This is a genomic window from Thalassoroseus sp., from assembly GCF_984380535.1.
In genome coordinates this window covers 1-54,567 of sequence record NZ_CFHRBF010000029.1, presented here as the reverse complement: position 1 = coordinate 54,567, position 54,567 = coordinate 1, and the positions used below count along the sequence as shown (strand labels likewise).

Annotated in this window: 48 protein-coding genes and 1 tRNA gene; 30 read left to right on the top strand and 19 right to left on the bottom strand. The window is 55.1% G+C overall.

Features of this window, described 5'->3' with window-relative positions:
- From AC5DDB_RS28560 to AC5DDB_RS28545, 4 genes are all read left to right on the top strand, one after another.
- Positions 1 to 501: hypothetical protein (locus AC5DDB_RS28560; protein ID WP_491743179.1), on the top strand; the 501-nt coding region annotated here is incomplete at its 5' end.
- 25 nt (positions 502 to 526) lie between these two features.
- Positions 527 to 1,729: a hypothetical protein gene (locus AC5DDB_RS28555; protein ID WP_491743178.1), complete on the top strand. Its 1,203-nt coding sequence runs from the start codon at positions 527 to 529 to the stop codon at positions 1,727 to 1,729.
- Between the two features lie 75 nt (positions 1,730 to 1,804).
- The gene (locus AC5DDB_RS28550) at positions 1,805 to 3,124 is read left to right on the top strand and encodes a nucleotide sugar dehydrogenase (RefSeq protein WP_491743177.1); all 1,320 of its coding nucleotides are present in this window, start codon (positions 1,805 to 1,807) and stop codon (positions 3,122 to 3,124) included.
- A gap of 223 nt (positions 3,125 to 3,347) precedes the next feature.
- Positions 3,348 to 4,340 carry an ABC transporter substrate-binding protein gene (locus AC5DDB_RS28545; protein WP_491743176.1) on the top strand — a complete coding sequence of 331 codons (993 nt, stop codon included), beginning with the start codon at positions 3,348 to 3,350 and terminating at the stop codon, positions 4,338 to 4,340.
- A 5-nt stretch (positions 4,341 to 4,345) separates the two neighbouring features.
- On the opposite strand, the gene AC5DDB_RS28540 is transcribed toward AC5DDB_RS28545, so the two are convergent.
- Together AC5DDB_RS28540 and AC5DDB_RS28535 are read right to left on the bottom strand one after the other, a co-directional pair.
- Positions 4,346 to 5,407, bottom strand: coding sequence for a sensor histidine kinase (locus tag AC5DDB_RS28540; RefSeq protein WP_491743175.1), 1,062 nt, complete (start codon positions 5,405 to 5,407; stop codon positions 4,346 to 4,348).
- A gap of 87 nt (positions 5,408 to 5,494) precedes the next feature.
- Positions 5,495 to 7,243 carry an MFS transporter gene (locus tag AC5DDB_RS28535; protein WP_491743174.1) on the bottom strand — a complete coding sequence of 583 codons (1,749 nt, stop codon included), beginning with the start codon at positions 7,241 to 7,243 and terminating at the stop codon, positions 5,495 to 5,497.
- A 390-nt stretch (positions 7,244 to 7,633) separates the two neighbouring features.
- Here AC5DDB_RS28535 and AC5DDB_RS28530 point away from each other — a divergent pair, with 390 nt between their 5' ends.
- Positions 7,634 to 8,812, top strand: coding sequence for an SGNH/GDSL hydrolase family protein (locus tag AC5DDB_RS28530; RefSeq protein WP_491743173.1), 1,179 nt, complete (start codon positions 7,634 to 7,636; stop codon positions 8,810 to 8,812).
- A gap of 53 nt (positions 8,813 to 8,865) precedes the next feature.
- Here the strand turns inward: AC5DDB_RS28530 and AC5DDB_RS28525 are convergent, their stop codons facing one another.
- Positions 8,866 to 9,546 carry a zinc metallopeptidase gene (locus AC5DDB_RS28525; RefSeq protein WP_491743172.1) on the bottom strand — a complete coding sequence of 227 codons (681 nt, stop codon included), beginning with the start codon at positions 9,544 to 9,546 and terminating at the stop codon, positions 8,866 to 8,868.
- Positions 9,547 to 9,806: 260 nt separating this feature from the next.
- Between AC5DDB_RS28525 and AC5DDB_RS28520 the strand changes: the two genes are divergently transcribed.
- The 16 genes from AC5DDB_RS28520 to AC5DDB_RS28445 all read left to right on the top strand — a co-directional run bounded on the left by AC5DDB_RS28520 (position 9,807) and on the right by AC5DDB_RS28445 (position 26,885).
- On the top strand, positions 9,807 to 10,292 hold the full coding sequence (locus AC5DDB_RS28520) for a hypothetical protein (RefSeq protein WP_491743171.1): 486 nt from the start codon (positions 9,807 to 9,809) through the stop codon (positions 10,290 to 10,292).
- Entirely contained in the window at positions 10,289 to 10,651 is a 363-nt protein-coding gene (locus AC5DDB_RS28515; RefSeq protein ID WP_491743170.1) for a hypothetical protein, read from the top strand. Before AC5DDB_RS28520 ends, AC5DDB_RS28515 begins: the two co-directional genes overlap by 4 nt.
- Before the next feature lie 8 nt (positions 10,652 to 10,659).
- A complete protein-coding gene (locus tag AC5DDB_RS28510; protein WP_491743169.1) occupies positions 10,660 to 12,465 on the top strand; it encodes a glutamate mutase L in 1,806 nt (601 codons plus the stop codon).
- Between the two features lie 64 nt (positions 12,466 to 12,529).
- A complete protein-coding gene (locus AC5DDB_RS28505; RefSeq protein WP_491743168.1) occupies positions 12,530 to 13,657 on the top strand; it encodes a hypothetical protein in 1,128 nt (375 codons plus the stop codon).
- Complete coding sequence (locus AC5DDB_RS28500) at positions 13,654 to 14,880, top strand: DUF6754 domain-containing protein (protein WP_491743167.1); 1,227 nt, start codon at positions 13,654 to 13,656, stop codon at positions 14,878 to 14,880. Before AC5DDB_RS28505 ends, AC5DDB_RS28500 begins: the two co-directional genes overlap by 4 nt.
- Positions 14,881 to 14,936: 56 nt before the next feature.
- The gene (locus AC5DDB_RS28495) at positions 14,937 to 16,775 is read left to right on the top strand and encodes a hypothetical protein (protein ID WP_491743166.1); all 1,839 of its coding nucleotides are present in this window, start codon (positions 14,937 to 14,939) and stop codon (positions 16,773 to 16,775) included.
- 53 nt (positions 16,776 to 16,828) lie between these two features.
- A complete protein-coding gene (locus tag AC5DDB_RS28490) occupies positions 16,829 to 17,692 on the top strand; it encodes a hypothetical protein (protein WP_491743165.1) in 864 nt (287 codons plus the stop codon).
- Positions 17,692 to 18,564, top strand: coding sequence for a hypothetical protein (locus AC5DDB_RS28485; protein ID WP_491743164.1), 873 nt, complete (start codon positions 17,692 to 17,694; stop codon positions 18,562 to 18,564). The genes AC5DDB_RS28490 and AC5DDB_RS28485 overlap by 1 nt, the downstream gene beginning before the upstream one ends.
- 370 nt (positions 18,565 to 18,934) lie before the next feature.
- Positions 18,935 to 19,669: an SDR family oxidoreductase gene (locus AC5DDB_RS28480; protein ID WP_491743163.1), complete on the top strand. Its 735-nt coding sequence runs from the start codon at positions 18,935 to 18,937 to the stop codon at positions 19,667 to 19,669.
- A gap of 3 nt (positions 19,670 to 19,672) precedes the next feature.
- A complete protein-coding gene (locus tag AC5DDB_RS28475) occupies positions 19,673 to 20,824 on the top strand; it encodes a Gfo/Idh/MocA family protein (protein ID WP_491743162.1) in 1,152 nt (383 codons plus the stop codon).
- 306 nt (positions 20,825 to 21,130) lie between these two features.
- Positions 21,131 to 21,946 (top strand): hypothetical protein, encoded by an 816-nt coding sequence (locus AC5DDB_RS28470; protein WP_491743161.1) that lies wholly within the window; start codon positions 21,131 to 21,133, stop codon positions 21,944 to 21,946.
- Positions 21,947 to 22,115: 169 nt separating this feature from the next.
- The gene (locus AC5DDB_RS28465; RefSeq protein WP_491743160.1) at positions 22,116 to 22,700 is read left to right on the top strand and encodes an FHA domain-containing protein; all 585 of its coding nucleotides are present in this window, start codon (positions 22,116 to 22,118) and stop codon (positions 22,698 to 22,700) included.
- Positions 22,701 to 22,818: 118 nt separating this feature from the next.
- A complete protein-coding gene (locus AC5DDB_RS28460; protein ID WP_491743159.1) occupies positions 22,819 to 24,789 on the top strand; it encodes a serine/threonine-protein kinase in 1,971 nt (656 codons plus the stop codon).
- Positions 24,779 to 25,681, top strand: coding sequence for a hypothetical protein (locus AC5DDB_RS28455; RefSeq protein ID WP_491743158.1), 903 nt, complete (start codon positions 24,779 to 24,781; stop codon positions 25,679 to 25,681). Before AC5DDB_RS28460 ends, AC5DDB_RS28455 begins: the two co-directional genes overlap by 11 nt.
- A 166-nt stretch (positions 25,682 to 25,847) precedes the next feature.
- Positions 25,848 to 26,249, top strand: a complete 402-nt coding sequence (locus tag AC5DDB_RS28450) for a hypothetical protein (protein ID WP_491743157.1) — start codon at positions 25,848 to 25,850, stop codon at positions 26,247 to 26,249.
- A gap of 15 nt (positions 26,250 to 26,264) precedes the next feature.
- Positions 26,265 to 26,885, top strand: a complete 621-nt coding sequence (locus AC5DDB_RS28445; protein WP_491743156.1) for an RNA polymerase sigma factor — start codon at positions 26,265 to 26,267, stop codon at positions 26,883 to 26,885.
- 21 nt (positions 26,886 to 26,906) lie between these two features.
- Here the strand turns inward: AC5DDB_RS28445 and AC5DDB_RS28440 are convergent, their stop codons facing one another.
- Complete coding sequence (locus tag AC5DDB_RS28440; RefSeq protein WP_491743155.1) at positions 26,907 to 27,683, bottom strand: class I SAM-dependent DNA methyltransferase; 777 nt, start codon at positions 27,681 to 27,683, stop codon at positions 26,907 to 26,909.
- Positions 27,684 to 27,836: 153 nt separating this feature from the next.
- Complete coding sequence (locus AC5DDB_RS28435) at positions 27,837 to 28,925, bottom strand: ParB/RepB/Spo0J family partition protein (protein WP_491743154.1); 1,089 nt, start codon at positions 28,923 to 28,925, stop codon at positions 27,837 to 27,839.
- Between the two features lie 371 nt (positions 28,926 to 29,296).
- On the opposite strand from AC5DDB_RS28435, the gene AC5DDB_RS28430 reads away from it, so the two are divergent.
- Positions 29,297 to 29,746, top strand: coding sequence for a tetratricopeptide repeat protein (locus AC5DDB_RS28430; RefSeq protein ID WP_491743153.1), 450 nt, complete (start codon positions 29,297 to 29,299; stop codon positions 29,744 to 29,746).
- Here AC5DDB_RS28430 and AC5DDB_RS28425 read toward each other — a convergent pair.
- From AC5DDB_RS28425 to AC5DDB_RS28405, 5 genes are all read right to left on the bottom strand, one after another.
- A complete protein-coding gene (locus AC5DDB_RS28425; RefSeq protein WP_491743152.1) occupies positions 29,740 to 30,894 on the bottom strand; it encodes a hypothetical protein in 1,155 nt (384 codons plus the stop codon). The genes AC5DDB_RS28430 and AC5DDB_RS28425 overlap by 7 nt on opposite strands.
- A 133-nt stretch (positions 30,895 to 31,027) precedes the next feature.
- Positions 31,028 to 31,636, bottom strand: a complete 609-nt coding sequence (clpP, locus tag AC5DDB_RS28420; RefSeq protein WP_491743151.1) for an ATP-dependent Clp endopeptidase proteolytic subunit ClpP — start codon at positions 31,634 to 31,636, stop codon at positions 31,028 to 31,030.
- 153 nt (positions 31,637 to 31,789) lie between these two features.
- On the bottom strand, positions 31,790 to 32,419 hold the full coding sequence (locus AC5DDB_RS28415; RefSeq protein ID WP_491743180.1) for a ClpP family protease: 630 nt from the start codon (positions 32,417 to 32,419) through the stop codon (positions 31,790 to 31,792).
- Between the two features lie 160 nt (positions 32,420 to 32,579).
- Complete coding sequence (tig, locus tag AC5DDB_RS28410) at positions 32,580 to 34,091, bottom strand: trigger factor (protein WP_491743150.1); 1,512 nt, start codon at positions 34,089 to 34,091, stop codon at positions 32,580 to 32,582.
- A 221-nt stretch (positions 34,092 to 34,312) separates the two neighbouring features.
- Positions 34,313 to 34,385, bottom strand: a tRNA-Gly gene (locus AC5DDB_RS28405).
- Between the two features lie 471 nt (positions 34,386 to 34,856).
- On the opposite strand from AC5DDB_RS28405, the gene AC5DDB_RS28400 reads away from it, so the two are divergent.
- Positions 34,857 to 35,186, top strand: a complete 330-nt coding sequence (locus AC5DDB_RS28400) for a branched-chain amino acid aminotransferase (RefSeq protein ID WP_491743149.1) — start codon at positions 34,857 to 34,859, stop codon at positions 35,184 to 35,186.
- Between the two features lie 322 nt (positions 35,187 to 35,508).
- Here AC5DDB_RS28400 and AC5DDB_RS28395 read toward each other — a convergent pair whose 3' ends face one another.
- The 3 genes from AC5DDB_RS28395 to AC5DDB_RS28385 all read right to left on the bottom strand — a co-directional run bounded on the left by AC5DDB_RS28395 (position 35,509) and on the right by AC5DDB_RS28385 (position 38,148).
- The gene (locus tag AC5DDB_RS28395) at positions 35,509 to 36,315 is read right to left on the bottom strand and encodes a DUF3050 domain-containing protein (RefSeq protein ID WP_491743148.1); all 807 of its coding nucleotides are present in this window, start codon (positions 36,313 to 36,315) and stop codon (positions 35,509 to 35,511) included.
- Positions 36,316 to 36,400: 85 nt separating this feature from the next.
- Entirely contained in the window at positions 36,401 to 37,447 is a 1,047-nt protein-coding gene (locus AC5DDB_RS28390) for an endonuclease V (RefSeq protein WP_491743147.1), read from the bottom strand.
- 14 nt (positions 37,448 to 37,461) lie between these two features.
- Positions 37,462 to 38,148 (bottom strand): NAD(P)H-hydrate epimerase, encoded by a 687-nt coding sequence (locus tag AC5DDB_RS28385; RefSeq protein WP_491743146.1) that lies wholly within the window; start codon positions 38,146 to 38,148, stop codon positions 37,462 to 37,464.
- A 172-nt stretch (positions 38,149 to 38,320) separates the two neighbouring features.
- Here AC5DDB_RS28385 and AC5DDB_RS28380 point away from each other — a divergent pair, with 172 nt between their 5' ends.
- Both AC5DDB_RS28380 and AC5DDB_RS28375 read left to right on the top strand, forming a co-directional pair.
- A complete protein-coding gene (locus AC5DDB_RS28380; protein WP_491743145.1) occupies positions 38,321 to 39,184 on the top strand; it encodes an SDR family NAD(P)-dependent oxidoreductase in 864 nt (287 codons plus the stop codon).
- Positions 39,185 to 39,261: 77 nt separating this feature from the next.
- A complete protein-coding gene (locus tag AC5DDB_RS28375; protein ID WP_491743144.1) occupies positions 39,262 to 39,693 on the top strand; it encodes a hypothetical protein in 432 nt (143 codons plus the stop codon).
- Between the two features lie 155 nt (positions 39,694 to 39,848).
- Here the strand turns inward: AC5DDB_RS28375 and AC5DDB_RS28370 are convergent, their stop codons facing one another.
- The 3 genes from AC5DDB_RS28370 to AC5DDB_RS28360 form a co-directional block, all read right to left on the bottom strand.
- Positions 39,849 to 40,754 (bottom strand): DUF1559 domain-containing protein, encoded by a 906-nt coding sequence (locus tag AC5DDB_RS28370; protein WP_491743143.1) that lies wholly within the window; start codon positions 40,752 to 40,754, stop codon positions 39,849 to 39,851.
- A gap of 262 nt (positions 40,755 to 41,016) precedes the next feature.
- Positions 41,017 to 42,312, bottom strand: a complete 1,296-nt coding sequence (locus AC5DDB_RS28365) for a DUF1501 domain-containing protein (RefSeq protein WP_491743142.1) — start codon at positions 42,310 to 42,312, stop codon at positions 41,017 to 41,019.
- A gap of 106 nt (positions 42,313 to 42,418) precedes the next feature.
- Positions 42,419 to 44,260 carry a DUF1549 domain-containing protein gene (locus AC5DDB_RS28360; RefSeq protein WP_491743141.1) on the bottom strand — a complete coding sequence of 614 codons (1,842 nt, stop codon included), beginning with the start codon at positions 44,258 to 44,260 and terminating at the stop codon, positions 42,419 to 42,421.
- Between the two features lie 233 nt (positions 44,261 to 44,493).
- Between AC5DDB_RS28360 and AC5DDB_RS28355 the strand changes: the two genes are divergently transcribed.
- From AC5DDB_RS28355 to scpB, 3 genes are all read left to right on the top strand, one after another.
- A complete protein-coding gene (locus AC5DDB_RS28355; protein WP_491743140.1) occupies positions 44,494 to 45,252 on the top strand; it encodes a Crp/Fnr family transcriptional regulator in 759 nt (252 codons plus the stop codon).
- 228 nt (positions 45,253 to 45,480) lie between these two features.
- Complete coding sequence (locus AC5DDB_RS28350) at positions 45,481 to 45,879, top strand: zf-HC2 domain-containing protein (protein WP_491743139.1); 399 nt, start codon at positions 45,481 to 45,483, stop codon at positions 45,877 to 45,879.
- Between the two features lie 36 nt (positions 45,880 to 45,915).
- Positions 45,916 to 46,731 carry an SMC-Scp complex subunit ScpB gene (scpB, locus tag AC5DDB_RS28345; RefSeq protein ID WP_491743138.1) on the top strand — a complete coding sequence of 272 codons (816 nt, stop codon included), beginning with the start codon at positions 45,916 to 45,918 and terminating at the stop codon, positions 46,729 to 46,731.
- Positions 46,732 to 46,860: 129 nt separating this feature from the next.
- Here the strand turns inward: scpB and AC5DDB_RS28340 are convergent, their stop codons facing one another.
- Together AC5DDB_RS28340 and fliD are read right to left on the bottom strand one after the other, a co-directional pair.
- On the bottom strand, positions 46,861 to 47,283 hold the full coding sequence (locus AC5DDB_RS28340; RefSeq protein WP_491743137.1) for a flagellar export chaperone FliS: 423 nt from the start codon (positions 47,281 to 47,283) through the stop codon (positions 46,861 to 46,863).
- A gap of 33 nt (positions 47,284 to 47,316) precedes the next feature.
- Complete coding sequence (gene fliD, locus AC5DDB_RS28335) at positions 47,317 to 50,055, bottom strand: flagellar filament capping protein FliD (protein WP_491743136.1); 2,739 nt, start codon at positions 50,053 to 50,055, stop codon at positions 47,317 to 47,319.
- A gap of 372 nt (positions 50,056 to 50,427) precedes the next feature.
- On the opposite strand from fliD, the gene AC5DDB_RS28330 reads away from it, so the two are divergent.
- Positions 50,428 to 51,291, top strand: coding sequence for a hypothetical protein (locus AC5DDB_RS28330; protein WP_491743135.1), 864 nt, complete (start codon positions 50,428 to 50,430; stop codon positions 51,289 to 51,291).
- A gap of 84 nt (positions 51,292 to 51,375) precedes the next feature.
- On the opposite strand, the gene AC5DDB_RS28325 is transcribed toward AC5DDB_RS28330, so the two are convergent.
- Positions 51,376 to 52,935 carry a GNAT family N-acetyltransferase gene (locus tag AC5DDB_RS28325; RefSeq protein WP_491743134.1) on the bottom strand — a complete coding sequence of 520 codons (1,560 nt, stop codon included), beginning with the start codon at positions 52,933 to 52,935 and terminating at the stop codon, positions 51,376 to 51,378.
- Positions 52,936 to 53,006: 71 nt separating this feature from the next.
- Here AC5DDB_RS28325 and AC5DDB_RS28320 point away from each other — a divergent pair, with 71 nt between their 5' ends.
- Positions 53,007 to 54,290, top strand: coding sequence for an MFS transporter (locus AC5DDB_RS28320; protein WP_491743133.1), 1,284 nt, complete (start codon positions 53,007 to 53,009; stop codon positions 54,288 to 54,290).
- Positions 54,291 to 54,567: the final 277 nt, after the last annotated feature.

Below are 54,567 nucleotides of genomic sequence, written 5' to 3'. Positions count from 1 at the left end.
CTCATCGTTTGGCTGGCGTTCACGTTTTCGCCGCTCAGCATGTTTGTGTTGGGGGGGAATGCCCGAGCCGATTCAGCCTTGTATCACAGTGACACTCCGCTTGGTGTGACCGAATTCCTTCGCAACAACCCGCCAACCGGTTTAGTGGCCGGTCCCCAGTGGTGGGGGGACTGGTTAGCGTGGGACGGGCCGGAAGACATCCAATTGATGATGACGACCAACGCAGTTCACGTCGCTCCCCCGCAAGTTTGGCAAGATTACCTGCGTGTCGCCAACGGGGATGCCGGACTGACGCGTCGATTGGATAAGTATCGAATTAACACGCTCGTCGTGCACAAAGAGCTTCAACAGGGACTTGATCGCGCGGTTCGTCGTCTGCCTGGTTGGACGCTTGTGTATGAAGACGACTTGGCGTTCGTCGCCGTTCGTGGTGGAGAAAAAACGCCCGAACCCGACTTCATCCCCGCGATTCCCACGCCAGCCGTCGCCGAGAAACCTTAATTCTCAGTTCGAAAGTCTTGAGTTGATGTCTGAATCAGAGCAATCGAAGTCTGCAATCAGTCGCCGCACGATCGCGTTTGCTGTCGTGCAGACTGTGTTTTTAGTGGGTGTCGGTGCGTTGGCGGCTTGGCGATATCAAGAATTGACCAAGCCGAGTTTGCCCCCGGTTCCCCGAAATGAGCCGCTGCGATTTACCCCAAGGTACGATCGTCCCGAAGTTGTATCTAGCGAGCAACTCCAACGTGTGCTGCAATTGCTGGAACCTCGATTCCGCGGTCGGAATCCGCAAATTAATCACGTCGACCATGCATTGCGGTTTTGGGGAGTGGAGTCGGTGTTTAGCGACCCACGTAGCCTCTCTGGAATTGAGATGCGTGAGTTGTTGCTCGATCATCGTCGCTTTGCAGCCGCTTGGGGTGACGAACAGAAACCGTTTCTCGTTCCGGACACCACCGGGGATGGTCTGAAGTTCCGTACGATGGAAGGTAAAGCGTCGGCGAGTCACGTCGATCATACTCTCGCCGGTTTGGCGGAAGTCGGCACGCCATTGGATTTCCCCGTGATCACCCCGAAGGGCGAAACAACGCTACGGGCGGGATTGGCTCAATCGCTCGATCAGTTCAGCTTGAATCAGGTTGAATATGAATGGTCGACGCTTGCGTATTTGCACTATCTTCCGCATGCGAAGAGCTTTCGGACTCAGGAAGGGCAAGAAATCACGTGGGATCGGTTAGCCGATCGCCTGATGCGACAACGGCTCGCACAAGGTGTGTGTTTCGGGAACCATCGGCTGCACGCATTGGCGTTGATGTTGCAGGCGGATGAGGAGTTCGAGTTGTTGAGTGAAACCGGTCGTGCCAAGGTCATCGCTCATCTTCAAGACGTCACACGTCGGCTCGTCGAAACACAATCGCCGGAAGGTTATTGGGACGGCGGTTGGCCCGGCGAGGAAGTTGACGGTCCGCAACCCGAAGGTGTGAGTTCGCCGATGGGGGTGCAGGCAGATCGACTCTTGGCGACGGGTCATGCTCTCGAATGGTGGGCGTTTGCGCCACCGGAATGTTTGCCGCCTGCGGAGGTTATCGAGCGAGCAGGGCAATGGTTGGTGCAGGGCGTCGAGGAGTTAACTCCATCGCAGCTCAGTCGATCTTACCCGTTTCTGACACACGTCGGTCGTGCGTTGGCGTTGTGGCGTGGACAGTTTCCGGCGGATGTCTATCGGCCATAATCTTGACCGTCCCGTATAACCGGCGTTAGCATCGCCCGCTGTTGCCGTTTCAAAGACTCATCAGCAGGGACGAAGATGTCACACGATCTCGCCGCGAAAATTGCCGACCGATCCGCCCTCGTTGGTGTGATTGGTTTGGGCTATGTCGGGCTGCCGCTTATCCATGCCTTCACATCGGCGGGCTTTCGCTGCATTGGCTATGATGTCGATCAGCACAAGGTCGACCAACTGGTTGCCGGCAAGAGTTATATCAAGCATATTCCGTCGGAAACCGTGGCGACTTGGATCGAGAACAAGGAACTCGACCCAACCGCTGACATGTCTCGTCTGGGTGAAGCCGATGTGCTGTTGATTTGTGTGCCGACTCCGCTCAATGAGGCACGCGACCCGGATCTTCGCTACGTCGAGGGCACCACGCGAGCCATTGCCAAGACGTTGCGTCCCGGTCAACTGGTCGTGCTTGAGAGTACGACTTATCCGACGACAACTCGCGATGTCGTCCTGCCGATCCTAGAAGAAAGTGGTTTATCCATCGGTAGCGACTTCTTCCTGGCGTACAGTCCCGAACGCGAAGACCCTGGCAACCCGCAGTACAGCGCGAAGAACATTCCGAAAGTTGTCGGGGGAATCGACGAGCAAAGCGGCGAATTAGCTGCTGCGTTGTATCGACACGCGATCGTCGAGGTTGTGCCGGTCTCCAGCCCGGAGGCAGCGGAAGCGTGTAAGATTCTGGAAAACACGTATCGAGCGGTCAACATTGCGTTGGTCAACGAGTTGAAGGTGCTCTTCGACCGTATGGGGCTTGATGTCTGGGAAGTGATCGACGCGGCAAAAACGAAACCGTTTGGCTTTCAGGCGTTCTATCCGGGACCGGGATTGGGCGGGCACTGTATCCCAATCGATCCCTTCTATCTCACCTGGCTCGCCCGCAAGCAGGGATTGTCCACGCGTTTCATCGAACTCGCCGGCGAAGTGAATCGGACCATGCCGGAATACGTAATTCTCCGTCTAGCCGAGTTTCTAAACGATGTCGGCAAACCCATCCGTGACAGTAAAATTTGCCTGCTTGGAATGGCGTATAAGAAAGATGTGGACGACCCGCGGGAAAGTCCGTCGTTCGAACTCCTCGAATTGCTCATCGCACGCGGAGCGGATGTCAGTTACAACGATCCACATATTCCGAAGCTCCCCCGCATGCGACATTACAATGTTCCGGAAATGACCAGCCAAGAACTCACCCCGGAGTTTCTGGCGAAGCAAGACTGCGTGTTGATTGCGACCGACCATTCCGCTTACGATTACGCACACATCGTTCAGCATGCGTCGCTCGTCCTGGATACTCGCAATGCCACCAAGTCGGTGACTGAAGGACGAGACAAAATTCGCAAAGCCTAGTCACTTATCAAAAATTGACAGACGAAGTTTTCGAAAATCGTCGTCCGCCATATTTGCTCCGGGAGGAACGAAGATGGAGGATCGCGGATCGAATCGGAAAACGTGCGGATGCATCGCTATCCTCCATCTTTCATTCTCAATCCTCGAAAACGAAGTTCGAACATCTTCATTTTCTAGCACGTAGCTTCAACTCCTATTCCCCATACGATCGAAAGATGCCGCCATGCACTTGCGCTTACTCATGGTTCTGCTAATTCTTTGTGGTTTCGGTTGCTCATCGAAGTCCGACACGGACGAAGCGGCCGAGGGTGGTACGAAGAAGTACCGCATTGCCGTCATCCCGAAGGGAACCAGTCACGACTTTTGGAAGTCCGTGCACTTTGGGGCCGAGAAGGCTGCGAAAGAATTGGGGAATGTCAAAATTGTCTGGCAGGGCACGTCTGACGAGACGGACAAGGAAGGTCAGATCAAAATCGTCGATACGTTCGTCGGGCAAAAAGTCGACGGCATCGTCCTCGCACCGATTGATCGAGACGCCTTCGTCCCGGTCGTCAAACGGGCGAAACAACGGGACATTCCGGTAGTGGTCTTTGACAGCGGACTCCAAGATTTGAGCGATGTCGTGAGTTATGTCGCGACGGACAACCTGCGGGGCGGCCGTCTCGCCGGTCAGAAGATGGTCGAGCTGATGGGCGGGAAGGGCGGAGTGATTCTGCTGCGTTATCAAGCCGGTAGCGAAAGCACCGAACAACGTGAAGAAGGTTTTCTCGAAGAAATCGAAGCCGCCAGCAATGTGGCTGTACTTTCCGAGAGTCAGCGTGTGAACTCCGCCGCCGAGGAAGCACTCAAGATCGCCGAGCAATTGTTACGGAACCACAAGGGCAAAGTCACTGGCGTGTTTACGGTTTGCGAACCGAACAACAAAGGCATGCTGCAAGCACTAGAGAATCTACAAATGACCAACGATGTCAAGTTCATCGCGTTTGATTCCGATCCGCGAATCGTCGAGGGCCTGAAGAACGGTTCTGTCGACGGCGTGATTCTGCAAGACCCTGTCAACATGGGCTACCTTGCCGTCAAAACGATGGTCGCCAAATTGGAGGGTGAGGAAGTCGAAGATCGAATCGACACCGGCGTGTATCTCGTCACGCCGGAAAACATGAACGAGGAAAAGTTCCAGAAACTGCTTGAACCGGATCAGTTCGAGACGAAATAACGCGATCAAACAAGGACAGGGAGTGTAATCACGAAGTTCGCTCCCTCGTCTGACTTCTCCAGCGTCATGATGCCACCGTGTGCCTCAACGATTCGCTGACTAATCGACAGGCCAAGCCCAGTGCCCTTCGATTTGGTGGTAAAGAACGGTTCAAAAACCCGCGATTGAATTTCTGGTGGTAACCCGGGACCGTTATCCTGAACAGAGACAATCACAGCCCGCTGGCCTTCAAAGCGACTGAAACTGGTGGTCAGCGTCAACACAACGGGATCGCTACCGGCGGCAATTGCGTTTTCGAATAAGTTGCGAAAGACCTGCTCGATCCGGAAGGAATCGACGTTGCACTCAATGGGGTTCCCGGGACTCGTAACCAGCTCGATTGCCCGATTGGGATGGGCCCGTTGAATGGATTCCCATGCCCGTTGCCAAATCTCGTGGAGATTGACTTTCACGAGATTCAACGTGATAGGGGCGGCAAACGATCGCACATCTTCAAACAACACCTGCAGCCGATTCGCGCTCGTTTGGATGGAGTTGAGCGTACTTCGAACTTCGGGCTGATCGGACGTCTGTTTCTTGAGCAAGGCCATGCCGACTTGAATTGTGTTCAATTCGTTTCGGCTTTCGTGGGAGAGCACCGCAAGCGTTTCACCGATGGCCGCTAGACGTTCAATTCGGAAGGATCGCTGTCTGGCAGACTGAAGTTCTTCGGTTCGCTTGGCGAGTTGAAGACCGAGTACCGCGATCGTCCACTGAGCCAACAGTGCAATAAAACGGTTCTCCAGCCCTAGCCAGAACGTCGTCGTTCCGGTCGGCCAGGGGATTGTGAAGCCCACGATCGTGCATATCGTGGTGACGATGGCGGCAATGACGACGCTACGCCGCTCTGGCAACCATAACGCCAAGAACACGACGGTGATATAGGGCACCCCCGCTGCAACACCGAGCGGAAAGACCAAGTCCAGCAAAAAGACGATCACTGTCAGGATAACCATCGCCATCCAAGTGACGCGGCTACGAGTTTCTGTGACCTGTTCTTTTGGGGGACTTGGTTGCGTTGAACTCAAACTGGAGGCTCGCAAAAGACTCGAGGGCGGTATCAGACACACCCTCGAGATAAATTCAATTTCAAACAGTTCCAGCGTCTACTGGCCCTACATATCCGCCGGTCCTTCGACGCCGCCGGTGAATTCCGCATCATGGGCAGCGTGTCCGGTGAGGACTTCCGCCTGGTATCCACCACGACTCTTGAAGTAACCGATCAGAATAAGATACGCAACCAGCATGATGATCGGGAAGGTCGTCATGTCAGCCAAAGAGCGTTGATTCGCCTTTTCGCGAACGATGGCAATCTCTTCTTTCGTCTCCTCGTCGGCGTTTTCATCGAGAACTGCGTCGAGTTCCTTATCGGAGATCTGGGTGAACTTGATGATCTCGTAGACGCTGCCTTCCGATGTCGTCGTCAGCTTGCCGTCTTCGACCAGGCCAGGAACTTTCTGAGCGGCTTCGGAAGCACTTACCGCTTCGATTTGGTTCTCGGCTTGCAAAGCCCCAATGTACGGGAAGCCGAGCGTTCCCACTGCGAGCATGCCGATGCCGCTGATGGCGTTGAGAGTCAATGCACCACCTCGCGGCGTTTGCTCAGCGACGACCCCCAGCATCGTGGGCCAGAAGAATGTTTTTCCGAAGGCGTACAGCGTTGCAGCCGCAAAAATGATGGCGGCTTCGGCAATCGACAGCCAATACAAACCAGCAATCGCCAACACGCAGCTGCCGCAGAGAAGCCCCAGCGGCGAAAGCGTGTGCACAATCGGACCAGCGAAGAATCGCAAGACCATCATGATCGCGGAGGTGTAAATCAACACCCAACCAGGATGCATCGAGTACGGCTTGCCGTTGATCGTGAGGACGTTGTCCATTCCGCCAGCGGCTTCGACGTCCGCCGGGCTCATTTCGAAGGTGCCTTCCATAATCCCGGTGATCCAACCATCGGTTCCGATTTCCGTCGTCGCCAATGGCATCATGATCAGCACAAGGAAGAACAACAGCAGTCGGCCGACAGCTTGGGTGTAGAGTCCGAAGCCGACGACGATCGCCACGCCGATTCCCACAAATGTGTACTTCAGGCTATCAGAAATCGCGACGGTACCACCCACGGTGGCGAAGTCGATCAGTTGGAGGGTAACCAGAAGCCCGACAACCATCGCACCGAGAATTCCGAACTCGGCGAGCATGTCTTTGTAGGTCACGCCAGAAGCCACGCGTTCTTGCGCGGGGAAGGTTCGGGTGATGAGCATCAAGAAGTACACCAACGCCGGGGCGGCGATGATGCCCACTTTGTAACCCCACGCTAAGTCGCCCATGAAGATCACGATGATCCCGGCGATCACCAATCCGCCTGGCCAACCGGCATGAAGAATGTTCAACCATTTGGTTTTCTCGCGGTTGAACATCGTCGCCACCACGGGATTGATAAAGGCTTCCACAGTTCCGTTGGCCAAACCGAGAATCAGACTGCCCCAGTACAGCAACGCGAACGCCGTTTCTTTGTCAGGACTTTCGCCGGTGGACAGCGTGAATGCATACACGCCCATGCAGGCCCAGATAAGGTGCCCCAGGAACGCCATGATCATCGCGACTTTGTAGCCGATTTTGTCGATGAATAAGCTAAAACCAATGATACTGACCGCAAACGGCCAAATCCCGATCCCGGCCAAACGACCGACTTGGGCCTTGTCCAAACCAAATTCGGTTTCCCATTCACCTAGCAGAAACATCCGAGTGATGAACCCGAAAGCGGTGGTGATCAAGGCGATAAAACAGCCCCAGAACAGGGTGTAATCGGGTTCTTTGGTGGCCACCGATGGGGTGGGCGAAGCCGCGGCGCTTCCGGCATCGGACATGGCAAAATTCTCCTCAGGAGGTCAATCGGGATGAGTGAAAGCCGGATCACACGCATGACGAGCGTCCCGCGGACCCGGATGGTTGGCGAGCATCCTACACCGAATGCCGAGCGCTTTCCATCATTCGGCTGTACCGAAACCAACCGCTGACCAGGGAAAAACGATGGATTGACCAGATTTTTCCGTCGTGTGCGGAAAAACCACTACAAATTGTGAGGCTTAAAAGCCAATCTTTCGGATCCTGGGCTCGAATCAGGAATTGTTTCGCTTCTTGTACTTCTCTGAGCTAAACTTTAGGTAACCTCCCAAGGCGTTTCCCCCGCCTTGCCGTTTCGGCCTGTGTGTCGGAAAGCCGAAACTCGGCCTGCCAAAATCAAGAAGGAGTGGTTCATGCCGTGGCGTTCCTACTCGGCGTCCTCGTTTCCGTTGGCTCGCAGTTCACGCACTCGCCGACGCTTGCTACTGATTCCCGACTTCGGTGTCGTTCCTCATCCGGAATTGGAAGTCGAAGACGATGACGACTCCATCGCCGATGAGGAAACCCTCGATCGCTTCTGGGCCGGTCACGATTCCGAAGAATTCGACGATGACAATCTCGAAACGCTCGCGACCGATGAATTCATCGATATTCGTGCGTTCGCCGATGAGGTCTTCGAACCGTCCGAACATCGCAACGAACAGCTGCAAAGCGGGTTGGCGAGCGATAGCGTGCTCGATGATGCCGAGAGCATTCATCATTCTCCTAGAGACGACAACCCGCAAATTTTCGACCTCTTGGAAGAGCAAGCCAAACGGTCTGGCGGACAATCGCAAATCCTGCGATGGGACGACCTCGCCGAGGAACTCCAGTCAAACGCATTCCCTGTCGAAGACAGCGACAACGCTCAGCCCCGGTTCCCATCTTGGTATGTTCCGACTTTCCGGACCTTGAAACGTTTGGTCGACGATGCCAAACCAGTCACCTGGGTCTTCACGGGAGATCGGCTTTGTGAAGGCGAATTCTCCGCCGGTTGGCAAGACTACTCCGAACAATTCGGCGAGCGAGTTCGTCGAGAGATGGGACGTTCGCAAGACGTGGTGATCACGACGAGTACGGTCGGCGGAACCATCGACGAGTTACTTGCGAACCTGCAGTTTCGTGTGTTTCGCTTCCGCCCGGAAGTGGTCACGCTGATGGTCGGTTATGGGGATTGTCGACGGGGACGTAGCCAACTCGACGAATTTCGCGGGTCATTGACCGAGGTCATCGGCAAAATCCGTGAACGGGGTTCCGCGGTTGTGTTACAAACGCCCCCACGTTTCGACCACTCCGCATTTCCGGAGTTCGCATCAATTCGATCCTACGTGCGAGTCGTGCGGGAAGTGGCTCAGAAATTGAATATCCCCTGCGTCGACCACTGGCGACACTGGAAAGACATCGCGGCAGAAACACACGGCAGACCTGAATGGCGAAGTGAGGATGGTCGATCACCGAATCGTGCCGGTCATCGAGAAATGGCCCGATTGATCTTCAAACGCTTCGGCATTTACGATGAGTCCAGCCCGTTGTGCGCGAGTCATATGGAATAAAAACACCGCCCGCGATAGGAAATCGCGGGCGGTGTTTGGCTATCGACTGCTGTTTAGTCGTCCGACCCACCGGTGAACCGCACGATATAATAGAGCAGAATTAGCACACTCTGTAACGTCGCAGCCACATACGTCCAACCGGCTGCATTTAGCACTTTTCTCACCGCAACCGCTCCGGCGTCATCCACGATCTGGTAATCGGTCAAGATTTTCTTCGCTCGATTGCTGGCATCGAACTCCACCGGCAAATTGACGACTTGGAAGAACACAACGCCAGCGTAGGCAATGATTCCAAGCAGAATTAACCCGGCACTCTGCATCGCTGCACCGATCATGATCAAGATGATCGACGCTGTCGGACCAACCATGGCCGCAGGAACCGCCAAATTTCGGATCATGAGCGGCGCATAATTCTTCGCATCCTGCAATGCGTGCCCCGCTTCGTGAGCCGCAATTCCGACGGCCGCTGCAGATCGACTGTTGAACACGTCCGGACTCAGTCGCAAAACTTTTGCCCGCGGGTCGTAATGGTCAGAGAGTTGGCCCGGTGTCTGCTCGATACCGACGTTATGGAGACCAGCTTGGTCCAAAATGTACCGGGCTGCTGCCGCACCGGTCAGCCGGGCATCCACTTGCATCGCCGCGTGATAGGTCGACTTGATACGGAACTGCGCCCAGATCATCAGTAAGACGGCAGGGGCGATGAAGATGAAATAGAGGGGGTCGAAAAACATGATGAGGAACTCCTCAGCTCCTAATTTTCTCGGTGCTTGTCTGGATTGTTCTACGTATTTTTGGTCGTTTGTGTGGGCATAATATCCTTCACACGTCCTGGAATACGTAGCTTCGAGCCATTTGGATCTCAGCCGTCGATTTTTTTTGACTGGGTACGCTGACCAAATCAACTCGAATTCGCTGTCATTGTCGCAATTTCTGTACCGGGTTGTTATTGTCGTAGCACGCTCAATTTCGGTCGCCTGCAAGGATTGTTTCGTTGACGGCTGAGCCCGATTACACCTGGACAATTCACCCCGCCCGCGAACAACCGTGGACCACGGTTGCCGTGCTTGGTTCGCTCCTCGTCTGTTCCTATTCCATCGCCGTTTGGGGCGGTCACTGGGCATGGGGCATATTTGCCGCCACCGTGTTCGCGTGGACGTTGCAACAGTTCTGGTGGCCGACGAACTACGTCATCGACCGCGACGGTTTACACATCCGCATGGGTCTGGCCGATACCTCTGTCACTTGGTCGGAAGTCGTTCGATTGACTGTCGATGAACACGGCGGACTCGTTCGTTTGCAGCGTCAGCAACGTCGATTCTTGGAACCGCGAGAACTCACGCTTCGGTTTGCGGGAAATCGAACCGCTCTTGTGGAATCTGTTCGTCGGTTGGCTCCTGAAGTCGCTATCGAAGATCGCCAGCAAATTGCCAATGCCGGTCAGGTTTCTTCGCAGATCGAGGAAGGAACCATCGCATGAAACCCCGTATTCCCGAATGGCTGCGACACGCGTTTGCCGTGGAAAAGGCCGAGGATTTCGAACCGACTCCCGAACAACGGGAACTTGTCGAGAAGTTGATTCACGAAGTTCGACGACGACACCTGGTCGCACCGGCGCTCGTCACCTTGGAGATGTCTCGACCGCTCAATTTCCTGAGTTCGCAAGCACTGCATTTCTTCAACCCGATGATCAGTGCTATCACGAATTCCAAGTCGTCCGCACACCTCGCTGAAATGCTCGAACACCGCGGCTCCATCGAATACTTAATCCAAGAGCTTGAAAACGCGGAGCGAGAACCGGTAGCCGCTGACAACCCACAACGGACCACTGACAACTAACAATCCCCATGCCCAACCCCGACGATATCCAAGTCATTCTCGCCACCGACTGTGGCAGCACGACGACCAAGGCGATTCTGATCGAAAAGATCGACGGTCACTATCGGCAGACCTACCGTGGCGAAGCGCCGACGACGGTGGAAGAACCGGTCGCCGACGTGACAGCGGGGGTCATCAACGCGGTCACGGAAGTCGGGGAACTCGCTGGAAAAAAATTGGTCGATGAGAACGGCCAAATCATTCGCCCCGCGAACGGCGATGTTGGCTGTGATATCTACATCTCGACATCGAGTGCCGGCGGCGGGTTGCAGATGATGGTCGCCGGTTTAGTTCGGCAGATGACCGGTGCGAGCGCGAAGCGAGCGGCACTCGGAGCCGGTGCGATCGTGATGGACATGATCGCCGCCAACGACAAACGCCTGCCGCACGAACAGATTCAACGCATTCGCGAACTTCGCCCGGACATGATTCTGCTCTCCGGCGGAACCGACGGCGGGAACTCGCGGAAAGTCGTCGAGATCGCCGAACTCATCGCTCCTGCACGCCCACAACCACGGTTCGGCAGCCAATACCGCATGCCTCTAATTTACGCTGGTAATTCGGAAGCCGCTCCGCTGGTGGAAGATGTGTTCGATGACAATGTCGAACTAAAGATCGTGCCGAATCTCCGCCCGGTATTGGAACGCGAAAACCTCGCTCCGGCCCGTGATGCCATTCACGACCTGTTCCTCGAACACGTCATGGCTCACGCCCCCGGTTACAACAAACTCATTGAGTGGACTGACGCCCCGATCATGCCGACACCGGGGGCCGTCGGTGACATTCTCGGTACGATTGCAAAGCGTCAGGGAGTAAACGCGGTCGCGGTGGATATTGGCGGGGCCACGACCGACGTCTTTAGCGTGTTTCCCGGGCCCGATGGCGAACCCGTTTTCAACCGCACGGTCTCCGCGAACCTGGGGATGAGTTATTCCATCTCGAATGTGGTCGCGGAAGCCACGCTCGATTCCGTATTGCGTTGGGTGCATCTCGACATGGACGAACGCGAATTGCGGAATCGCGTGAAGAACAAGATGATCCGCCCCACGACCATCCCACAAACGCTGGAAGCCCTCGTCTTCGAACAGGCGGTCTCGCGGGAGGCGTTGCGGTTGGCGTATCTGCAGCACAAGGAATTCGCGACGACGTTGCAAGGCGTGCAACAACAACGCACCGTCGGCGACACATTCACGCAATCCGGCGGCGGGGAAACCATCGTCGACAATATGAAACTTCACTTGCTCGTTGCATCCGGCGGTGTGTTATCGCACGCCCCGCGAATGCATCAGACGGCCGCCATGCTGATCGATGCTTTTGAACCGGAAGGCGTGACTCGCCTGGCGAAAGACAGCATCTTCATGATGCCACACCTTGGCGTGCTCGCGCAAGTTCATCCACAGGCGGCTCTGGAAGTCTTCGAGAAAGACTGTTTGATCTACCTTGGCACCTGCGTCGCCCCGAAAGGACAGGGCAAAGTCGGGAAACGCTGCTTCAGTTACGACCTGCAAGGCTCGAATATCAACGAACACGGCGAAATATCATACGGCGACATCCGCCTGTTTCCATTGCCCCCGGGTGAAACTGCGAGCATTCGCATTCAACCGGCTCGCGGGTTCGATGTCGGTGCAGGACCCGGAAAAGAATACCAGGCCGACGTTCGCGGCGGAGAAGTTGGTCTTATCCTCGACGCTCGCGGCCGTCCGCTCGCGTTGCCGGACCAACCACGTGAAACCGTGACAAAGTGGATTGAAGCGATGAAGCTTTACGAAAGTTGAATCCAAACTCAGTGGCTCTCCGTGGCAAAAACGTGAAGCAACTAGCATTCGGCAGAATTTGAGTATGTCCCAAGCCTACACCCCTGGATTAAAAGTCACCCCGCGGATTCGCCATCAGGTCCGGCGAATCTTGCCGCTTCCTGGCGATGTACTGGTCAGCACCGGCGACCAAGTGCAAGCCGAAGATGTCGTCGCGCAGACGGATATGCCGGGCGATATCTTTCCAGTGAACTTGGCCAACGTGTTAGCGATCTCGCCGGGTGATGTCCCGAAATCGCTGTTAGTGAAAGAGGGCGATTCCGTTGAAGTCGGCCAGACAATTGCCCGGTCCGAGGGAATTTTCGGTTTCTTCAAAAGCGAATACCAAGCCAAAGCCAGCGGCACAGTCGAGTCGATTTCCGGTGTCACTGGGCAAGTCATTCTGCGGGGCGAACCGCGACCGATTCAGGTGCTCGCATACCTCACGGGTCAAGTCGTCGAAGTCCTCCCCGGCGAAGGATGTGTGATCGAGGCCGAAATCTGCTATGTGCAGGGTATCTTCGGAATCGGCGGTGAAGCCTACGGAGTACTGGCCAGCGTGTGCGATTCACCGAACGACGAAGTCACCGCGGATCGAATTACCGACGATCTCAAAGACAAAATCGTCATTGGTGGTGCCCGTATGACGGGTGATGCCGTCCGAAAGGCCATCGAAGTCGGAGCCGCCGCCATCATATCCGGCGGGATGGACGATTCCGATTTGAAAGACATCCTCGGTTATGATCTCGGTGTCGCCGTCACCGGATCGGAACAGGTGGGCACAACTGTGGTCGTCACCGAAGGCTTCGGCGACATCGCGATGGCAGGTCGCACATTCGATTTGTTACGCAGCCACATCGGGCAACCGGCCGCCATCAACGGAGCCACACAAATTCGCGCCGGTGTGATGCGGCCGGAAATTCTGATTCCGTTAGCGACGGGCGATCTATCAAACGTGCCCGAACCCGCCCATTTTGGCGGAACATTGGAAGTCGGTCGGCCTGTGCGAATCATTCGCGATCCGTATTTCGGACGACTCGGTGAAGTCGCCGATATGCCGTCGGAACCGGCGATTCTCGGGTCTGGATCGAAAGCCCGTGTGCTGGATGTCAAACTGGCCGACGGCGAACAAGTCCGCGTCCCCCGAGCGAATGTGGAATTGATCGAACTATGAACCGTGTCGTCTTGAAAACTCTGGTTATGGGAATCGTCACGCTTTGGGGAACCGTCGCGTGGGCCGCTCCCGCTCCACCGACCGAGGTGCAAGCCGAGGACTACAGTGGGGATGACGGGTCGAGCATCGTCGTGACGTTCGCGCTTTCGCCCGATGACGAATTCGCCGACGACGAAGCGGACGCCTCGCCGGTGGCGTTGTATTCGGTTCAGCGAACCGCCGAGTGGGGCGGACTCTACGAAGACGTCGGTGGCGTGATTCCGACCGAAGACGAATACGAAGCCGGCAAAGCTTCGATCATGATCGGCAAAAATCGTCGCGGCGAATCGTATTGGTTCCGCGTGCAAGCGGTCGGCACGGACGGAACCCGCTCCGAGTTCGTTTACACTCCCGAGGATCAACCCACGATTCCGACTCAGGAGTTTTTCCTCGCCGATCGTCGTTGGCTGGCGTTTATTACGTTTGTGATTTGCGGGGCAGTCGTGGGGTTCATCGCCTGGGCTCGGTCGGGGCGACCGCTCAAAGTTCGCCGCATTGCCGGTTTGGAAGCCGTCGACGAAGCCGTCGGCCGAGCCTGCGAAATGGGCAAGTCATGCCTGTTCGTGCCCGGCGTTCAAGACATCAACGACATTCAAACCATCGCGGGTCTGACGGTGCTCTCGCACGTGGCGAAGACTTCTGCTGAGTACGATGTGCAAGTCGAAGTCCCGACCAGCCGTTCACTGGTGATGACGGCCGCCCGCGAAACCGTGGAGTCTGCGTATCTTGCCGCCGGTCGGCCGGATGGTTTCAACCCCGATGTGATCTACTACGTGACCGACGAGCAATTCGGGTACGCCGCTTATCTTTCCGGACACATGGTCCGTGAGGAACCGGCCGCCTGCTTTTACTTCGGTGTGTTCTACGCGGAGTCGCTGATTCTCGCCGAGATGGGCAACAGCATCGGTGCCATTCAAGTCGCCGGAACCGCCATGCCCGCTCAGTTGCCGTTCTTCGTGGCGGCTTGCGACTACACGTTGATCGGGGAAGAATTCTTCGCGGCCTCAGCGTATTTGTCGGGCGATCCCGACCAGTTAGGCAGTCTGAAGGGGCAAGACTTTGGCAAAGTATTAACTGGTATCACACTGCTGATTGGCTGTCTGCTTGCGACGCTGGCTCAGATCACGGGCTCGCAGGTCTTCGCCGACGCGGTCGAGCACTTGCGGGATGTGATACTGAAGTGATGCGAATTTCCGTGCGACTGTGAACTTCAAACCATTGTTGAACTGATTACGAACCCATGCTGAAAAACACGGTTCCACTACTCATTACCGCCACGACCGGCTTCGTGCTGATCGTCGCGTCGTTCATTCCTGCGACGGTCAGTTGGGGTGAGACGGCGGCAGTGTGGTTCGACATTCTCGCGGCGATTGCCTTCGTGCTCGGCGGTGGCAACCTGCTGATGCATAACCTGAAGAAGATCAGCAATCGCCAAGCTGGATGGGGATATGCAGCTGTCACGCTGGTGGCGTTCATCATCACGCTCGTCGTCGGTTTAGCCAAGTTCGGAGCACCGCCGTCCACGAATCAGGAATTCTACGGTGAAGTCTTCGTCGAACTGCCGTTCTCTGCATTTCCTGAATCACAGGTTTTCAGCGTCGATGGCGAAATCCCCGAACATGTCGACGAGGAATTCAACGAACTCCCGCCCTCGGTCCGCAACCAATTACGCGAAGTGAATGGTACGATCGAGTTTACCGGTTGGATGCAGCCAAACCAAAAGCAAGACTTGCTCGATTACGACCCCAGTCTCGCCTGGAAATGCCGCATCGATGAACTCGCCGAGAAGGCCCAGCCGCCGGAGTCGCTGCGTGGCAAAGTCCGCTTCCGTAGCGATCATGAAGCGTTGTCGTTCGAAGGCGTGATGAGCGACGAGGACCGTGAGGCACTTCTCGCTTTGAGTGACGCCCCCGAATGGCAAGAGGCCGTTACGACACTCGACGAACGAACGCACAAACAGACGGTTGCGTTCCTTGTCACCGCTCCGGAATCCTATGAACTTCCCGAAGCCATGACCGCAGTCGCGGAGTACAACTCCGAAACTCGGCAATTGACCTGGACGGGACCGATGACACCCGGTCAACGCGACACGCTGACCGATCGGTTCGCACGAATCAAACCGCTGGACGAAGCCGGGCGAGAGGCGTTTGTGGCGGAAATCGAAGCTCAGGGAGATGGACTTAGCGAAGAACAACGGATCGCATTCGACAAGGTCATGGACACGGCTTGGACGGTTGAGCAATTTGCAGCAGCCATCAATCAAGCGGGGATTGGGAAAGCGCCGGAGAAGACCGCGTGTGAACTGCTGGATGAAATGCAGCTCGGCGACGCACTCGCGGTGAATCCGAAGAAAGAGAAACCGGAAGATGTCGAACTTAACGACGAGCAACTCGCCGCCATTCGTGACTTCGCCTCTTCCGATTCGCAAGACATCGACGCTTTCATCGATTCGCTCGCATCGCTCGGCGAATTGACCGACGCACAGCGTGGGGCGATCCAATCGTTCTGGCAATCCGCGCCGACGGTTGGGGAACGTAATGTCGTGCTATTCAAAGCCCTCGCGGCCGAAGGCGAACTCACGCCCGAACAGAAACAACTCCTCACCGCGGACTCTCGCGCAGAAGTGAATTGGGAAAACGCGATTGCCGACGTTTTCTACGCTGCTCATCAAACGAAATACCCGTGGTCGGGGGACTACACCGCCTCGGGAAGTCCGTTCTGGTGGTGTTACGAGTACCTCTTCAAACCGCTAACCGCAACGATGTTTGCGTTACTGGCGTTCTACATTGCCTCCGCGGCGTTCCGCGCGTTTCGGGCAAAGAATGTGGAGGCCGCACTGCTATTAGGAACGGCATTCATCATTTTGCTCGGTCGGACATACGCCGGCGTGTGGCTGACCCAATGGCTGCCGGAGACCTCGCCATTTCGCACCGAAAACATGAGTGTATTCATCGGCCAGGTCTTCAACACCGCCGGCATGCGAGCCATCATGATCGGCATCGCCCTGGGGGTGGTGTCGACATCGCTGAAAGTGCTACTTGGAATCGACCGCTCGTATCTGGGCTCGTCGGATGATTAGTTTTTAACTGAGACTGTGAAGAATCACCAGCGAATCGAAACTTGGATTCAACCGTGTATCAACTGCTGAAAAAACTCGACCGCCGACACGTCTTTCTGATGATGGCTCTCGCCGTCGGAATTCCGATTCTGCTGCAATTGCAGTTCCCGGAAAAACCGACGGGGTTGGCACTAGCCGTCTTTGAACGCGTCGACGAATTGAAACCCGGCGACAAAGTCCTGCTCGCGTTCGACTTCGACCCCGCCAGCGAAGGTGAACTCGGGCCAATGGCGACTTCGTTCGTACGGCATTGCTGCGAAAAGGGAGTCAAAATGTACTTCCTCACGTTGTGGCCGGTCGGTCCGCAGATGATCAACCAGTCCATCGACACCGTCATCAAACCCGACTTTCCACATCTGATCTACGGCGAAGACTACGTGAATCTCGGATTCAAACCTGGTTACGAGGGTGTGATCAAGGTGATTGTCACCGACATTCGACAACTCTACACCACCGACGATCGCGGCACGAACATCGATGAAATCCCGATGTGTCGCACCATTCAGAACGTGCAGGATTTTGACCTCGTTTGCAACGTCAGTGCGGGTTACCCGGGCACGAAGGAATGGGTGCAGTACGCCGCGACGCCGTACCCCGATGACATCCGCATCGTCGCCGGTTGCACGGGTGTGCAATCGCCGCTGGTTTACCCGTACTATCCTGATCAACTATTAGGATTGCTCGCAGCGATCAAGGGGGCAGCGGAGTATGAGAAGCTGGTTCTCGAAGAATACGGCGGGGATGATCCTGACTCGAAATACACCGAAGCCCAACGCCGCATGGGTCCGCAGTTGATCGCCCATGTTCTGATGATCGCCCTCATTGTGGCAGGGAATTATGTTTACTTCGCAGGCCGTCGGCGGGGAGATCTCAACTGATGACTCGCAACGCTTTGATATCGACCATCTTGCTCGGGTGTGCCGGGTTGTACATTGTGATTCGTCTCGCCACCGGCGGGATGGGATACGCTTACGCCCAGCGATCCGGCGACACCTACGTTGCCGCGAATGCCTCCGATGCCGCCGCCGGAATCGCCGACTTCAGTCTCTCGCGGACGGTCGGAATCTGGGTCGCAGCCATCATGACCTTGTGTATTTTCTCGTTCCTGTATGGGGACAACCCCTTCTATAAGGTCGCTGAGGCCATCGTTGTCGGTGTGTCGGCGGCATATTGGATGGTCGTCGGCTTTTGGACAACCATTGTCCCGAACCTGCTGGGCAAATTGTTTCCCGCGTGGATTCAATCTTGGGCCATGCCGGGGATTTCGCCAGTGCGGGAATCGGGTGACCTACTTTACGTGGTTCCGTTGATTCTCGGTGTGATGCTGTTGATGCGACTTTCGCCGAAAGGCAGTTGGGTCGCTCGTTGGCCGTTGGCGTTGATCATCGGCGCGACCGCAGGGTTGCGGCTGATTGGTTTCATCCAAGCCGACTTCTTAAACCAAGTCCGCAACACAATTGTGCCGTTGGTGGTGATCAACGGCGACATTCAATGGGACGTGACAATTCGCAACATTGTCATGCTGCTGAGCGTGTTGTCGTGTCTGGTGTACTTCTTCTTTTCGATCGAACATAAGGGTGTGGTCGGCAAGGTCGCTCGGGTCGGAATTTGGGTCTTGATGATCACCTTCGGAGCCGCTTTCGGCTTCACCGTGATGGGCCGAATCGCGTTGCTCGCAATCCGCTTCGAATTCCTCTTCGACGATTGGCTTTGGCTAATCGACCCCCTCAATCACCGCGTCGGTTGGTAACTTGAAGATCGCTACTAGTGGGGTGCGTTGCATAGGAAATTGCATGTGTTTAGCCACGTGGGTGGCATGCCCACGGTTTTACGTGGGCATGATTGGACATTCAAACATCGCTGGCCCATGCCCACACCAAACGGTGGGCATGCCACCCAAGTATTAACTGCATTGAATGTCACGCAATATTGTCTCAAATACAGGCAATTTCCAGCAGTGGCACCCGCCATCTCTGACCAATGATGTTTCTTAGCTGCAAAGAACCGATCGTTATACGATAGGATTTAGCGGACAGGAATTGAAATTTCGCTAGAAAGCTTACAGTCCCCGTTTTCCCCCCTAAATCATAACCCCTAAATCCCAAACCCTAGACAACATCATGACCAAATCGCTCGACGGACAAGTTGCTCTCATCACGGGTGGCAATCAAGGAATCGGCAAAGCGATTGCACGGGCACTTGCCGAAGCGGGTGCCAAACTGGTGCTATGTGCCCGCAATGAAAGCAAGCTGTCGGCGACTTCGAAAGAGCTGCAAGCCGATGGCTTCGAAGTCCTCGCGGTGGCCACCGATGTCACCGATGAGTCCGGCGTGGCGAGTTTGTTCGAACAGACTAGGAACAAGTACCGCCGACTCGACATCCTTGTCAACAATGCCGGCGCATTCGATGGCGGACGGATCGATGAAGTCTCGCTCGATGCCTGGAACAACGTGATCGGTGCATGTCTGACCGGCAGTTTTCTCTGCAGTCGGGCGGCGTTTGCGATCATGAAAGAGCAGGGCGGCGGACGGATTTTGAACATCGGCTCCATTTCCGCGCAGCGACCTCGGGAGAATAGCACGCCTTACGCAGCAGCCAAATTCGGCGTGTGGGGACTGACACAGGCCACCGCGATCGACGGGCGTCCGTTCGGCATCAAATGTAGTTGTCTGCACCCCGGCAACGTTCGTGTGGAACGCCGCATCGACTCGGGAAGCGAGTCCGACGACGAACCTATGATGAGCATGGAGACGATCGCCTCAGCGGCACTTGCTATGCTCACATTGCCTCCGGATGTCAATTTCCTCGAAGCGATCGTGCTCCCACAAGATCAACTTTACCTCGGACGCGGATAAGCGATGACCGATTTGCATTCGCCCGCCCGATACGGTGTTCTTCTCATCGGCGGTTCGCATACGCATCAGGAAAACTACGCTCGGGCGTTTGCAGCCGATCCGCGGTGCAAGCTGATTGGTTTGACCGATGAGGGCGATGTGCCGCTACGGCGAAAGTCTCTCAACTTGCGACTCGCTGCAGAATTGGACATTCCGTACTTCGATGATATCGATGCCGCTCTATCCAGAGATGACGTTCAGATCGTCTGCTTGTGTCCCGAACCGGAACGCCGAGCACGCTTGGTGGAACGAGCAGCGAACGCAGGGAAACACGTCTACATCGACAAACCGATCGGCACGAATCTGGAAGACGGCCAACGCATGTTACGAGCCATCGAACAAGCGGGCGTAAAGAGCCAGATGTTTAGCCTCGTTCGGTCACCGGTTGCACAGCGAGCCAGACACGTGCTGCAGTCCGGCCAAATCGGCGAACTGCTGGCCATCGACTGTGAACTCTGTTTTGCGAAAGGGCATTCGGGAACAGCGGACCTAACCCGTCCGCGAACGGAATCCGAGCATGCGGACCGCTTCACTTTTCTCGACGCAAAACGGGAATTGTTTTGCGTCGGGCTGTATCCGCTTGTGCTGTTCCAATGGTTGACCGGCGAGCGATACCGACAACTCTTCGCGAGCACCGCAAACTACTTCTTCGAGTCGCACCAACAACACAACGTCGAAGATTTCGCGTCGATGATGCTCACACTCGGCAACGGTGTGCAGACATCGCTATTTGTGGGGCGAACCGGTTGGACGAGTCACCCCAATTACGGCGTACATCAAATTCACCTCGTTGGCAGTCGACGGACCGTCACGCTCGATGCGTTCCGCCCACGACTCGAAGTCTGGAACTCCGAAACCTGGTCGCCCCCGCCGATTCCACACCCCGAAGACCCCATGGGTTTTTGGTCAAGTACTCAAGCCGAGAATGCGATTCCTCCCAAGCTCGGTTGGCGGCCCATCGATCCGACCGTCCAAAGTGACGCCGCTTTTTTTCTCGATTGTCTCGACCAGAACACATCCAGCGATGTTTGCGCGAAGGTTGGTTTCCACGCACTCGAAGCTATTTTAAAAGGTTACGAGTCCGCAGCTTCCGGCAATTGGGTTGTGTTGGATTAGTCTTTCTTCGGAAAGATGCCGATTGAGACCCGATCTCTGCCGGCTATGCAGGCTCGAACGAATTTTCCTGTCTTTCGGGGAAAAAAAGACAAACATCCACTCAAGTTGCGGTAAAATTGGCTATTGCGGGCCATTTCCGTGATCTTTCACCGTCCGATTTGCGTTAGGAATCGTAGACGAAAAGCGGAAAAGAGTCAGAAATTTCCAAATTCTGTTCAAGATCGTAAACATTACAGCGAATAACCTCGTGAAATTGCGACGGACCAACCGTCGAAACTGTCCCAAAAGGTTCTAAGGAGTGTGAAGATGAAGAAGTTTTTCCTTGGTGGGTTAGCACTCACGTTAGTCGCCGGAGCATTGATTGGCTTCAATCGCATGTGTTCGATGACCCGGCTCGGAGTGGATCATGTCCAAAGCACGATCGACGAAGCCATTCCGGTCGATGTCCAACTTCGTCAGTTGGAAATGGCATTGAAGGATTTGGACCCGGAAATCAAAAGTGCACAATTATCGGTTGTGCGACAAGAGGTTTCGGTCAACGAACTGCAAGACGAAATTACGCAAATCACTGCGGGTATGGATCAACAGTGGAGTGAAATCGTTGCCCTTCGGCAAGCGATTCCGGAAGAGTCTGACACCGAATTCGTTTCGGTCAACGGCAAGGAATACAGCCGCGACAAAGTTACCAACGACTTGCGTCGCAAGTTGACTCGCTTCAAAGGCGTTGAAAGTTCTGTTAACGCCAAGCAAGATTTGCTCGGCAAACGTGAAGAAACTTTGACCGCCAAGCAAAAGCATCTTGAAAACTTGCTGGACCTGAAATCGGAATTGACCGGTGAGATCGAACAACTCAAAGCTCGATTGACCTTGGTTCAAGCAAAGCAAGTGGAAGTCAGCGAAGACGTCGACAATGCCAAGGTTGACGAGATCAAAGAGTTGACCAAGAAGGTTCAACGCCGGATCGCTGAGAAAGAAAAGATGCTTGAACACGAAGCCAATGCCTACGGTGAAATTCAAGTTACACCGGAAGCTGACGAACAAGACGTGCTCGAAGAAATCGATGCTCGTCGTGCTGACGAAGCCGTGCGTGGCAAAGATGGCGAGTTGATCAACATCCGCTAGTCACGTCTGAGTCAAGTTTTCTTGACGATGTAGTTACTGATTGGGACAGAGCGAGGCGGCAGAGTGGCGAAACGCACGATCTTGCCGCCTCGTGTTCCGATTCCAGCTTTTGTTCCGAGCAGGTCTGCTCATGATTGACCCGCAATCGCCCCATAAAATTCAAACTTCGATGAATCATCAGTTGTGGATTGACGGAGTTGGCGGGTTCTTGCTGTGCACGAAACCAACGATTGCGATTGGTAGTGGCGACGCGGTGGACTTTGCCATTCGAGCCCCGATCTCTCGACACCATGCCACGTTAGAATTCGCGGACGACCACTGGGTCTGGTGGCAACTCCACGATCCAACTCGCACGACACAAATTCTGACTCGCGACTTCCAGGAATTGCAATTGAATCATGGAGTTGCTCTCGGCTTCTCCCAACCCCATCCGTGGAGTCAGACAGCATTTCTCGATTTGCGATCTTCACATCGATCACAACTCGGCGTCGATGGTTGCGTCTTGATGTCTCGGGAATGCTTGATCGGCCCGACTGCTGACTGCCATATTCAATGTCGCGACTGGACCGAGACTATTGTGCTCTCTCGAACGATGACGGAATTCCAATGGCACCGACTTGCTGACGTCCGTCCCGGCTCGCAAACCTTATCGAAACAACGGTTGCCGATCGACGAAACACTGACCCTGAAGTATTCGAATTCCGACGAGGTTCAAATTCGACTGGAAAATTTGGAATTTTCCAAAGTCGATTGATCTCTTTTTACTGACAAACGTATTGCTAGAAGAGTACTGAGCAATTCACTGACTTGTTCAACTCGAAACCGAACTGCCGAATGCAAACTCCTCTGCGACGAAGTCAGGCAGCCGAATTATGAAATATAGTTACCCCCCCGACTCACGTCCCCTTGATGGGTATACCATCAAGCGTGCCATCAAACGTGGTGGTTTTGGCGAGGTCTATTATGCGATCAGCGATGCCGGCAAAGAGGTCGCGCTGAAGTTGATCCGCGAAAATCTCGACGTGGAACTGCGTGGCGTTTCGTTGTGCCTGAATCTAAGCCATCCGAATTTGGTGTCGATTCACGACGTCCGCACCGATGCGCAGGGACAACACTGGATTATTATGGAGTATGTGTCTGGCTCGACGTTGGCGTCGGTTCTCGACCAGTATCCCGGAGGCATGCCAATCGAGATGGTGAGGCGTTGGCTCACCGGCTTGACCGCCGGGTTGACGTATCTCCACGATCAAGGATTGGTCCACCGCGATCTGAAACCGGCCAATGTGTTTCAGGACGAAACCGCCGTGAAACTCGGCGATGTGGGACTGTCCAAATTCATTTCACAAAGTCAACGTAGCGCCCAAACGCAAAGTGTCGGCACTGTCTATTACATGGCCCCAGAAGTTGGGCATGGACGATATGGCAAAGAAGTCGACGTGTATGCGTTGGGCATCATTCTATACGAGATGCTCACCGGTGATGTGCCGTTCGATGGGGAATCTCAAGCTGAGATTTTGATGAAGCACCTCACCCAACAACCCGATCTTTCAGCCCTGCCGACACGTTTACGTCCTGTGGTGGCTCGGGCTCTCGAGAAGGACCCCGAAGTCCGCACACCCAGTGCGGCTCGGTTGCTTGAAGAGTTCGAACGCGCGGTCGATGGAAGAAATGTCGTCGACATCCCTGCCGAGAACTTTATCAATGAACAGGCGAGGCCGGCGAATCATCGTCGTGTTCCGACGTCTGAACAACCAACGCTGCATCGGCCATCGAATCCGCAGGGCCAGGGGGCATATCACAGAGCTGCGCGATATGTCGCCCCTGGCGAACGACCATCGGAAGGGTTGGGTGTTTGGAAGTGGATTCTCATCGGGTTTGTGGTATGGATTTGCCTGCCCGGCGGCTTTTGGCGATTGCCAGGCCGACTGTGGTTCCTCATCCTGCTTGGAACTGGTCTCTGGTATTTTTCCTCGACAATCGTGGGAGCGTTTCTGCCGAAACGACATCGCAATCGGCGTGATTCAGACGGACTCGCGAAGACCATCCCAGCGCGAGAACCGGTGCATCGCCAGTATGCTCAGGTCTATCGTCAATCCCCGAAAGCTGAGTCGGCTGCCCAGCGTTGGGAACAGCGGCGGCGTGTTTATGCGAAACGTCGGGTTGCCTATGGTTACAGTCCATTCACCACCCGCAAGGTCAGTTTGAGAGAGCGAGCGACGCAACTCACGGGCTCTTTCACGGCAGCGGGCATTTGTGGGGCGTTGATCACAGCCGGGTTGGCAGTGATTACCAAGACGATTCAGGGATGGCCAGAGATTGTCCTCTTCGGAACCGCGACCATTCTTGGAAGTTGGGGCGTACTTCTTTCAGCAAAGTTCGTTGAAGGCACCGACCGGAGCACTTGGCATCGTCGTGGCTTAATGTTGCTGATGGGCTTGGCGTTCGGAGCATTAATTTGGACGCTCGATCAATCCTTGATGATCGAGTACACCGGACAAGACGGCGTTAGCAGACCCACCGACCTGTTTGGTTATCGTGAGATCGTGTTAACCGACAAGGCTCGTCAACCGACCGCATGGGGGTACGCAATCTTCTTCGGCGGATTGTTTGCACTACGTCGGTGGTGGTGGCATGCAGACGCATTTCGGCCGAAGCAGTTTCGGCTGGTCTCCGTCCTGTTCACCGCGTTCGTGGCTTGGCTCTGGGCAATGAGTGTCGGATTTCCAATCGTTCTCGGTGTGACATGGGCCGCCGCGATTTCAAGTGTCGTTCAACTGACGGCCGCTTGGGTCTCGCCAATGGAACGTGTTCAACTGATAGAAGGGCAACACCATGTTGCATGAGATAATCAACTGGTTGCGAACCGATGTGTTGTCTCAACCAACGGGCGTATTGATTGCGTTGCTGTTACTGTTGGGAACAGCTTCGGTGTTGACGGTAATGGTCAAGGAACGACAGTTCCAATGGCCATCAATCAAAACGAGTGCGTCAGCATTGTTGTGGCTCAGCCCGATTCTGGCATTGTTGGCCGTTTTGGGAACGCGACTGTTTCCGTTTTTTGCTCCCCCAAATGTGGTCGCGAATTCCGAAGCAGCGGCTCAGTTTCCCTGGGAGGAAGAGGCGGTCTGGAAAATCGAATCTGTTGAATCGTGGGGTCCAGTTGAGGAAATGGACATCGCGACAGTGCAGAAGAAAACCGAACACGGACAAACCGCATGGCGGTTTGTCATCGAAAGTGAACAACATACAACCCCCGAAGATGCTCGCAAGGAACTGACGGAAACGGTTTTGGAACTCGCCACGATCGACCTGCTTCGCGACCATCCAGAGATTGGAAATCCTGAAATCTCGCAATCGTTGGTCCGTGAGAAATGTGTCGTCGATGAGTCGCTGACGAAAACCTCCCATCAGTTGCCGGACTCGGGTCGAACGTTTGAGACGACGCAAATTCGGTGGGTGGTAGAACTCGATTCGGAAGTTCGGGAACTCGTGCACAACGTGTGGAAGACCGAAATTGTTTCGACTCGTGCAGGACTACTAGCAGGGACGGTGGGGTTCGTAACATTCCTCTTCGGCTTGTTGGCCATGTTCTTGCGGGTCGATACCCGCACCAACGGACAGTATCGCGGTCGGCTGAAACTTGGATTGCTCTGCCTGGCAATAGCCGGTGGGCTCGGTTTCTTGCAAGTCCTGAACATCATCGAAATGAACCCAATGCGTGGTTTCTTCCTCTAAACGGAAACGGGGAAATCAACCCAGTTTTTCGGTGGGATCAATTGACGTTCAAGCGGATCGGGAATCGCTTTGCACTCGTGCGGGGCGGTTCCTCGTTTTTTTCAGCATACGCCAATGACAATGCGTTACAATCTGCTTGCCACTTGTCATAGTTTGAGGATCCGCATTGAACACGAGTCTGCCATTTACAATCCCCCTGTTACTCGGCGTTGCAAAAGCTGTCGGGCTGCTTCGGCTGGAAGGACGCTCACTGCTGCTAGAGTACGAACTCACCGACCGCACATTGGGTTTGTTGCGTTCCGAATTGAAAACCGTACGGCTGCCGTTGATCGAAGTTGACGAACTCACACTGACCCCGGGCTGGCGATTCGATTTGGTTCAGATTCGGGTCTCCACGCTACGAGTCGCCCGCAACATTCCAGGGCATGATTGTGGAATCATCCAACTTCGAACTCAAAAACGCGATCGCAATTTCGCGAGCAACCTGTTGCAGTCGGCGTTGCAAGTCAAAGCCATGAAGCATGTGGACCGACTTGATTCTGCACCATCTATCTCTACGACAACTTAGTTCGACGGTACGCTCGTGACTTCCTCGGCTCACACTAGCTTCCAAACGGATTTGATCTCGCGTATCCGCAGCGGTAACGGTGAGGCTTGGCGAGAACTGATCGACCAATATGAAGGTCGACTTCTCGCGTTCGTTGTGAGTCGGATTGGCGATCGCAGCGTGGCCGAAGACATTGTGCAAGAAACGTTTCTTGGGTTTCTCGTCAGCCTACCGAATTACAACGACGCGACTCCCATCGAGTCGTGGCTCTTCACGATTACGGCTCACAAGTTGACCGATTACCTTCGTCGCGAAGGTCGTCGGCCGACAATTCCATTGACGCCGCCAGGCCAGACACGGGAATTGCCAGGAGATTACCGCCAAGCCTCCAGCCTGTTGAGAAGTCACGAGCGACGGCAGACTGAAGAAACCGTGTTGGCAAATGCCATGCGAGAATTGGTTTCTCATTGGCGAGCAACCGGGCAATACGAACGACTCAAGTGCATCGAGCTTTTGTTTGTCGCTGGCCTCTCGAATCAGTCAGTCGCACAGCGGTTGAACATTAGTGAGCAAGCCGTTGCGAATCACAAATCTTACGTGGTTCGGAAACTCAAAGAGGTCGCTCAGTCTCATCGACTCAGCGACCTCGTCATGTAACTAACGCAGCGAAACGTCTTGCTACAGAATCTCATACTTCTCGAGGAAGTCGTCGGGAATTTCAACCGTCTTCTGCCCCACGAGTGCGTAGTAGGACAGCGGTGTCCCTTCCATAGAAAGCCGATGGTGATACCGTTCGAGGTGACTCACCTTCAAGTATTCCGACCAAATCAACTGTCGAATAAAACGTGAGAACCCGGATGTATCCGACTGGTCGAGAAAGGTCTCTTTGATGTTGAATGCAACATAGCCCCCCTCCTTGACGAACCGCATTGCTTGCAGAAATGCCGACGTCGGGATATCGCCGAATCCGAGGGCTGCAACCGAGGTGAGACAGTCGATCGACCAGTCCGAAATTTCCTCGATGAGATCGTCGGATAGGTTCGTGAAATCCGCGACGTAATATTCATCGTAGACTCCCGGCCGGTCTCGAAACGTGGCGACCTTTGCCTCCTGAATGATATCCACGCCGACTAAACGAGCGACACCATACCCCTTCAAGACTTCGCCCATCAACCCATTGCCTGCCCCGAGATCCAGCACGCGGAGCTCGCTGACGGAACGGTCGCTCGCCTCCAATGTCCGCCGAAGCAACTCACCGACCTTCTGCGGAGACGAGCACTTCAACCGTTCGTAAAAAATCTGTTCGTACAGTCCCGGACGAAGATAGATTTGATCGTAGTCGTGAAACCGAAGGCGTCGTTTTCCTTCATCCTCGACAAGATAGAAGAACGCCTCGTCCTGACTGAGTTCGTTTCCATCCGCGGGAGGAAATTGAATTCGATGCAGTTGTGCCATAATCCTTTAATTTCGCTTGTTGGTTTGAACACAGAAACGTGATCCTCAGGTTCAACCTAGCAAACGAAGGAAGTGACTGCCACCGCCTTTCCGAGAAACCTCGGAACTCATCGAACTCTCTTGTCCGATCAAATTTTGTCAATCCGTAGCCGATTAGGCCGCTTCTTGACGCTGGTCTGGGCCGGCCGATCGAAGGGCACGAACCAATCGTTCGAACTCCTCGTTCGACCCAAAATGCACGGTAATTTTCCCTTCGTCTTTACCGGTCACTCGGATGTCGACTTTCGCACCAAGCGTTTCCCGAAGTTGCGATTCCAGCGAGAGAACGTGATTCGTTTTGCCTTCGGTCTCGTTGGTCTCTTCGTCGCTCACTTCCGGTTCTTCGGAGTTAGCCGCTTCGTTGGCGAGCGTTGAGAATGGAACCGTATCGGGCGTTTCGTCCGCTTCTGTGCTCTCCGAATTCTCGGTGTGCTCGGAGGTCTCGGATGACGGAGTGCTTCGTCCGAGTCGTTCTTTGACGGCTTCCTCAGTCTTGCGAACCGTCAACGATTCCCGTTGGACTTGTTCGCAAACTTCGATTTGCGCATCGGTCTCGAGTGAGAGCATGGCCCGCGCGTGACCGTTGGAAATCTTGCCGGAGTTCAACGCGACTTTGACCGGTTCGGCCAAACTCAATAGCCGAATAAAATTCGCCACGGTCGAACGGTTCAGACCAAGTTGCTTGGCCAGGTCGGCAGCAGTGCCGCCAAATTGATCCAGGTAGCCTTGGAACGCTTGCGCCTTTTCCAGATCACTGAGATCCTTCCGCTGCACGTTCTCGACAATCGCGACTTCGCAGACGGCTTTGTCTTCAAGTTCCATCACGCGACACGGGACCGTTTCGATGCCGGCTTCCCGCGCGGCCAGCCAACGGCGTTCCCCGGCAATCAACTGAAACTTTCCGTTCGATGGCCGCACGATCAACGGCTGCAACACGCCGTGAGTGATGAGGCTCTCTGCAAGCTCATGCAAAGTTTCTTTATCGAACTCTTTGCGGGGCTGATACGGGTTCCGCTCGATCTGATCCACCGCGACCGGGCGAACTGTCACTCGCTCGGTTGGATCGGATTCGCCGTCGTGTCCGCCGCCATCGCCAACCAAGTTGCCGAGCGTCTGTGACTCCTGCTCGTTGCCCCCTAGCAAGGCGTTCAAGCCGCGACCCAAGCGGCGGCGCATCGGTTGTTGAGTCGATTGATCGTCCATGATCTCAGTGCCTAATTGTCGAATGGGAATATAAAAAATTCATGCGAAGCCAACCTCGGTGCCCCCATCATCGAAACATCGAATCGTTACCGATGTTACACCTCGCAGAATGGTTACCAACTTCATCGAACCAGCGAGGCAGCATTCTCTAGCTCGGGTTGCGAATTCTACATTCGTTCCCACTTCAGGGACAAGGTGAGTTAAAGCTCGCGTTTCACGTGAAACAGGAAGGATAGGTAGGCTACCCCGATTGGGAACGAACCTCGAAAGCCGGTGTATTCATGACGGTAAGTTGGAAACGCCAGAGTCTCTCACTATGATGACCACCGGACGCAGACAAACCACCAAACATTTGACGACGGTCCTTTCTTATGTCTACCGCGAACGAGTTGTACGAATCCGGCCAACAGAAATTGAATGACGGCGATCGGCAAGCCGCAATCGCCGATTGGAAATCCGGCTTAGAACAAGACCCCGCTCATGCCGACACTCGCCGGGCTTTGGTTTCCGCGATGTATGACGACGGTAACGCGTTGAAAGCCGCCGGCGATTTGGAAGCCGCCGTGAATCGCTGGAAAGAGATCTTGGAGATTCAGGAAGATCACTCGCTGACCCACATGGCGTTGGGTGTCAATTTACAACGTCTCGGGCAATTCGACGACGCTATTCGACACGCCACGCGAGTGACGGAATTGGAACCCAACGATCCGTTTTCGTTCACGCAACTTTCGGTGATTTGCCAACGCTGCGGTCGAATCCAAGAGGCCGAGGACGCGATGGCCAGAGCACATGCGATCCAAGGTGGCGGCGGACCTCACTGAGTCTGTCGTTCCTCATCTTCGGACTCGGATGTCTTTTGCGAAGTCGGTTTCCAATCCGCGGACACGGCTGGTTTGTTGTCTTTCGGGTTGGAAACCGTCAATTCGACAGAGGCGGTTCCGAACGGATCCGGTGTCTCGGTTGGCATCGGAGCGAACGGAAGTTCAACCGCTTCGCTCGGCAGTTTTGCTTTCTCCAACGCGTCCAAGTGGACGGGGAATGGAGGTGCCGATTCCGTTGCAGTCTCCTCCTCTTCAAGTTCCGTTTCTTCGCTTGTGTCTTTCGGCTCTGAAAATTCTGAGTCGGTTTGATGGATCTCTACCGGAAGCTCCGCGACAAGTTCTATGGTCTTGGGTTCACTGAAAGCGGATGTCGGTTGCAATTCGGGATCGACAATTGCAACTTCTTTCACTGGCGCATTGAGAGGGAATGGCATCAGTTCGGGCTCGTCAGCCGCTTGTTCCGGCAACTCGGCTGGTGGAACCGGTGGCAAAGCCAATTGAGTTCGTGGCGCCGCCGAGCCTGATGGCGGTGTGATTTCAAACTGATGAGACGCTAAAAAGTCGCGACCATCTACTGTTGTGAGTCGCGCGTGCACGATCAGCTTGCTACCCACCGGAGTTTCTTGCCACGGCAACCGAAAAAGAAATCCCTGGGAAAGCCCTGCGTGCCAACGTTCCCGAGTTTGCTCTGCGGTGAAACTCCATCGACCGATCGGCTCACCGTCCTCATTCCGAGCAAAGTCCAGTAGCACAATGTCAACTTGGCCGGGCAGCTTGATCACTTCCCCGTCACTATCGAGGGGGTTAAGCAGAACGACAAACGCTTCATCACCGGGTTGGTTGTCGCGGTCAAGCCCACCCGTGAAGAGCTTGCTGATCCCGAGTTCCGACATCCGCACGAGCGGTCGTGTCTGTTCCGGAAGAAGTGCTGTTCCGGAGTGATTGACATGCCGAGTCCGCAGCAACTCCGTTTCCTCACGGGCAACGGCTAACTCCGAGCGGACGGCTCGCAGTTCATGCTGCAGAGCATAATACCGGTCTTCTTGTTGCCGCAACTCGGACTCCAAGAGTTCCACGTTGCCCCGTGAGGCGCATCCGCAAAACGCCAGCAGGAGTCCGTGCAGCAAGACGTACAGAGCGTACCTCATGTCGCGCCAGTCTGTGGTTGAAATTGGAAATTCGGAGAACGCCGAACAAGAGAGAGTGATCGGCGTGAGCTAAATATCGAATTTCAAAGATTCAATCAACCGCAGATTTGGGACACCAACAATACGCTTTTGATTACCCGTCGCTTGGCGGTGGAACTTCGAGGTGCTCGAGCACATTGTCGATCAGGCCGTACTCTTTGGCCTCTTCACTGGTCATGAAGCGATCGCGGTCGGTGTCGCGTTCAAGTTCTTCCAGATCCCGACCGGTATGCCGTTGGAGGATCTCGTTCATCCGACGTTTCACGCGGAGAACTTCTTTGGCGTGAATCTCCAGTTCCGCCGCGGTTCCTTCCATCCCCGCGAGCGGTTGGTGAATCATGATGCGGCTGTTGGGCAATGCGTTCCGTTTCCCGGAGGCACCCGCGGTCAGCAAGACGGCGCCCATACTTGCAGCTTGCCCGATGCAGTAGGTATTCACATCACAGGTGATGTACTGCATGGTGTCGTAAATCGCCATACCAGCGGTGATCGCACCACCGGGCGAGTTGACGTACAAGTGGATGTCAGCCTTGTCATCCTCGAACTGCAAGAACAACATCTGAGCCACCAAGCTATTGGCAACTTGGTCGTTGACTTGGCTTCCTAGAATGATGATCCGGTCCTTGAGGAGCCGGCTGTAAATATCCATGGCCCGCTCTTCGCGGCCACTTTTTTCAATCACGTAAGGAACGAGAACGGTCACTGGGGCTCCTCCCGTACCGGACTTGCCGGAATGGAAATGCAAATTTCACGCGGATCGATTCATGCATCCGCGGACAAAAACGGCTGAACCTGAAACGACAAACCATCTAGACCGAACATCGATTCTCGATGGCATTCATCGCTCGGCCGTCGATTATTCACTGTCTTTCTTGTTCTTCTCTGAACGGGTCAGAACCTCGTCGACCAAGCCGTACTCCTTGGCTTCATCCGCCTTCAGATATCGATCCCGGTCGGTATCGCGTGCGATGACATCGATCGGTTGCCCGGTGTGATGAGCCAGGACTTCATTGAGAATCTGACGGGTATCAATGATGTCTTTGGCCTGAATCTCGATATCAGAGACCTGCCCACCCACCTGACCGTATGGCTGGTGGATCATCATTTTGGAATGGGGCAGGGCGTAGCGTTTGCCTTTGGTGCCACCGGCGAGAATGATTGCGCCACCGCTCGCTGCCAATCCGACGCAGTAGGTGGCAATGTCGCATTCCAGAAACTGCATCGTGTCGTACATCGCCATTGTTGCGGTTACGGAACCGCCCGGCGAATTGACATAAAGATGGACATCCTGGTGACGGTTCTCACTCTGCAGGTAAAGCAGCTTCATCACGACCAAGTTCGCGACGGGGTCGTTGATCACGCCGTCGAGAAAAATGATCCGATTCTCCAACAGCAAGTCGCCGATGCCCATCTGCCGTTGGCGTTGGTAGTCGCCGCGTGCCCGAGCCATCGGATTGAACCGATCAACCGACTCCGCCCCCGACATTGCACCATCACCCGATAGCATCGGCCAGTGGCCGCTCTTAGGCTCCATCATCGCCACACGTCCTTCCTGCGAAATGATTCATATTCCTCGCCAGGAAGCCGGCCGCATATGACTGCAAACTGACGGCCTCCGGACGGTTCAAATTGACAGAACTGCGAGCTTACGCCGACCCCGGGAAAGCAGACTCAGCTTCGGTGGTTTGCGGAATCCCACCCTCGCTTGGCACATTGAACTGACCACAGACTGCGACTGGAATCGCTTCGACAGTGGATGGTTCAGCGACAGGTTCCGAATCGACATCCTTGAACTGGGCTTTCTCCAGCACAACGTCCACAGCTTTCCGCTCACGGATTTGGGCTTCGAGATTGTCCATCATGCCAGAGCGAATCATGCGGGTTCGCAGTCGACGAACATTCTCGCCCTGCTGCATCGCCATCATTTGGATTTCCCAATCGATCTCCGATTGAGCCACTTCGATGCCTTCGGTCTCGGCGATCTTGTCGAGCACAAAGTGCTCTTTCAACGCTTGCCGAGTTGTACTGACTGCATTCTGTCGCAACTCGTTTTCGCGACTTTGAATCTGAGCCCGAGTGAACCCGGCTTGTTGCATCTCGAGAATTTCGCGTCGCATCGCGTTCTCGACCTGTTTGCGAACCAAGTCTTCCGGCAACGACCAGTCGGCGGACTCGGTAATCTTCTCGAGCACCTGCTCGCGAACTCGTTGTCGCTGCTGGTAGGTCACCTGGCGTTCGAGCGTGCCACGAATCAGCTCCTTGAGCTTCTCGAGCGACTCAACTCCGACTTCCTCAAAGAAGGCGGCATTGAGTTCTGGCGAAACCATTCGCTCCACCTTACGGACAGTGAACTTCACCGTAACCGTTTCGCCCCGCATCTCGAGCGAACTAGCTTCCTGACTGACCGTAGTTTCGGTTTCCCGAACGTCGCCGACGGCAGCCCCCTTCATGAGCTCATCGAAGCCAGACACTTCCGCGTCATGGAATCGCAAGGTGGGGAGCAAGCGAATTCGCTGATCAGGACTCTTCCGCAACGGTCGGCCGTCATGCTCGAAAGCGATGTCCGCTCGAATGCTGTCGCCAGGTTCAGCGGCGGCATCTGAGTCTTCGAACTTGGCGAATTGTTCCAGGAACTGTTCCAAGTAAGCGTCGACGTCTTCGTCGGAAACTTCGTCGCTGGGTCGTTCAATCACGAACCCGGAGTAGTCCGGCAGATCGAAGGACGGTCGCACTTCCACTTCAAAGTCGTAAGTAAACGGGCCTTCTTCAGGAAGCTCAAGGCTTTCGATATCGATATCGGGCTGGTTGATCGGATCGAGTTGATCCTCGTCTTCCAACTGTTCCAAGCTTTGTAGCAACACATTGCGTTTGACTTCGTCGGCCAACTCCTTACGGAAGCGACGTTCGATCAACTTCCGAGGTGCATTGCCAGGACGAAACCCGGGAACGGTCGCCGACTTCAACAAGTCGCCCGTGGCGGCTTCGAAGAACTTTTCAATGTCTTGCCGAGGCACGGTCACACTGACGTGCTTCCGACACGGACCGGCATCGGTAATGTCGACATCGAGCGACAACCGGTTCGGGTTGGCTGTGGTGTCGATGACGGTGGTTTCCGTCGCGTCGGATTGATCGGCTGTGGGGGTGTCTGAATCGCTCATAACTGTTTCCTTCAAAGTTCTGGCCAGACTGTAGCTAAGTCACCCACAGGCTTTCAATGGTACCGCCGCGTTTCGCTGCCGGTATTTTCGAGTCAGATTCAGTGAGGGAACCGAATCGCTGCCTACTACGAGTGCGCAAACAAAAAAGACCACTCGACTCAGCGAGTCGGGCGGCTTTGACTAGGCCCACAGTTGCGGCCGTTTAGAAGTGTGTGACAAAGAGCGGGTGAAGAGACTCGAACTCTCGGCCTTCTGCATGGCAAGCAGACGCTCTACCAACTGAGCTACACCCGCGTGGTGGAGGTGATCACACCCCGCGTTGCCCGATTATGATTCAATCTCGCAGAGAGTCAACTGTCCGGGCTCGGATTTCAGAGGAATTTTTTTGACCCGTGGATTTCCTCACCGCTTTCGCGATGTCGCGGAAACACATCATGATGCCAAGATGCACCATTACCCGGAACCTCGTCGCTCCATTCACTTAACGACGAGTCTCTCACGATTGAGGCCAAACCGTGTAGTGAAAGGGCAACATGGACGCGATCACCACGTTAAAGGATCAATACACCGCCGTGATTTCCTGAGAATGTCGCAAGTTACGTTGCGCGCTGAGTTTGCGTCACTGCGTCTGCGGTGTTTGTTCAAGATTCTTATCAATCCTCGAGGTTTGGCATCTCGTCTGCTTTACATCTCATCATCAGCCAAGCAACGGCTGACACAAATCAAAACTTCGAGCAACCGACTCATCCGACAGAAAGCAGCACCATGATTAACCTCGCCATCTCACTACTTAACGACGAAGCCGGATTCATTGTCTCCGCAGAACTGATCCTGATTGCAACCATCCTGGTGATTGGGTTAGTCGTTGGTCTGTCCGAAGTGGCCTACAGTGTGAACGGCGAATTGAACGACGTGGGAGCCGCGATCGGTAGCATCAACCAATCCTACACCTTCGCCGGATTCCACGGCACGAAAGGCAAGTTGGTCGGCAGCAAGTTCCGCGACCACCGAGACGATGGCGACGGCCAACACGATATCTCTTGCGACTTCGGCCCACGTCCTGAAGGTCCCAAAGGCTCCGGCAAGAGCTACTAAGTCGAATGCCCTCAGCTCGAATTCTCACCGCCGCCCATGTTGGACTGACTCGAATCTCACCGCCGCTTTGACTGGACGTTGCCCGTCACTCACCGCTACTGCTCGCTGACCCGAGCCGTCCGCTGACCCCGGACGCATAGCAGGTTGCCCGAAAGTCCGCCTCCACCTGACCCGTGGAGGCGGACTTTTTTCGTTTCCGTCTGCTTGCCCGTAGAGAAGATGGCAAGCTGGGGTGTTTCACGTGAAACCATCCGAGTCGGCCGCTTGGAGTGGTTGGCCCGCTTGCGAACTCTGTTTCACGTGAAACGAGTAGAGAGCCACTTCACCGGGTTTCAGAACCCGTTGTCTGGCCTTCGAGAGCTGCGAGTACTCCATCCCATAAATCGATCCGGAGTTGAACCGCGGAAATCGCCGCCTCGGTGGCTTCCCGCCATGCTTGCTCACTTTCGCCGCACAAGCGGTTGACAAGCCGAATGGCCAAGGGACCGTGTTCGTCGCCATCGAGTTCGATGTGCCGTTCGAGGTAGTAAGCCAACCGTTGGACCGATTGATTTCCCGCCGGCAACGAACGAACCAACCGAGCGAACATCTCTGGGATGACATCTTCCCGTCCGAAGCAGAATGCAGCTGCGACTTCATGAGGACGGGCGGTCTCAGCGAGTTCCAAGTTCCGCAGCGTGAACTCGCGGGTCGTATGTGGAATGTCGATCTCATCCAACGCTTTCGAGGCCGACCATCCAGATCGAAGTCGCGACGTGAAGGTGTCAATCGGTTGCGTATCCGCCGCGAGTTCCCGCATGGCGAACTGGTAGAGTTCGAAATGGCTACAGTATCCACCATCGCCGTCCTCGTCGGTTTCTTCTCCGAGAACGATCTCGTTGACGAACCGGGCCAATTGCGGATCGGCGGGCGGAAGCCAGGGCAGGGTGGTACGGGTCACGTCGGCCTGCAACCGCTTCAACAACGACATAAAGTCCCAGACCGCGAACACGTGACTCCGCATGAAAACGCGGACCGCCCTCAAATCGTTGACCGCTTCATAAATGGGATGCTCCAGCAAGCGAGTTCGCACGGGAGCCAGAGCCGGTTCGATCGTCGACTCCACCGAGAAGCAATTCACCACACCCATGACACTGCAACCAATTCATTCCAAGCCTGAACGCTTCTGTTTCAATGACGGGATTGTAGGCGGATCACGTCAGCACGGACACGGACTACTGAAGTTTTTTTGCCTCCACTCGGCTCAGTGCATCGGCTTGATAGATCGGCTCTGGCAGACGGTGCCCATGGAATAACGCACCTGCAAGACGAGTGGCGTTGGCGAGGTCGATCCGATGTCCGGCGGACACGAAGACCGGGCGATTGTCATCTGTGGCTCGCATCGCTAGCCCGATTTGCTCGTCTCCGTCAAGAATCGGTTGCGCTGACTCCTTTGTGACGTGGTCGAGATTGACCCGCCCACAAAGCAGTTTCTTCCCGACACCAACGGTACGAATTCCCGCCCACACACCGAGCTGACACGCGATACCGGCTCGACGGGGATGCAAGCGTCCGTTGCCATCGACGAAGACCACATCTGCGATCGAACGATGATTTCGGACTTCGTCCAACAACGTCAACAGGACGGGAATCTCGCGGAAGGCGAGATAGCCGGTGATATAGGGGAACCGAACTCGCTGGCAAACCGTATGTGACCAGACGAGCTGACCGGTTGCCGTTTCCACAACCGCGTAACACGCCACCGCTCGACCATCGCCGACGTAGGACAAATCGACTGCTGCGATCTCATCGGGCGTTTGATGGTACGGTTCCTCAACCAACTCTCCCCGCAATTGTTCTTGGAACTCACGCAGTTTCGCCAGCGGCGATTCGGTCTGGAACTCGGTGAATCGGTAACGACCCAGGTCAACGATACCGTTGCGGACTTCAACCTCCTCACTTTCCAGCCGCTGTGACTTGGCTGCGTGTTCCGTAGCGGTGCGGTCTTCAGTGGAAATGCCGGGAACGACGTAGTACCGGCCGAGCTCTCCACTGGCCAGCACCACGCGGTGTGCCGGGAGTTCGCTCGCCCGTTCCGGTTTCAACAGAAACTCGCCAACCCAACGGGCCGCTTTGCGATCCCCTAACGCATTGGCCAAGTCTCCATAAGTCGTGACGCGACCGGCAGGCACCTGGCGTATGAGTTCCGACAAACATCGAAACAAATCCGGGATGTCTGGACGATCGATCTGATCACGCGTTCGAACTGAGGAATGTGTCATCGTGCGTGGAATCGTTAGAGCGACGCAGGGAGGGCGGCTTTCGGGGCACCGATGTCGATCACGCGAACCTCCCCCAGATACGGTTTCGCAACCGGCTGCGTGAAACCAAGTTTTGGTGCCACGAATGTGGCTGTGCGGTTCGCACGCACACATTCGCCCAGCGGTTCGCCGGTATCGCAGTCCATTCCCGAGGGTAAATCGACGGCCAATACAGACGCCCCTGACCCGTTGATGGTTTGGATCACGCTTCGAAACGGCTCGCGAATCTCCCCCTGCATGCCATTCCCAAGCAATGCGTCGACAGCCCAACTGGCCGCCGAAAGTTCATCGTCGAGTTTCGCATGATCAATTTCCCCGTCCCAGACTTCGATCGGGGTCCCTGACCGCTGCAGGATGTCGAGATTGATCGCGGCATCGCCCCGAATGTCCTCCGGGCGGGCGAACAAGAAGACTCGAACTAGAAGGCCACGGTTTTCCAGATGCCGAGCGATCACGAACCCATCGCCGCCGTTGTTCCCTTTTCCCGCACAGACAATAACATCCCGCGCAGTCGGATTCCTGGCTAGTTCGGTTTCCCATAGCCACTCCGCTGTGTTCCGTCCCGCGTTCTCCATCAACGCCACGCCGGGCATGCCATATTCTTCGATTGCCCGTCGATCGACGGCTCGAACTTGCTCGCGGCTGAGTGGTACTTGCATCATCGCCTCCACGAAACCCAATGACTTCCCAGGTGTCCATCGTACCAAACTCACTCTGCATCGCGTATCGTGGAGACAATTTGAGGTTGGCTCGTTCTGTCGGTTCCGCAGGCATCCTTGCCGTGTTAGGATGTGCCCGGAATCAATTGGGAGCACCACCACAAGGAGTCTCTGCTTGCTTGACACATACGCAGATCGCTGGGCCTTGGTGACCGGTGCGTCCTCTGGTATCGGAGCGGCGTTTGCACGGCGATTGGCGGCCCGCGGGATGCACTTGGTTCTCGTGGCACGTCGTCAAGAAGCGATGGAACAATTGGCCGCCGAACTCCACACTCAGCACGGCACCCGGTCGATCGTTATTCCCTGTGATCTCTCGAAGGCCGATGAGATCGCGCAGCTGGTCGAACAGGTGCGAAGTCACAAGATGCAAATCGAGTTGCTCGTCAACAACGCAGGTTTTGCATCGGTGGGGGAAGTGGAACGAACCGATCCACAGACCGTTCGAAATCTTGTTGACGTCAACATTCAAGCGGTGACGGAATTAACCTATCGATTCCTACCGGGCATGTTGTCGCGGGGACACGGAGCGATTGTGAACGTGTCGTCAGTTGCAGCATTTCAGCCTGTCGCATGGATGGGAGCTTATGCCGCCAGCAAAGCCTATGTGCTGCATTTCAGCGAATCGCTGTGGGCGGAAGTTCGGGATCGCGGGGTCACGGTGATGGCGTTATGTCCCGGCGTGACCGAAACGAGTTTCTTCGATGTCGCCGGTGTTCCGAACTGGCTCAAGAAACACTCCTCGCAATCACCGGATACCGTCGTTCGCAAGGCCCTCCGCGCGATGGAAAAACGACGCCTCTACGCGATCCCCGGGAAGATGAACTACATACGTTCGCTGCTAGTCCGATTCGCTCCGCGAAAGATGGTCGCCAAGCAAACGCTGGACTACTTTCGCCCCAAAGCAGAACCTGCGGTGGACAAGACCGAAGAAAAGTCACCGTCAGATCGACCGCAAAACGTCGACCGACACGGCGGATAAATTTCATTTCAGCGGCGGACGTTTTAACGTCGCCGGTAATTGGTAAGACTCGACAACTCAACAGGAGAACAGTGACGATGGCCTTTCGCGGGTTCGTATGGAGTGTGCTTGGTTACGGATTCATCACAATTTTCGCCGGTTGCGGAGCGTTCACCGCGAGCGAGGTTGGTGAAGTCTCCGGTACGATCACGCTCGATGACCGACCTCTTTCCGATGTGGAAGTGGCATTCGTACCAGTTGACGGTGGCAAAACATCCCTCGGTTATACCGATGAATCTGGTGCCTACGTTCTCATTTACGATGCTGAGCGAGACGGGGCCGAAGTCGGCAAACACACCATTCGCATCACTCGTGTTCAACCCGAAGAGCAAGACGGCGAACAACCCAAGCAATTTGAGAAACTCCCGGCGAGCTACAATTCCGAGTCGAAACTCACAATCGAAGTCAAATCCGGTTCGCAAACCATCGACATTCCCCTGAAATCCGAAGGGGAAGTTCCCGCCTTATAGGCTGCGGCTTGTTTAGAAGCCCCCGAGTCAGGACGCCGAGTTGCCTTCGTTTCAGTCCGACCGAAAACAAGAACAGACCCCGTTCCAATTGAAAACGGCCCCGGAAGTGTTTCCCGGGGCCGTTTATTAATTGACCGTTCGCAGATGAAACGTGATCAGTTCGAGATCACTTCGCCGCCATCGCGGGTGCTATGGGCACGGTAGTTTCTGAGGTCGATGTTCTCCGAGACGAACCGCGTCGAGCCGTCCACCATCAGAAAGTGACAACCGCCCGGATGATAGCTACCTGCTGCTTCTGCGCCACCAGAGTTGATGGGGTCGCCCCAAGTGGGGTCGGTTTCCATGCCGATCAGGTACTCGGAAATATCGGTCGGAGGATTGCTATCGCCACCCGCTGAGAAACAGTAGTGACGATCGCCACCAGGCATACTGGCCGACAATTTCGTTTGCACCTCACCGACGAAATAGGTGTTGGTTGTTCCATCGGTCACGTGTCGCATGCCGATTGCACTGTTCAAAAAGAACATTCCATCGCCCCGATAAGCGATGTCATTTTGGCCGTCAGTGTGATCATCGTTGAACGTGTTTGAACCGCAGACACCGTTATAGCAGCTAATCTGGTAGCCGCCTTGCCCGGAATAGTTCAAATTGCCGGTCGGGTGTGACGGACACTGAAACATGGTCAGGACCGTGTCTCGCCCCGCTAGACGTTGCTCGGTGTTCCCGGTTCCGCCACTGTCGGTGCCAATGACGTTCGAAACGGCATCGTAGAGATTGTTCTGCTCCAAGAAAGGCAGAATCTTGGAATGCCACGTCCAGCCATAACCGTAGTGCATGCTTCCGTTCCAATTCGTCAGGTTTCCGGCTGGAAACGCGCCATTGGTGTCATGATAGTTATGCAAAGCCAGGCCGATGTTCTTCAAATTGTTTTTGCACTCGGTACGGCGAGCCGCTTCTCGCGCCTGTTGAACAGCAGGCAGGAGCAATGCAATGAGAATTGCGATAATCGCAATCACCACCAGGAGTTCAATCAACGTGAACCCACGACGAGACGAAGTCATTTCAAACCCTTCTCAAAAACACGAAACACATTAGTCCAGAAAAATCGTTCAAAGAAAAAACGATGAGATTGCGAAGCGGACTCGATCGAATCCACATGGGTCGCGGTAGGATACTGACAGACAAACGAACCGCTGTCAAATCAACATCGCCCCATATCACGTATTGAACACATATTAATGAAGGCGACCAACGTCAAAAAGCCCGCAGATAGAATCGGCGGGCTTCTCACGTTTGAAGAAAGGGTTCAGCTTGCGTTACGTCCTAGAAGAGTTCGGAAACGGTTTCGCCTCCATCGACGATTTTCATCGGTCGGCCGAGCGGGCTGATGTTTTCGATACGTGGGTCAATTTGTAGTGAGTGACAGATCGAGCAGAACAAGTCTGGCACTTCGACGGGTCGGTCTTCGACCGAGGAACCATCCGGCGAGGAGGAACCGATCACCTGTCCGCCACGAACGCCGCCGCCGGCAAGCGCCGCATTGAACACGCGGGGATAGTGATCGCGTCCGGTTCGGGGATTGACTCGTGGGGTGCGACCGAACTCGCCCATCCATACGATGAGGGTGGAATCGAGTCGCCCCCGGTCTTTCAGGTCGGCAATCAGCGTTGCCAGTGCTGGATCGACTTGACCAGCCAACCCACCGATACGTTCGAAGTTGTCTTGGTGTGTGTCCCAGCCGCCTGAGACAACCTCGACGAAACTCACACCAGATTCCACCAAACGACGTGCCAACAAACACCCCTGACCGAACGGCGTGTTGCCGTACTTGTCGCGGAGCGATTGCGGTTCCGAAGACAAATCGAACGCTTTGGTCTGTTCACTCACGACCATTTGCGCTGTTTTGTCATAGATCCGCCGATGCTTCTCGACGACGTCTGCACCGCCTCGACCTGCGAATTCTTCTTCGAGTTCATCGAGTAAGCCGCGTCGACGATCGAACCGATCCCGCGTCACGGGCAGGGCGACGTTTTCGGGCAATCGGCCGGGTTGAGGCACGGCGAACGGTTCGTACTGAACTCCGAGAAAACCCGCACCAGCACCACCGATATTTCGCCCGCCGCCCACGGTCACAACCGCCGGCAAATCGAGATCGGGGTGGGAAAGCTGATGGGCAATGTTCGCGGATAAACTCGGATGCTTAACACTGCCCGAGGGAACATAACCCGTGTGGAGTTGATAAGTCGCCCGGGGATGGCTGCCCTCGCGATTGGTCATGGATCGAATGATCGCGATGTCATCCATCATTTTCGCGGTCTGCTCCCAGCCTTCGGCTATTTCAATGCCTTGGGTGGCAGTGCGAATCGCCTTTGTCGGTCCACCGTTTTCGGTGCCTGGTTTCGGATCGAAGGTCTCAAATTGACTCGGTCCGCCGGCCATCCATAGCAAAATCATCGAGCGATTTTGCTTCTGGAGTTCCCCAGCTTGGAGACTCATCCAATCGCGAAGATTCAACACGCCACCTGCCACTGCGGTTGCAGAAACAGTGTGTAGAAACCTCCGTCGACTGAAATTGAGCTTGCGATCCCGCAAGACCTGTTCGTGAAGTTGTGTCAGCATGATCGTCAGATCCCGTTAAAGAGTGTGTTTTGTATTCAAGAAAACAGGTGCAACGATGGATGCCAGTCACACCGTTTGACATGTAAAATTCCGCGGACAAACCGGACTAACGACGTGTCAGAAATTCGCTCGAGTTGAGCAAACTCCATAGCAGGTCTTCATAGGCTTCCGCGCGGTTGGCAACCTTCGCGAGATAGCGTTTGCCGATGCTCAATTCGTTGGCCGACGGTTCGCGAGCCAACACTTTCAAATACAGCTCCGCCAACGCGTCGTCGTCATTGGGAAATCGTTCCAGCAGACGACCGAGCCCCGTCTCGCCAGTGGCGCGAACGGCACGATTCACCTGCGGGGAGTTCATCAGATACAACGCTTGCGGAACATCGCCTGTCATATCCGCTTGGGGTGTCGAGGGATCGAAACCGAACAGATCGTTGAAGCCGTCTCGTGGCGTTCGGCGACGTTGATACAATCCGCCTCCACCTCCGCGAGACGCATCATTCGTCGGTTCTGCGGCATCGACCGCTTGCAGCACCGCCGAGAACAACTGGTCGGACCGCAAGCGAGTCGCACGTCCTGAAGCAAACGGCACCGCTGCATCGGCCGGGTTCTCGGGTCGAATCTGTCGGGCATAGGCCTCCGTCGCAGTGATCGTTTTGAACAACCAATGCAAGTCGTAATCGCTTTCGACAAAGCCGTTTGCCAAGATTTCCAAAGCTTCGGGATGTGTTGCGGAGCGTTCTGGGCCGATATCGTCGATCGGCATGTAGAACCCTTCGCCGAGAAGTTCCGACCAAATGCGGTTCACAATCGCCTTCGCCAGCCACGGATTCTTTGTGGCATCGGTTAGGGAATCTGCGAGTGATTCCCGACGAATTTCATCTGTCGCCCCCGGTCGCACCGCCTCAGCATTTACGAAAAAGACCGGGTCGGTTTTCTGTCCCTGGGAAGCGGGGTCATCCAGGTTCGGCATGTAGTGTTCGCTGGAACCACGCCCAGGCATTTGCGGTGGCGTGAAACTTTTCAGCTCGGTCAGGTTGATGGCTTTGTCTTTGTCGGCGTCGACCAAACTCAACAACCGATCAAAATTGCGTCCCAACGGAGAGCGTTCCACTTCCGATTTCTGCAACTTTCCATCACGATTGCGATCGAGGAAACGAAACATGCGTTCGGGATTTTCGGCGAAGAATGCCCGCCGACGGTCGTTCTGAGGTGAGACTGACACGACTTCATACGAAACCAAACGGTCGCCTTCGCGTTTTGGACGGAGTTGAATTCGGGGAAAGAACGCCGCCAATTCATGGAATTGTTCGCGTTTCCACGAGTCCGTTGGATGATCGTGACAGTTCGCACATTGAATTTGAATGCCGAGAAAAATCCGCGAAACTTCCGACGCCACTTCTTCGGCCGTCGCTTCTTGGGCGAAGATTAACCCGGTTGCTCCGTTTTCTCGCACGTCGCCGGTAGCCGTGATGATCTCGCGGGCGATCTCATCCCAACTGGTGTTCTGAGCCAACTCCGATTCCATCCACTCGGTGAACGCCGCTTGCGCCAAGTTGGCTCGCTGATTCGTGGCTCGGCTAAAGACGACATCACGCCAATATCGCGACCAGTTCTCCGCATACTCGGACGAGTTCAAAAGCTGCTCGACAACTCGCTGACGCTTCTGGCTATCAGGATTGAGACCGAACAATGTGACTTCGCGAGCGGTGGGAAGTTTCCCCGCCAAATCGAAAGACACGCGACGCAGGAAGTCTTCATCCGAAACCGGGGGAGCCACTTCGACCCCCTGCCGTTCGAACTCGGCGTTCAGTAACCGATCGACATCCGCTGCCGTCCTCACAGCATCAGGGCTTTCGGTTTCCCCTGCGAGAATGCCGCCAGGAATCACAATCGCAATCCCGAGCAGCCATGAAGAAAACCAACTGTCGTTGTTGAACAACCTGGTCATGAAATCGACTTTCCGAAGAATTTCAAATGGGACTGGCGAGTTGTGAAAATCGGTCGTATTGCCATCTATGAAACCCCGTTCCCCACCGTGGGGTTTCGAAAAAAATGACTCAAGATGGGATTCGTATCAGCCGACGACCGGTCGGAATTACTTGTCGAGATGCGACGCGTTGGTTAAGGTGCGGGTGGATTCCGCATTCCCGACCGGCGTTGCCGGATCGCAGGGACACGTTTATGGATCAGAAGTTTTGGTTCTTGAAGAACTGTGATTTGTTCCGCCGCCTCTCGCCCGAGCAGATCGAGCAAGTCGAGTCTCGCTCGCGGGTTCGCGAGTTTCAACGGGGTGAAGTGATCTACCTTCCCTCGGATGCCAGCGATTCCCTCGTGCTGCTGACGAGTGGCCGAGTGAAGATTTACCACCTCACTGCGGATGGTAAAGAAGCCGTGATCGGGTTGATCGACCCGGGCGAGCTGTTCGGAGAATTGGCTGTCTTCGAGAACGGGCCGCGTGAAGAGTTTGCCGAAACGATGGAGAAATCGACGGCGGTTCTCATCCCGAGCACTATTGTCCACCAACTCATGCACGACCACCCGACTGTCACGTTGGGTGTCACAAAACTCATGGGTCTCCGCCGACGACGGGTCGAACGTCGGTTGAAGTCGTTGTTGTTCCGTTCCAACCGCGAGCGCGTCGTCTGCCTGCTTTTAGAGTTGGCCGAGAAATACGGCCAGGCCACAACCGATGGTGTTCGACTGTCGATTCGGCTATCACATCAAGAGTTAGCGAACATCATCGGCACCACTCGCGAGTCCGTTACGATGCTGCTCGGCGAATTGCAGAGCGAAGGCATGATCACCATCGAACGACGGCGAATCATCGTCCGAAACTTACGACGATTGGCGGATTCGATCGGAGCGGTACCGCCGGAACTTCCATCGCGAGACGATCTCGAAACCTGTCTTTATCACCAAGTCCGTGCTCAATCCGGATAGACCTTGGCGTGTTCTGCGGGGTCATTGGTCGTCGTGGAAATGTCGCGGTCGTCTGCCGACCATCAACCCAAACCGCAACGTTCTCAAGTAAACTGCTCTTCCGAGCTAAAAATGTAATCTGTCTTACAGACAAGTCTTGTTACGAGTGTTACTCTGAAATCACTTCTGGCAAGTCCTGCCAAATCGATCAAGTCGCCGAAGAATCACCGTCTATCTGAATTCAATATCATGAGTGAATGGAGCAAATGTCCGCGTGGCGAAGTGGGTCAACTGGTCCGCAATTTGCGACGTCGACACCAAAAACAAATTTGGTTACAGTCCGCGGGAATCACTGCGGGACTGCTCCTGATGATTGGTATCGCCGGTTGGTGGTTCCAGTCGGAATCCCATCCTAAGTTGGCCTGTCGGGAAGTTCGCGAGTTGACGAACCAGTTTGTCGCCGGTGAATTGGACGAGCAATTTAACCAGCGCATGGTCGTTCACCTCAAGCGTTGTCCGCGGTGCGTCGAGTATGTGCAACGAGAACACCCCGGTTTTCACGTTCCACTCATCGAAAGCGACAATCAGAATCACGCAAGCCGGACGCATATTGCCGCCCCATTAACGGCGGCGATGCCGACCCGGTGAGTGCAATGAATCTCGATCTGCGAAAAGGACTTCGCAATGGACGAGTCAAGCCAAGCTGATATCGACGAAGACTTCGTCGACGATTCCCCCGTCGATGAATTGGATGAAGCCTATCTCCGCGCGGTAGAAACGATCGATACCATCGAGGCGGAATTGCCGGGGTTGGAGTCCGACGAACAAGACGAAGCGGATGACGTTGGCTCGCTCAATGATTTTCCCGGTTTTCAGGCCCCGGCATCGGTCGAAACCGGGTCGGAAGAATCCGCTGCAGAACCGGACTCGTCGCAGGAGGAATCGGAGGAAACTCCTGATGTCATACCGATCGGTCCGCGGTTGCAGGCTCAACAAATTTTAGAAGCCGCTTTGTTCGTCGGGGGCGAACCGCTGACCTCGAAGAAACTCGTCGGTGTGTTGGGCGATGGTTTCGATCGGGATTACGTCGAACATGCGTTGCACGAGCTCAATGTGCTGTATGACCAAGAGCGACGACCGTACGAAATCACGCTGGTCGAAGGCGGGTGGATCATGAAACTCCGCCACGAATACGAACCGATTCGACACAAAGTTTACGGCTATGGACCGAAAGAAATTCGTCTTTCGCAGGAAGCGATCCAAGTGCTTTCGTTGATCGCGTATCACCAACCGATCAGCAAAGAGGAAGTCGAAAAGCATCTCGGCAGCCGACCGAACGGAGTGCTCAGCCAACTGCTGCGTCGTGAGTTGATCCAACTCAAACGCGATCCCGAAGATAAGTCGAACGTCAATTACGAAACGACCTCACGCTTCCTGCAACTCTTTGGACTCGGCAGCCTTGCGGAGTTGCCCCGTGCGGGTGACCTCTACTTCAAGTAGATTGGTTACGTTTTGCGCACGGCCGTGTCCAGTTTGGACACATCTCAACTTTCAGAATCGACACCCGCGCACGAAAAAACCGCCGAGTTTTCGTTCGGCGGTTTTTGACGACTTGTTCGTGATCGGTCTTCATGCACTGCGATTGAGTCGCACCGAGTTACCATCTGTCGGAGTCCCGGCCTTGCTCATGACTTGGCCCAATTCCTGCCAAGTTTGACGGTGTTCCGACAACACGCGAATGGCCGCCTGAAGCTTTTCGGCATCGCAATCCCGCTCAGCTTCGGCCAAGTTGCGAAACACGAAAACGAACAATGCCTTCATCGATCCGACCAGTTCGGGAGCGGAGTCCTCACGCAACCCACTGATCAACTCGGCGACAAATTCCCGACTCCGTGTGCAGGCGACAGAAACGACTTCCCGATCCGGCTTCGAAATCGCGGCTTCGGCTTGGTATGCAAAACGTAACGCTGCATCGACAACCATCTGATGCAATCGATATGGAGATGCCGTGAGAACTTCCGTCGAAAGATATTCGGTAGACTGGTTGGTCATTAATGACTCGCAGATTGGAAATGTTGAGTAGAACTACGAATTGGAGGACTGTTGCAACCCGACCGGTTGGAACGCAGCTAACGCCTGTTGCTGATTGTTCAACGTCCCCAGAATGGATTCCATATTCGTAAACTGAATCAGAAGTCGATTCCGTTTCACTTCGAGAATTTCATTCAAATCGGCGATCCGTTCATTGGCAGCGTCGATACTGGCTTGGACGGCGTCGGTGGCCGTTTTGAACGTGCCATCGACAGGGTCGGTCAACGCTTTCAACGCCGCCTCGGCCTGAACACCGAAACCCGTTTCGTCTCGCAGAAAGAAGTCGGCCACACCGTCGGGATCGTCGGTCGCCACCTCACGGAACTCATCGACGTCGAACGAAAGTTTTCCGCCCGTCGAAATTCGCACGCCGACGTCATTCAATTGGCGGATTGTTCCGTCATTGTTGAAGCGATCGTTGAGCAAGTTGCTCAATCGTTGTTGCAACCGCAACGCGAACGAATTCCCTTGCAACACGCCACGCGAGTTCGTCGACGGTTCGAACTTCGTCAGTTCACCGAGAATCGTGACAAGGTTGTTGTAGGTGTCGACGAAGTTTTGAATCGCTTCCGCCGGACGGGACACATCGCGGGTGATGCTGATCGTGGAGCTTGTTTCCGAGGCGGCAACTGTAGTGACATCGAGCCCGGTGACCACGTCTTCAAACTTGTTCGTTTCCGACGTGACGAGAAATTCCTGGCCAGCCCCCGAAGTGACCGCCAATAACGCATCACGACCAACCGCCGTGGTTTGGAAAGCGATATCGATGCCGGTGGAATTCACCAGTAACCGGGATGAATCGCCGGTCGTCGCCGAGCGAACTTCGAGTCTCACCGGGTTGAAGGGGGAACCATCATTGATCAAGCTCGCCGTGACGGTCCCCGAAAACGTGTTCAATTGCTCGACCAGATCGGCAACGGTTTCTTCGCCAGTCAATTCGATGACAACTGCCTTGCGACTAGAAATCGTTTGATTGCCGTTGCCGTCGTCGCCCACGCTGCCGGTGAGCCGCAGGTCTTCCGCGGTTGTCCCGTCGCCGGATTGCTCGATGGAAAGTGTGCCTTCACCACCGGCATCATCGACAATCACGAACCCGTCGCCGGTGTCATTCAGTCGTGCTGTAACAGAAATTCCTTTGGCAGCGTTGATCCGGTCGATCACATCGCCGATGGTTTTGACCGTGGAGTTGATACTGACGATTGCCTCTTTGCCGGCGGAGTCAGTAATCAAAATCGAACCCAACCCGACCGATTTTCCGTCGGGTGCGTACGTCGAGAGCGACGTGGCTTCATTGACCGACCGCAGATTGAGTTGCGCCGACTCGACGGTTGTGCCGTCGGTATCCGTGCTGATTTTCAGATCCGCGGCGAGGCTGCCGTTCAGGTCTGAGATAATCAGATTCGACGCGGTGCTTCCCGAAGTATCGGTGATGATGATGCCCGTTCCGGCGGCGTCGATTTCCGCGCGAAGTTGGAGGTCGACATCTCCGGTGCTTTTGGCATTGTTGATGGCCGAAAGCACTTCGTCGAGCGATTCCGCTGTGCTGAGATCAATGTCGGCGGTTGTGCCGGTGCGGTCGGTGATTTGGATGGTTCCCGCCGTCACGCCATTGCCGCCGTTAAGATTCCGCAGCAACACCGAACCGGGACCGGCGGTCAAACTATTTCCGGTAAGCGTTGTCCCGCTGGCAGTTGCATCGAGCCCGAGTTGTCTCACAACCGATGAGGAACTCAGGTTTTCCACAGATAATTCGCTACTGCCTCCGCCTCCAGTGAGGTCTTCGAGTTGGAGGCGACCGTTGACCAATGACGCAGACACACGTCCTTCGTTGTCTTCGTGATCGTTGATCAGCGAAACGACATCGCCGATCGTTGTGGCATCATCGAGGTTGATGTCGAGAGTCGAGTCGTCCGTCAACCGGATGCGGAAGTCGGCAGCCTTGGAACTAAGCCGCAAACCGTTTCCATCGTTGATGTAGTCGAGAGTCATCCCCTCGAAAACGTTGAAGACTTCGGCACCTGTCAAAGTATCGCCGCTGGCGGACCCATCCAAACCGAGACCGGCAACCGTTTGTCTTAGACCGACATCAGAAATTGCCAACGTACCGCTACCGCCGGACGTGTCTGTTAGGACGAACCGTCCATTTGCAACAGAGGCGGTGATCGAAATATCGGATTCCGAGTTGACGGCCGAGAGCACATCTTCGACGGTCGTCGCTGTACTCAGATCGACCTGAGCTGTCGCTCCGCTCCGATCGGTCAGTTTGATCTTCCCCGGCGAGATTCCCTCGCCTTCGTTGAGCAAGTCGAGCGATGCCGGCGGACTCAGTGAACCGCCAGTGCCAAGGACAAGAGTGCCCGCGTCTAACTTCTGGTTGGCACTCGAGAAACCACCGCTCAGTAACTGGTGAGCCGACGCCGTCCGCACCGTACGAAAACCGTAAGTTCCTGCGGAAACGGCTTCCCGATCGGACTGAACTGTCAGTTGGCTCGTGTCGGAGTTGGTCGTGGTGAACGAGCCGAAGGTGCTTTCAGACTTTAGCCGAGTCCCCGACAAACTCAGCGAAAGGACACTGGCCTCCAAAGCATTGTAGGCACTTGCGGTTTCTTGGAATCCGGCGACACGCGCTTCGATGATGTCGACGCTACGAGTCTGCGCAGAGACGAGCGCTTCGATAATCGCTTTCGTATCGATCCCACTGACGAGACCGATTCCGGCGGAAATTGTAGACATATGGGGAAAATTTCCTCAATGGAATGAGGTGCCGATTCCTCCGGTGGACATGAAGCTAACGGATCCTGCCAAGTCTTTCGGTTGTTTTGACTTCATCTCATGAGTCGGAATCGAAGGGTTTTCCCAACTTGCGAAAACTTCCGGGAAACGCAGGATCGAACCGAATGTCATTCTGGATGGGTTTCTGCGGATTATCCGGATTACATGCATTGCGCGGGCATCTCGTCGGCATAGCTCGAAAAACGGTGACTTGCAAATTGACTCTGGGGGATCTGCACCTCTACGGTGAAAAGAGTGCTGAGTTTTCGCATTAGAAGAGCCGTGCGGGCCACGCTGATTTTCCGACCCTAGATGAACCGTAAGGTGCCGACCATGTTTCTGCCTCATCGTGACCGATTTCTCGCTTGGGCGTGTCTGTTTTTGATTGGCGGGACAGCTTCCACCGCCGTCGGTGGCGAAGTTTGCGAATCTGATTGCGTGGAGCAACTTCCCCACGCTCAAGCTCGTTTCGAGCACGTTCGTGACGCCAACGGTGAACCATGGAAAGTTTTGATCGTCCCGCGAGTGTTCAACGTCGTCACCGGCAACGCAAAACCCGAGACTCCAAAAGCGATGGCCCCTGCACCGGAAGAGTCCGCGAGTTTGCCACAGATCAAGGGCGAACTCACTTGGATATCGACCGAGAAGCAACCGGCGGTCGCACAAGATTTAGCAGACGCAATCGCCCAAGCTCCTGAACCATCTGCAACCGAAGCGGTTGAGCGCGATGAAGCCGTCCTCTCGGAATCTGAGTTGCCGACGATCGTGCCGAATGAGTCGTTGGCTTCGCTTCCGACCCATGTTGACGCCCGCAACTACAAGCGAATCTACCGAACGATTCCGTTCATTCGCAGCGAGTACGAAGCGAATCCGTCTTACCGTCATGAAGCGACGATGGAAATCCTCTTTGGACAACTCCGACCACAAGTGAACGTGAAGCAACCCGTGTCGTTGTCGCACCTGTCGCGGACGGTCGCACCGGTTCCATCACGGTATTTGCCGCAGTTCCGAAGCTTCTACAGCACCGGTCTATACGGCAATGGCCTGTTCCGTGACGGATACACCGTTCTTGGAGCCGGCGGTCCGTTCTACCGACCATGGGGAATTGGCTACCCGGGAGCTTACAATACACTGCCACCATACTTTTCCACCTATGGCGGATACGGTGCTCAACGATTCCTCGGATGGGGTTATTAATAGACCAACCGCAAGATAAAAGCTAACGGAGGACAAGCGTCGATTGTTCGCGTTCCTCCGTTTTTCGTTTTCCATCCTTGCTGTTTAGACTTCGTGCTGCTCGTCGAGTTCATTGTAGACCACACGATACAGGCTCGTGAGACGGTCGTTCCAATTCTGAACGCTGCCGGAAATCTTGTGACGTCGGAGCACTTCCAAGTCGACGTCGTCCATCACGAACGTTTCGATGTTCGGGTTACATTCGGCTCCGACGCCATCACGAGGAAATCCGACGTCGGCCGGCGTATATATGCCAGACTGGGCATAGTGGATGTCCGCGTTCTCCACAAATGGCAGATTCCCCGTGCAACCGGCAATCACCACATAAACGTGGTTTTCGATGCACCGCGCCTGAGCACAAATCCGCACGCGGAGATACCCTTTGACCGTGTCCGTATTAAACGGCACGAAAATAATCTGTGCCCCCTTCGATGCCGCGATCCGCACAAGCTCGGGGAACTCGATGTCATAGCAAATCAGCATGGCCACCCGACCACAGTCGGTATCGAAGACATTCACTCGATGACCCGGTGAGACCCCCCACCACTTCCGTTCGCTGGGAGTGATGTGCAATTTGTATTGTTTCTCGATCGAACCATCCCGACCGAAGAAAAATGCGACGTTATAGAGCTGTTCGTCTTCGAGAATGAACTGCGATCCGCCAATCAAATTGACGTTGTACTTCACCGCACACTCAGCAAAAAATTCCAAGTACTGCGGAGTAAAGTCCGCTAACTGTCTGGCTGCTAGTCCGGGGCGTTTTGCTTTCACGCACGACAGAAGTTGCGTTGTGAACAACTCGGGGAACACGACGAAGTCACAGTGGTAATCAGACGCGGCATCCACGAAGTACTCGCACTGTTGGGCGAAATCTTCGAAGCTGCTAATCCGACGCATCTGATACTGTACGGCGGCCAAACGCACGGAGTGAACCGCGCGATGGCTGCGTCGTCCTTCCGGCGGCGTGCGATCGAGGTTCCGCCATTCGAGGAAAGTTGCATACCCTCGCGACGCTTCATCATCCGGGAAATAGCTCGGAATCAAGCCCTGGACCGCGAATTGGTTAGCCAATTGAGCGGTCAAGACGGGGTCGTGAAGTTCTTTGTTCATCACCCGCTCGACGTACTCGCGAGCCCCCATTTTATCCGCATGTTTGTGGTACCCCGGAATGCGACCCGCGACGATGAACCGATCGAGATTCTTCTTGTGACACAACTCTTTGCGAGCGTCGTACAACCGTCGCGAAAGTTTCATCCCGCGATACTCGGGATCGACCATAATCTCGATACCGTACAACGTGTCGCCATCGGGCGTGTGATTCCGGATGTATCCGCCGTCGGCGATCTTTTTCCAGTCGTGCCATGCGAGATTCGGTTCGTAGTTCACGATCAAACTCGAAGCCGACGCCGCAATTTTCCCATCGATCTCGATGACCAATTGCCCTTCGGGGAAGATCGACAACTGACTTTCGATCTGATCCTTTTTCCAAAGCGACATATTGGGAAAACAGCGGGTCTGCATGGCGATGAGTTCGTCAAAGTCATCTATCGTCATCTGCCGAATGCGAACGTCCCATTTGTAATCACTGAGATCGACTGGTTCCATGTTCTTCAAGTTTTCTCTATAAGTTGTGGTCGCGTCGAAGTCCGTTGCCTGCCGCGAGGTTGTTGATTGTCGTGCATTCTCTCAAATCCTCCGCCAGTCGGAAAGTATTATTCGCCTGTCTTTATTTCAGCGAAGGTGCGCCGATCGGTTTTCTGTGGTTAGCCCTGCCCACGCGACTCCGCAGCGAAGAGGTCCCCATCGAACAGATCACCTGGCTGACAGCCGTTTTGGTGATTCCGTGGACCTTCAAGTTTCTTTGGGCACCAATCTTAGACGTGCTGCAATCTCGTCGATGGACACGTCGCCATTGGATCGTGACCGCACAATCGGTGATGGGGATCGCACTGGTTCCACTGTTGGTCCTCGACCCGGTGCAGGATTTTCACTGGATGGCCGCCGCATTACTGATCCACGCTTTCGCCGCCGCTACGCAGGATGTGGCGATTGACTCCCTGTGTATCGCCCTCACCGAACCGCAGGAACGTGGCGAGATCAACGGTTGGATGCAACTTGGCATGTTGCTCGGTCGGGCAGGTCTCGGTGGTGGTGCTTTGTGGCTGAGTCCCCGAATCGGCGATGACGCCGTCGTCGGTTTGTTGATTCTCGCGACCACGTTTTCCATGGCACTCGTAATTTTCCTTGCTCCGACAGCCCCCAAGACTTCGTCCGCACAAAAATCCGAGAACCAACTCAAGCGGATGTGGGATTCGTTGCGACTCGCCTTAGGTGAGTTCCGTACTTGGTTGGGTTTGCTTTATGCGTTTCTCGGCGGAGCAGCGTTCAAAGCGTTGGAGGTTGTTTACGGACCGTTCCTGATCGATCGCGGTTTCACCGAAGCGGAGATCGGCGAGTTCGCCGCGTTGCCGATGATCGGATTGATGGTGCTCGGTGCCCTGCTCGGCGGACGACTTTCCGATCGATTCGGTCGCCGGGCGTTCGTGGCATTTTCGATGCTGTGGATTTGCGTGGCCGTTGTCGCCCTCGCGTGGAGCGATCGCTACTACCTCGAAATGCGTGGCAACCATCTGCTGATCTGTCTCGCCGCCGCCGCATTTGGGATCGGCCTGTTCACGTCATCCAGTTACGCGATGTTCATGGACATCACGAACCCCGCCATCGCCGCCACCCAATTCAGCGCCTACATGGGCATGACCAACGGCTGCGAATCCTGGTCCACATTCGCCGCCGGACAAATCATCGCAGACTCCGGTTACTCACTCGCCTTCCTCGTGATGTGTGGCGTCTCGTTGGCGGCGTTGCCGTTGTTACTCGGATTGGCCCCGGAAACGCAGCAGCAAACGGACGAAGTCAACAAAAATGAAGCGGTAGGGTGCGTCGAGACGCACCGCATTTGACGAACGCCCCCGACGCGACCTACATTGGCCGAAAATAAGCGCGAAGACCTGGTGCGTTACGTACGATTGTGCATTTGTCAGATTACGAGAGACACAACCTATCACAAAGAAAGAAGTTGTGTGCCACTGCTAGCTCGTCTAGCAGTGCGAGTCACCAGCCGTCCGAGAGTCGCTAAAACACTGCTGGACAAGCCAGCAGTGCAGGAAATTGCATGTATTAAAGACAATATTACGTAACATGTAATGCAGTTTATACTTGGGTGGCATGCCCACCGTT

Bases quoted from the DNA above. Each gene is read 5' to 3' on its own strand.
- AC5DDB_RS28555 (WP_491743178.1), top strand. From the start codon at position 527: ATGTCTGAATCAGAGCAATCGAAGTCTGCAATCAGTCGCCGCACGATC.
- AC5DDB_RS28550 (WP_491743177.1), top strand. From the start codon at position 1,805: ATGTCACACGATCTCGCCGCGAAAATTGCCGACCGATCCGCCCTCGTT.
- AC5DDB_RS28545 (WP_491743176.1), top strand. From the start codon at position 3,348: ATGCACTTGCGCTTACTCATGGTTCTGCTAATTCTTTGTGGTTTCGGT.
- AC5DDB_RS28535 (WP_491743174.1), bottom strand. From the start codon at position 7,243: ATGTCCGATGCCGGAAGCGCCGCGGCTTCGCCCACCCCATCGGTGGCC.
- AC5DDB_RS28530 (WP_491743173.1), top strand. From the start codon at position 7,634: ATGCCGTGGCGTTCCTACTCGGCGTCCTCGTTTCCGTTGGCTCGCAGT.
- AC5DDB_RS28525 (WP_491743172.1), bottom strand. From the start codon at position 9,546: ATGTTTTTCGACCCCCTCTATTTCATCTTCATCGCCCCTGCCGTCTTA.
- AC5DDB_RS28515 (WP_491743170.1), top strand. From the start codon at position 10,289: ATGAAACCCCGTATTCCCGAATGGCTGCGACACGCGTTTGCCGTGGAA.
- AC5DDB_RS28510 (WP_491743169.1), top strand. From the start codon at position 10,660: ATGCCCAACCCCGACGATATCCAAGTCATTCTCGCCACCGACTGTGGC.
- AC5DDB_RS28505 (WP_491743168.1), top strand. From the start codon at position 12,530: ATGTCCCAAGCCTACACCCCTGGATTAAAAGTCACCCCGCGGATTCGC.
- AC5DDB_RS28500 (WP_491743167.1), top strand. From the start codon at position 13,654: ATGAACCGTGTCGTCTTGAAAACTCTGGTTATGGGAATCGTCACGCTT.
- AC5DDB_RS28495 (WP_491743166.1), top strand. From the start codon at position 14,937: ATGCTGAAAAACACGGTTCCACTACTCATTACCGCCACGACCGGCTTC.
- AC5DDB_RS28485 (WP_491743164.1), top strand. From the start codon at position 17,692: ATGACTCGCAACGCTTTGATATCGACCATCTTGCTCGGGTGTGCCGGG.
- AC5DDB_RS28480 (WP_491743163.1), top strand. From the start codon at position 18,935: ATGACCAAATCGCTCGACGGACAAGTTGCTCTCATCACGGGTGGCAAT.
- AC5DDB_RS28475 (WP_491743162.1), top strand. From the start codon at position 19,673: ATGACCGATTTGCATTCGCCCGCCCGATACGGTGTTCTTCTCATCGGC.
- AC5DDB_RS28470 (WP_491743161.1), top strand. From the start codon at position 21,131: ATGAAGAAGTTTTTCCTTGGTGGGTTAGCACTCACGTTAGTCGCCGGA.
- AC5DDB_RS28465 (WP_491743160.1), top strand. From the start codon at position 22,116: ATGAATCATCAGTTGTGGATTGACGGAGTTGGCGGGTTCTTGCTGTGC.
- AC5DDB_RS28460 (WP_491743159.1), top strand. From the start codon at position 22,819: ATGAAATATAGTTACCCCCCCGACTCACGTCCCCTTGATGGGTATACC.
- AC5DDB_RS28455 (WP_491743158.1), top strand. From the start codon at position 24,779: ATGTTGCATGAGATAATCAACTGGTTGCGAACCGATGTGTTGTCTCAA.
- AC5DDB_RS28440 (WP_491743155.1), bottom strand. From the start codon at position 27,683: ATGGCACAACTGCATCGAATTCAATTTCCTCCCGCGGATGGAAACGAA.
- AC5DDB_RS28435 (WP_491743154.1), bottom strand. From the start codon at position 28,925: ATGGACGATCAATCGACTCAACAACCGATGCGCCGCCGCTTGGGTCGC.
- AC5DDB_RS28430 (WP_491743153.1), top strand. From the start codon at position 29,297: ATGTCTACCGCGAACGAGTTGTACGAATCCGGCCAACAGAAATTGAAT.
- AC5DDB_RS28425 (WP_491743152.1), bottom strand. From the start codon at position 30,894: ATGAGGTACGCTCTGTACGTCTTGCTGCACGGACTCCTGCTGGCGTTT.
- AC5DDB_RS28415 (WP_491743180.1), bottom strand. From the start codon at position 32,419: ATGTCGGGGGCGGAGTCGGTTGATCGGTTCAATCCGATGGCTCGGGCA.
- tig (WP_491743150.1), bottom strand. From the start codon at position 34,091: ATGAGCGATTCAGACACCCCCACAGCCGATCAATCCGACGCGACGGAA.
- AC5DDB_RS28400 (WP_491743149.1), top strand. From the start codon at position 34,857: ATGATTAACCTCGCCATCTCACTACTTAACGACGAAGCCGGATTCATT.
- AC5DDB_RS28395 (WP_491743148.1), bottom strand. From the start codon at position 36,315: ATGGGTGTGGTGAATTGCTTCTCGGTGGAGTCGACGATCGAACCGGCT.
- AC5DDB_RS28390 (WP_491743147.1), bottom strand. From the start codon at position 37,447: ATGACACATTCCTCAGTTCGAACGCGTGATCAGATCGATCGTCCAGAC.
- AC5DDB_RS28385 (WP_491743146.1), bottom strand. From the start codon at position 38,148: ATGATGCAAGTACCACTCAGCCGCGAGCAAGTTCGAGCCGTCGATCGA.
- AC5DDB_RS28375 (WP_491743144.1), top strand. From the start codon at position 39,262: ATGGCCTTTCGCGGGTTCGTATGGAGTGTGCTTGGTTACGGATTCATC.
- AC5DDB_RS28370 (WP_491743143.1), bottom strand. From the start codon at position 40,754: ATGACTTCGTCTCGTCGTGGGTTCACGTTGATTGAACTCCTGGTGGTG.
- AC5DDB_RS28365 (WP_491743142.1), bottom strand. From the start codon at position 42,312: ATGCTGACACAACTTCACGAACAGGTCTTGCGGGATCGCAAGCTCAAT.
- AC5DDB_RS28360 (WP_491743141.1), bottom strand. From the start codon at position 44,260: ATGACCAGGTTGTTCAACAACGACAGTTGGTTTTCTTCATGGCTGCTC.
- AC5DDB_RS28355 (WP_491743140.1), top strand. From the start codon at position 44,494: ATGGATCAGAAGTTTTGGTTCTTGAAGAACTGTGATTTGTTCCGCCGC.
- AC5DDB_RS28350 (WP_491743139.1), top strand. From the start codon at position 45,481: ATGAGTGAATGGAGCAAATGTCCGCGTGGCGAAGTGGGTCAACTGGTC.
- scpB (WP_491743138.1), top strand. From the start codon at position 45,916: ATGGACGAGTCAAGCCAAGCTGATATCGACGAAGACTTCGTCGACGAT.
- AC5DDB_RS28340 (WP_491743137.1), bottom strand. From the start codon at position 47,283: ATGACCAACCAGTCTACCGAATATCTTTCGACGGAAGTTCTCACGGCA.
- fliD (WP_491743136.1), bottom strand. From the start codon at position 50,055: ATGTCTACAATTTCCGCCGGAATCGGTCTCGTCAGTGGGATCGATACG.
- AC5DDB_RS28330 (WP_491743135.1), top strand. From the start codon at position 50,428: ATGTTTCTGCCTCATCGTGACCGATTTCTCGCTTGGGCGTGTCTGTTT.
- AC5DDB_RS28325 (WP_491743134.1), bottom strand. From the start codon at position 52,935: ATGGAACCAGTCGATCTCAGTGATTACAAATGGGACGTTCGCATTCGG.